The following is a 56777-nucleotide window of genomic DNA, read 5'->3' as shown; positions in this document are numbered from 1 at the left end:
GTTCCTCGCGTGGTGCTGGCGGGGCTACGAGGTCTTCCGCCGGCACTACCGGTACGCCGACTGGACCCCCCAAGACGACATGATCGACCGCTTTCGGACCCACTACTGGGGCCTTTTCGGCTTCGTCGTCGTCTTCGCGTTCGTCGTGTTCGCGGTGTTCGCGCCGCCGCTCGGCCCGACCACCCTCGAACACAACATCATCGACCCGTACTCGAACGAGATCACGCACTGGAGCGACGCCGGCGGCGAGGCGACGATCACCCACGGCGAGGCGAACCTCGCCGCGTCCTCGACCGGAACCTCCGACAGGAACGTGGGCGTCATGCAGTACGACGAGTACGACCGGTTCCACCCGTTCGGGACGCTGGACTCCGGGAAAGACCTCTTCACCTTCATGGCCGCCGGTGCCCGCGTGTCGCTCTTTATCGGCGTGCTCTCGATCGGGATGAGCGGCCTCGTCGCCACGGCGCTCGCGCTCGTCACGGCGTACTACAAGGGGGTCGCGGACCTCCTCACCGTGATCGTCAGCGACTCGATCCAGTCGCTCCCGCGCTTTCTCCTCATCCTCCTCCTGTCCGTGGTCTTCTCCGGAACGTGGATCGCGGGCGTCTACAGCGGCGGGTTGCTGCTCGCGCTCATCTTCGGGGCGACCACGTGGCCGTTCCTCTGGCGCGCGGTTCGCGGCCCCGCGCTCCAGGTGTCCGAACAGGAGTGGATCGACGCGGCGCGCAGCTTCGGCCAGCGGCCGCGGATCACGATGCAGAAACACATGGCCCCGTACATCGTCGGCTACCTGCTCGTGTACGCGTCGCTCACCCTCGGCGGCATCATCATCGCGACGGCCGCGCTGTCGTTCCTCGGCGTCGGCGTGACCGAACCGACGCCGGAGTGGGGCCGCGCGGTCAACCTCGGACGGTCGTACATCTCGACCGTCTCGTGGCACATCTCGACCATCCCCGGCGTCATGGTCGTCGTCGTCGTGACGGGGTTCAACGCGCTCGGCGACGGCATCCGCGACGCCATCGATCCCCAGAGCATGGGCGGGGGCGACGCCGCCGACGAGGCGGCCGTGGCTTCGGGAGGTGGCGGGTGATGACCGTCGACGACTCCGCCGACGAGGCGGCGGTCGGCGAGTCCGAACCGCTCCTCGAGGTGGACGGCGTTCGGACGGCCTTCTTCACCGACAAGGAGGTCATCCGCGCCGTCGACGGCGTCAGCTTCGACATCCGTCGCGGCGAGACGGTCGGCGTCGTCGGCGAGTCCGGGTCCGGAAAGAGCGTCACCGCCCGGACCATCATGGGTCTCGTCGATTCGCCGGGGCGCGTCCTCCGAGGGAGCGTGCGGTTCCGGGACCTCGACGCGGTGCGGCGTTTCGCCTCCGCGTTCGGCAAACGGACGGCGGACGTGAGCGATCTCGATCCGAGCGAGCGCGCGGGCGCGATCGGCGAGGACGACTTCGTCGTGATCGAAGCGCGACGGGGCGGCGAGATCGAGGAGGGGTACGTCGACGTCGTCCGCGCCCCCGAGAAGGCGCTCCGGAAGCTCCGCGGCGGCGACGTCGCCATGGTGTTTCAGGACCCCCTCACGAGCCTCAACCCCGTCTACACCGTGGGCAACCAGATCAAGGAGGCGCTCTCCCTTCACCGGGGGCTGTCGGGACGGGCGGCGACCCGCGAGGCGATCGATCTCCTCGAAGCCGTCGGGATCCCCGACGCCGGACGGCGGGTGCGCGAGTACCCCCACGAGTTCTCCGGCGGCATGCGACAGCGAGCGGTCATCGCGATGGCGCTGGCCTGCGATCCCGAGGTGCTCATCTGCGACGAGCCGACGACGGCGCTCGACGTGACCATCCAGGCGCAGATCCTCGAACTGCTCGCCGAGTTGCAGCGCGAGCGCGACCTGGCGATCATGTTCATCACCCACGACATGGGCGTCATCGCGGAGGTCGCGGATCGGGTGAACGTGATGTACGCGGGCGAGATCGTCGAAAGCGCCCCCGTCGTCGAACTCTTCGAGAACCCGAAGCACCCGTACACGGAGGGGCTGCTTCGGTCGATCCCCGGAGTGCAGGGACGCGGCGACCGCCTGCGGACCATCGAGGGGGAGGTGCCGACGCCCGACGGGGAACCGACGTACTGCCGCTTCGCCCCCCGGTGCCCGAAGGCGTTCGACGAGTGCGAGCGCGTCCATCCGGTCTCGGTCGACGTGGCGGCCGACGCCGAGAACCACCGGGCGGCCTGCCTGCTCTATCCCGAGGACGAAAACAGGAGTGCGGCCGTGGCGCGCCACGAGTCGCGGAACGGCGAGCGGGGTGATTCGGCGTGAGCGAGCAGACGCCGGTGCGGGACGAACCGACCGCTCGACGGGGCGAGACGCTCGTCGAAGTCCGGAACCTGAAGAAGTACTACGACGACGGCGGCCTATTCGGCGGCGACCCGGTGAAGGCGGTCGACGGCGTCAGCTTCGAGATACGTCGGGGCGAGACGGTCGGGCTCGTCGGCGAGTCGGGCTGCGGGAAGACGACGCTCGGTCGGACGCTGGTGCAACTCGAAAAAGCGACCGCGGGCGAGGTGCTGTTCGACGGCCGCGACGCCACGACGCTCTCCGGCGACGAGCTGAAATCCTGGCGTCGGAACACGCAGATGGTGTTTCAGGACCCGCAGTCGAGCCTCAACGACCGGCTGACGGTCGGCCAGATAATCCGCGAACCGCTCGACGTCCACGAGTGGAAGACGCCGCCGGAGCGCCGCGAACGCGTCCGCGACCTGCTGGAGACGGTCGGCCTGCGCCCGGAGCACTACTACCGCTACCCGCACCAGTTCTCCGGGGGGCAGCGCCAGCGGGTCGGCATCGCCCGCGCGCTCGCGCTCGAGCCCGACTTCATCGTCCTCGACGAGCCCGTCTCCGCGCTCGACGTGAGCGTGCAAGCGAAGATACTGAACCTCCTCGACGATCTGCAGGCGGAGTTCGGGCTGACGTACCTCTTCATCGCGCACGACCTCTCCGTCGTCCGCCACATCTGCGACCGCGTCGCCGTGATGTACCTCGGCAACGTCATGGAACTGGGGCCGACGGAGGAGCTGTTCGACGATCCGTCGAATCCGTACACGCACGCGTTGCTGTCGGCGATTCCGGAGCCGGACCCGACGAGCGACCGCGAGCGGATCACGCTCCGCGGCACCCCGCCGAGTCCGCGCGATCCGCCGTCGGGCTGTCCGTTCAGCACGCGCTGTCCCGCGAAGATCCGCCCCGAGAAGTACCGCGATCTGGACGCCGACCTCTGGGAACGGATCGAGGTGTTCCGCGAGGTGCTCAGGGAGCGTTCGCGCGCCGAGCGGTCGCTCACCGACAGGGCGCGGGAGCTGCTCGGAAGGGATGTCCGATACACCGACATCGACGAGGTCAGAGTGGAGCTGTTCGACGACGTCGACATCCCCCCGGGGATTCGGGCGCACGTCGACGAGGCCGCGATGTACGTGCGGGAAAACCGCGAAGAAGAGGCCCGACGGTACCTCTCCGAGGAGTTCGGGAGCGTCTGCGACGCCGATCGTCCGGAGCAGCACCCGGTCGGCGACGCGGGGCGGACGAGCCTCTGCCACCGGCACGCGGACGAGCACGACGAGCCGGCGACCGTCTTCCGACGTCGGCTGACCCGTCCCGAATGAACGCGAGCCGGGCCGGCCGCCGGATCGCTGACGCGCTTTCGTACGTCGCCGTCCTGACCGGCCTGCTCTTCGCCGCGGCGACCGCGGCGAGCTTCGCGCTCGGGGCGGGGTTCGTCGGCGCGAAGCACCTGTTGTTCTACGCCGGCTTCGCGCTGTTCGGGTACTCGACGCTGCGGCTGCGCCCGAAGCCGAGCTGGAAGCGGGAGCGGGACGGGGCGGAGTCGTCGCCGCGCGAGGAGACGCGCTTTCAGCGACTCGCGCGGGTGCCGCTCCCGGAGAGCTGGGTACTCCCGCCGGAGGAGCGGGTTCCGCCGCCGGCGAAGCTCTTCGTCGGGAGTCTGGCGGTGCTCGCGACCTCGGCGGCCATGGAGTTCGTCTTCGGCGTCGGGGTGCCGCCGTAGCGACGTCGAGGACGGCGTCGACCCCGCCTCGCCACCGCGGCGCTTCCCGGCGCTCCGGTAGGCTTTACCGCCGCGAGGGAGCAATCGAGGGTATGCCAGAGATCGGGGACGATCGGACGGCCGACGCCGAGCGCATCGGCGCGAACGCCGACGTGGAAAAGAGCGCCTGGGAGGCGACGCTGTCGGACATGAAAGCGATTGCTGCGGACCTCGAAGCCGAGGGGTGGACGACCCTCGCCGTCGCGGCGGGCGACACCGCGCCCGAGAACCCGGATTCGGGGGCGAGCGACCGGTTCGGTCTCTCGCACGTGATCCCCGGGAACGACGCCGAGGAGTTCGTCCGCCTGTTCGAGGCCGGCGGCTTCCCGCGGTACGAAGTCCACCGCGCAGAGGCCTCCTCTCGCGTCTTTCTCGTCACGACGCTCCTCGACCCGGATCGGAAGGTGGCGATCCTCGTCGCCGGAACGTTCGAGCGCCGTCACGCGACGGGATGCATCCGGGCGGCGAAAGAGGCGGGCAAGATGTACACCCACGTGCAGAAACTCGACGGGACGCACCTCGGGTCGTTCGAACACGACGACTACGAGAAGTTCTTCCCGGAGGCGGATCGGATCGAAGGCTGAATCGGCGGATAGAACGGCGGATCGGTGGGGTCGACGAAAAAGAGCGAGCCGGGTTCGGACGCGCTCAGCCCTCTCGCATCTCCTCGCGGACGGGGAACGCGATCTCGACGGTCGCCTTGTACTCCGTGATCCGCCCGTCTTCGACGTCGGCGGTCCAGTCTTCGATCTCGATGCCGCTTATGTCGTCTATCGTCTCGCTGGCTTTGCCGACGGCCTCTTCGGCCGCGTCTTCCCACGATTCCGAGGACGTACCGAGCACCTTGACGATTTTTACAGCGGTCATGCGGGAGCGAGTGCGACGCCCACGCGGAAATACGTGTGTTATGGCATGACATAAATTCGGTCGCGGCTGAACGTCGAAGCGGGCGAAGAGCGCGTCGCACGCTGGTGGTTCGCAGAGTACAAGAGGCGGCAGCATGTAAGCAGGGCATATGAACGTAGCCGACGTGATGACGCCCCGCTCGGAGGTCGTGACGGTCGCGCTTCCGGGGACGCGGGACGACGTCCTCGAATATCTCCAGGAGCGCGGCTTTTCCTCCGTCCCGGTCGTAAAAGAGACGGACGAGGGTGAGGAGTACCGCGGTCTCATCTCCCGCGACGACCTCATCGAGAGCCCCGACGAGGATCAACTCGCGCTCTTGATGCGTGAGGTACCGACGACGACGGCGGACGCGGACCTCGACGAGGTCGCCCGGCGCATGGTCGAAGAGAGCGCGCGACGCGTGCCGGTCGTGAGCGACGACGGGTCGGTGACGACGCTCGAAGGGATCGTCACCGTGACCGACGTCGTTCGGGCGATCGCCCGCGGCGAGACCGACGGCGACACGGAGATCGACCTGATCGCCACCCGCGACGTGAACGCGACCTACGTCGGCGCGCCGCTGACCGTCGCCGAGCGCGAGATCTACTTCGCGAACGTCCCCTACGCCGTCGTCCTCGACGACGAGGGGGGGATGGCGGGCATCCTCACCGAGGTCGACATCATCGAGGTCGCCCGCGTCGTCGAGGGCGAGGACGAGACCGGCGACAGCATCGCCAACCAGGACGACGAGTGGATGTGGGAGGGGATCAAGGCCGTCGGAAACCGCTACCTCCCGACGCGAAACGTCGAGATTCCCGCGGAGCCGGTCGAGCGGTTCATGACCGAGGACGTCGTCACCGTCTCGCGAAAGCGCACGGCGCAAAAGGCCGCACAGCTCATGATATCCGAGGACATAGAGCAGATCCCTCTCGTGAACGGCGGCGACCTCGTCGGCATCGTCCGCGACGTCGATCTGCTGGAGGCACTTTGAAGATGGCGAACGATGAGCCGGTGAACACCGGCGAAGTGAATGACGAGCAGGTGACTCCCGAAGCCATCTCCGAACTCGCGAAGCGTCGCGGCTTCTTCTTCGGCTCCTCGGAGGCGTACGGCGGGGTGGCCGGCTTTTACACCATGGGCCCGCAGGGCGCGGCGCTGAAGGGGAACGTCGAGTCGGCGTGGCGCGATCGGTTCGCCGTCAAGGAGGGCAACCAGGAGATCGAAGCGCCGACGATCATGCCCGAGCCGGTGTTCGAGGCCTCGGGGCACCTCGACGGGTTCGACGACATGCTCGTCGAGTGCGGCGAGTGCGGTGAGAGCCACCGCGCCGATCACCTGATCGAGGACGAAACCGGCATCGAAGAGGCCGAGACCCTCCCGATCCCCGAGGTCGAGGCGCTCATCGAGGAGCACGACCTTCGCTGTCCGAACTGCGGCGCGTCGCTCGCCGGCCGGCCCGTCGAGGACTTCAACCTCATGTTCGAGACCTCGATCGGGCCCGGCTCCGGCCAGACGGGTTATCTCCGGCCGGAGACGGCGCAGGGCATCTTCGTCGAGTTCGGCCGGCTGAAGGAGTACGCCCGGAACCAGCTGCCGTTCGGCGTCGCGCAGATCGGCCGCGCGTACCGGAACGAGATCAGCCCCCGCCGCGGGCTGATCCGAACCCGCGAGTTCACGCAGGCCGAACTGGAGCAGTTCGTCGACCCCGAGCGCGACGAGCCGTCGCTCGACGACGTTCGGGACGTCGAGGTTCGGCTGTACCCCGCGACGGAGCAGGAGAAAGAGGGCGGCGACTACCTGGAGACGACGATCGGCGAGGCGGTCGAAACCGGCGTCGTCGCCAACGAGTGGATCGCCTACTACCTCGGGATCGCGAAGCGGTGGTTCGAGCGCGTCGGCGTCGACGCGGACCGATTCAGGTACCGCCAGCACCTCCCCGGCGAGCGCGCCCACTACGCGAGCGACTGCTGGGACGCGGAGGCCGAGTTGGGGAGCGTCTCGGCGTCGGGCGATGCGGCCGATCGACTGGCGACGGACCCGTCCGCCGGCGACTGGGTCGAGATCGCCGGCTTCTCGTACCGCACCGACTACGACCTCTCGAAGCACGGCGAGCACGCCGACGAGTCGTTCACCGTCTTCGAGCAGTACGACGAGCCGAAGACGGTCGAGCGCGCCGTGGTCGACCCGGACATGAGCGCGCTCGGGCCCGAGTTCGGGGCGGAGGCGACCGACGTCGCCGACGCCCTGCGCGATCTGGCCGCGCTCGATCCCGACGCCTTCGGCGGCGACGAGGTGGTCGTCGAGATCGACGGCGAGGAGTACGCGGTCCCGACCGACGTGGCGAACTTCCGGGTCGAAGAACAGACGGAGTCGGGCGAACACGTCACGCCGCACGTGATCGAGCCCTCGTTCGGCGTCGATCGAACCGTCTACACGGTCATCGCGCACGCGTACGCGAGGGACGAAGTCGACGGCGAAACGCGGACCTACCTCCGGTTCGTGCCGGAGATCGCGCCGACCTCGGTCGCGGTCTTCCCCCTCCTGAGCAACGACGAGTCGCTCACGGCGCTCGCGGGCGAGATCGCGGACGACCTCCGGGAGGCGGGGCTGTCGGTCGCGTACGACGACTCGGGCAACATCGGCCGCCGCTACCGGCGGCAGGACGAGATCGGGACGCCGTTCTGCGTCACGGTCGACCCCGAGGGCGTCGAGGGGACCGGCCCGGAGACGGCGACCGTCCGCGAGCGCGACTCGACCGCCCAGATCCGGGTTCCGGTCGACGAGTTAGCCGACGAACTCGCCGCGGTGCGGCGCGGGCGGAAGACGTTCGACGACCTCCGCGCGGCCTACGGGGCGGTCGAGACGGCGGACGCGTAAACGTGAGCGAACTCGGACGGCGGCTCGTCCACGTCAGCGGCACCGGCATCCCGGCGCTGTACCTCCTCGGACTCGTGACGTGGGCGCAGCTCGGGTACCTGCTCGTCGGCCTGTCGGTCGCCGCCGCCGTCCTCGAAGTGTTGCGGCTGTACGGGGGATTGGACTGGTGGATCTACGACGAACTGACTCGCGAGTACGAACGGGACAACCCCGCGGGGTACGCGCTGTACATGTTCAGCATGACCGCCGTCGCGCTCGCGTTCGAGTGGTACGTCGCGGTTCCGGGGATGTTGATGCTCTCCGTCGGCGACCCGATAAGCGGCGTGCTGGGGTCGAACAGCGCCGGACAGGCGAAGAAGGCGGGCGTGCTCGTCGCGATGTTCGGCGTCTGCTTCGCGCTCGCGTGGCCGTTCGTGACGAACGCCGACGCGGGAACGACGTTTCCCGTCGCGGTGGCCGCCTCGGCCGTCGGCGCGGCTGGCGCGACCTTCGCCGACGGCGTGAAACCGGTGATCGCGGGGTACGTCGTCGACGACAACCTCTCGATCCCGATCGTCGCGTGCGTCGGTATCTTCGTCGTGTTGCGGCTCGCGGGCGGGTGACAGCGTCGGGCCACCCTTATTAGCCGCCTCCGAGTAGAGAAACCGTGACAGTTTACGAGAGCGACTTGCCGGGCGTGGGCAAGAAGTTCGAGGTGGACCTGAACGACGGGTCCCGCCTCGTCATCGTCATCCACAACACGGGCAAGCGGGAGCTGTTCCGCCGCCCCGGCCCCGACGCCGACTCGGAGAAGCTGTTCGAGCTGTCGGACAAGCTCGCCCGGCAGGTCGGCACCATCATGGAGGGCGCGTACTTCCAGCCGATCCGGACGGGGACGATAGAGACCGTCCTCGACGAGAACTCGCTCATCGAGTGGGTGAAGCTCACGGAGGACTCGCCGCTTTCGGGGCGGACGCTCGCCGACGCGCACGTCCGCCAGCGGACCGGGGCGTCCGTCATCGCCATCAGGCGCGGCGACGAGACCATCACCAACCCCGGCGGCGAGACGAAGCTCCGCCCGGAGGACACGCTCATCGTCCTCGGAACCCGCGAGGAGTGTCAGGACTTCGCGGCGCTCGTCGGCGACTCCGGATAGATGGCGGAGGTATCGCTGCTGCAGTTCGGCGGCGCGTTAGCGGCCATTGCCGCCGCCGGCGCGCTGGCGTCGCGAGTCGGCTTGTCGGTCATTCCGCTGTACGTCCTCGTCGGCGCGGCCGTCGGTCCGTCGGTGCTGGGCGAGACCGGCCTGCCCCACGTCACGGTCGCCGCGAGCGACTACGTCACGCTGCTGGCGGAGATCGGCATCGTCCTCCTGTTGTTCTTTCTCGGGCTGGAGTTCAGCATCGAACGGTTGCTCGAGAACAGACGGAAGCTCACGGCCGTCGGACTCCTGGACGTCGCGGTGAACTTCCCGGTTGGCGTCGCCATCGGCCTCGTCCTCGGCTGGTCGCTCCTCGAAGCGCTGCTGCTCGGCGGGATCGTCTACATCTCCTCCAGCGCGGTGATCACGAAGTCGCTCATCGACCTCGGCTGGATCGCCGACGCGGAGAGCGAGCCCATCCTCGGAACGCTCGTCTTCGAGGACCTCTTCATCGCAGTGTACCTCGCCGTGGTCTCGTCGCTCGTGCGCGGCGGGGGGAGCCTCGCCGAGACGGGACGGGACGTCGCCGTCGCCGTCGGCTTCCTCCTCGCGCTGGTCGTCGCGGCGCACTACGGGTCGGCGTGGCTCGAACGCGCCCTCGACGTCGGGTCGAACGAGCTGTTCGTCCTCCGGGCGCTCGGGATCACGGTGCCGGTCGCCGGCGCGGCGCTTTCGCTCGGGGTGAGCGAGGCGGTCGCCGCCTTCTTCGTCGGGATGGGCTTTTCGAGCACCGTCCACGTCGAACGGATCGAACGCCTGCTTTCGCCGGTTCGGGACGTGTTCGCCGCGATCTTCTTCTTCTGGATCGGGCTGAACACCGACCCGGAACTCGTCGCCGCGACAGCGGGCCTCCTGGCCGTCGCGGTCGTGCTGACGACGCCGACGAAGCTCGTTTCGGGCTTTTTCGGCGGGCGGATGTACGGCCTCGACGACCGGCGGGCGGTCCGCGTCGGGGCGAGCATGGTCACCCGCGGGGAGTTCTCGCTCATCATCGCGACCACGGCGGCGGCGGGGGCGGGGCCGGTGATGACGGGGACGATCCCGGCGTTCGCCGTCGGCTACGTGCTCGTGATGAGCATCCTCGGAACCGTGTTGATGCAGTACTCGGGGGCGCTGGAGGGGCTCGTCCTGCGGGAGCCATCGGAAACGACCGGGTAGCCCGGGCGATCCGGGGCGGTCGGGCGAGGCGAACGCTCCCTCGCGAACGGGCCGTCCCCGACAGGTAAACGTTGCCTCGCCGAAAGCGTTTAATAGCCCGTACACGCAAGGAATTCGCAATGGTATCGGCTCGCGACGCGGCGCACGCGCTCGACGCCCAGTCGAGCGTCCGCGCTCTCCTTCTTCCCCCGCGAGCCCGACGACCGCGACGACCGGGCCGTTAGGCCCACTCACACTCTCACCCCCGATCCCGTAGCATTCGACTACAAGCTCAGAAGCTCTTTCTCCGCCTATAGGCATCCCTGCGTCTTTATTTCACTAAATAGAAACGTAGAACTTAAGTCCGAGAACTCCGGAGGGGAAGGTACATGACACGCGTGGCACTCGCGTTCAGCGGCGGACTCGACACGACAGTATGCGTGCCGCTTCTCGAAGAGGAGTACGGGTACGACGAAGTAATCGGCGTCACGGTGGACGTCGGCCAGCCCGCGGCGGAGTTCGCGGAGGCCGAAGAGACCGCCGAGGCGCTGGACCTCGAACACCACGTCGTGGACGCGCGAGACGAGTTCGCCCACCAGTGCCTCCTGTCCGTGCGCGCGAACGCGACCTACCAGGGCTACCCGCTCGGGACGGCCCTCGCGCGCCCGGTCATCGCCGAAGCCATCCTGGACGTCGCAAAGGAACGCGACTGCGACGCGGTCGCCCACGGCTGCACCGGCAAGGGAAACGATCAGCTCCGCTTCGAGGCGGTCTGGCGCGCCTCCGACCTGGAGGTCGTCGCCCCGGTGCGCGAACTCGGCCTCACCCGCGAGTGGGAGATGGAGTACGCCGCGGAGCGCGACCTCCCCGTCGAGGGCGGCAACGAGGGCGTCTGGTCCATCGACACCAACCTCTGGAGCCGCTCGATCGAGGGCGGCAAGCTGGAGGACCCCGGCCACGTCCCCTCGGAGGAGATCTACGAGTGGACGAGCGCGCCCTCGGGTGAGACCGAGCTGGTGGAGATCGAGTTCGACGAGGGCTACCCCGTCGCCGTCGGCGCCGTCGGAGAGACCTCGACGAACACCCAGCCGTCGGCTGGGGACGGTGAGGCGATGGAGCCGGTCGAGCTGATCGAGCACCTGAACGAGCTCGCCGGGTCGTACGGCGTCGGTCGCACCGACATGATGGAGGACCGCATGCTCGGGCTGAAGGTGCGCGAGAACTACGAGCACCCGGCGGCGACGACCCTCCTCGCCGCGCACGAGGCGCTGGAGCAGCTCGTCCTGACGAAGGAGGAACGCGACTTCAAGCGGCTCGTGGACGACGAGTGGGCGCAGAAGGGTTACGAGGGCCTCGTCGACGCGCCGCTCGTGGCGGCGCTGGAGGGCTTCATCGACGAGACGCAGACGAAGGTCACCGGCACGGTGACGGTGAAGTTCGAGGGCGGACAGGCCCGCCCGGTCGCCCGCGAGAGCGACTACGCGGTGTACTCCGAGTCGGCGGCGTCGTTCAACACGGAAACCGTCGACGGCATCACGCAGGGCGACGCGACCGGCGTCGCGAAGTACCACGGCTTCCAGTCGCGCCTCGCCAACTCGGTGGCGGAGAAGGCCGAGAAGCCCGAACTCGCCGCCGACGGCGGAACGGGTGGATCGGCCGACGCGAACGAGGAGTGATCAGATGACGAGCGAGGAGCCCGGCGATTCGAGCGTCGTCCGCCGCGATCGGTTCAGCGGCGGCCCCGCCCGCGGGTTCCTCTCCAGCCTCGCTGCGGACGAGCGCATCTTCGAGGCGGATCTGGCGGTCGACCGCGCGCACGTCGTGATGCTCGCGGAGCGGGGGATCGTCGACGGCGAGACGGCCGGCGCGATCCTCGCGGCGCTCGACGACGTGGAGGCTGCCGGTCACGGGGCGCTCCCCGACGGGGAGGACGTGCACGAGGCCGTCGAGTCGGCGGTCATCGCGCGCGTCGGGCCCGACGGCGGGAGGATGCACACCGCCCGCTCGCGCAACGACGAGGTGGCCGCCTGCATCCGCTACCGCCTCCGCGAGGACGCGCTCTCGGTCGTCGAGGCGACGCTCGCGCTGCGCGAGGCGCTCGCGGAGACGGCCGCGGCGCACGTCGAGACGACCATGCCCGGCTACACGCACCTCCAGCCGGCCCAGCCGACCACCGTCGCGCACCACCTCCTCTCCTACGAGGCGGCGGTCGCGCGCGACACGGCCCGCCTCCTCGACGCGTACGGGCGGATCAACCGGTCGCCGCTCGGCGCGGCGGCCTTCGCGGGCACGCCGTTCGACGTCGACCGCGAGCGCACCGCCGAACTCCTCGGGTTCGAGGGCGTGCTCGGCAACTCGATGGACGCCTCCTCGGCGCGGGACTTCCTCGCCGAGACGCTCTCGGCGCTCGCGACCCACGCCGTGACGCTGTCGGGGCTGGCGGAGGACCTCGTCGTCTTCTCGAACCGGGGGTACGTCGACCTCTCGGACGACTACTCGTCGACCTCGTCGATCATGCCCCAGAAGAAGAATCCCGACACGCTGGAGCTCGTCCGCGCCTGCGCGGGCGACGCCGTCGGCGACCTCGCGGCCCTCCTCACGACGCTGAAGGGCCTCCCCCGCGCGTACAACCGCGATCTGCAGCGCGCACACCGGCACGCCTTCGACGCCGCGGACGTCGTCGGGGAGGCGACGGCCGTCGCCGCGGGCGCGGTGCGCACCGCGACGTGGAACGAGGGGGCGCTCGCCGCGGCGGCGGGCGAGGGCTTCTCGACCGCGACCGGCGTGGCGGACCTGCTCGCGATGGCGGGGGTGCCGTTCCGGACGGCTCACGAGATCGTCGCCGCGGCGGCCCCCGACGTGGAGGACGGCGACGATCCGGCGACCGTTGCCGCAAAACTTGACGCGGCCGCAGAAGGCGTCCTGGGCGAGAACCTCCGGACGCACGTGAACCGCGACGATCTGGAGGCCGCGCTGGACCCCGCCCGGAGCGCTGAGAGCCGCGACTCCGCCGGCGGACCGGCCTCGCCCGCCGTCGCCGCTCAACTGGACGCGGCGGCGGACCGCATCGACGCCGACGCCGAGGCGCTGACCGCCGGGCGCGACGCGCTCGCGGCGGCGGCCGACCGCCTCGAAACGGAGGTCGATCGCCGTGTCTGAGCGCACCGCGGCGTCCGCCCGCGTCGCCGCGTTCGAGCGAGCGCGCGCGGCGTGGACCCGCCACCCCCCGGCGGTCGCGCCGCGAGGATCGCCGCGGCGGCCGCCGCGACGACCGCCGTCCCCCCTCGGGGACGACTAACTACACACCAGATGACAGACAGCCGATCTCGAAACGGATCGAAACCGCCCGCCTCGGACGCGTAGACGGGGGTCCGAGTAATTTTTCTTTTCTGACATTTTCGACGCCTTTATATGGGTGAGCGGGGTACGAACGGGTACAGCATGACCGAAGCAGACTGTCCCGAGTGCGGGGCCGACGTGTCCCTGTACGACGACCTCGAAACCGGAGAGATCATCGACTGCGGAACCTGCGGCGCGGAACTGGAAGTCATCGACGTCAACCCGCCGGTCCTCGAGCGAGCCCCGGAGCTCGAAGAGGACTGGGGGGAGTAAATTGCACGTCGGAATCCTCTACTCCCGGATCCGCAGGGACGAGAAGCTGCTCCTGTCGGAGCTGCGCGACCGCGGCCACGACGTGACGAAGATCGACGTGCGCAAACAGCGGTTCGGGCTCGACGGGACGACCGCGCCCGTGGAGGGCGTGGACCTCGTCGTCGACCGCTGTCTGGCGACGAGCCGGAGCCTCTACGCGACGCGATTCCTCGAATCGTACGGCGTTTCGGTGATCAACTCCTCGGAGACGGCCGAGGTCTGCGCCGACAAGGCGAAAAACAGCCTGGCGCTCGCCGAGGCCGGCGTGCCCACGCCGCGGACCGAGGTGGGGTTCACGAAAGAGGCGGCGCTGGAGGCCATCGAGTCGTTCGGCTACCCCTGCGTGCTCAAGCCCGTCGTCGGCTCGTGGGGGCGGCTGATGGCGAAGATCGACGGCCGGAACGCGGCGGAGGCGATCCTCGAACACAAGGCCACCCTCGGCCACTACGAGCACAAGGTGTTCTACGTGCAGGAGTTCGTCGAGAAGCCCGGCCGCGACGTCCGCGTGGTCGCTGCCGACGGCGAACCCGTCGCCGCCATGACCCGCAGCTCCGACCACTGGCTGACGAACGCGGCGAAGGGAGGCGAGACGGACGCGTTCGAACTCGACGACGAGGCGCGCGACCTCGTCGAACGGGCGAGCGACGCGGTCGGCGGGGGACTCCTCGGCGTCGACCTCATGGAGACCGGCGAGAGCTACACCGTCCACGAGGTGAACCACACCGTGGAGTTCAAGGCGCTGTCGGAGGCGTCGGACGTGGACGTGCCGGCCGCGGTCGTCGACTGGCTCGAAGCGAAGGCCGCGAGCGCGGGCGACGAGGTGGCGGAGGTGGCGCAGTGACGCTCTCGGCGGCCGTCGTCGGCGGCAGCGGCTTCACGGGCGGGGAACTGCTCCGCCTCCTCGCCGGCCACCCCGACTTCGAGGTGGCGCAGGCGACGAGCCGCGAGTACGACCGCAAGACGGTCGGCTCCGTCCACCCCAACCTCCGCGGCCTTGATCTCCGCTTTTCCTCGCCGGAGGACCTCGACTCGGTCGACGTGCTGTTCGCCGCGACGCCCCACGGCGTCTCGATGCGGCACGTGGACGCGTTCTTCGACGCCGCGGACACGGTCGTCGACCTCTCGGCGGACTTCCGGCTCTCGACCGAGGAACAGTACGACGAGTGGTACGACGGGCACGCGTGCCCCGAGTACCTCGAAAAGGCCGAGTACGCGCTGCCCGAACTCAACCGCGAGAACCTCCCGGGCGCGGAGTTGATCGCGGCCGGCGGCTGCAACGCGACCGCGACGATCCTCGGGCTGAGGCCGCTTTTCGACGCGGAGATCCTCGACGGCGACGAGCGAGTCGTCGTCGACGTGAAGGTCGGCTCCTCGGAGGGTGGCGCAAGCGCCGGCAAGGCCTCGTCGCACGCCGAGCGTTCGGGCATCGTCCGCCCCTACGCCCCGACGAGCCACCGCCACGAAGCGGAGATCGAGGAGTACCTCGGCCTCTCCGTCTCCTTCACCGTACACGCGGTGGACATGATCCGCGGGGCGTCGGCGACCTGCCACGTCTTCCCGGACGGCCCCGTCACGAAGGGCGACCTCTGGGGAGCCTACCGCGGGAGCTACGAGGCGGAGCCGTTCGTGCGGATCGTCTCGGGCGGGGGCGGCGTCTACCGGTACCCCGAACCGAAGGTCGTCGCCGGCACGAACTACGCCGAGGTCGGCTTCGAGGTCGACCCGCCGAACCGGCGGCTGGTCGTCTTCTCGGCCATCGACAACATGATGAAGGGCTCGGCCGGGCAGGCCGTCCACGCGGCCAACGTCGCGCTCGGCCTCGAAGAGACCGCCGGCCTGGAGTTCGGCGGACTGCACCCCGTGGGGGCACCCTGACTATGACGAAACGCGACGCCTACACCCACGAGGAACTGCTCGCGGCGCACGAAGAACTGCTCGACGGCGATTCGAAAAGACGGTTGCGGACCGACGGCGGGACGGCCGAGGAGCCCCCGGTCGTCGTCAAGATCGGCGGCGCGCGGGCGGTCGACCCGGCCGGCGCGGTCGGCGACGTCGCACACCTCGTCGCCAACGGCCGGAAGGTCGTCGTCGTCCACGGCGGCTCGACCGCGGTGGACGAGACGCTCGAAGAGCTCGGCGAGGAGCCGACCTACGTCGAGACGCCCGCCGGAATCACGGGACGGTTCACCGACGAGCGCGCGATGGAGGTGTTCTCGATGGTGATGCCCGGGAGGCTCAACACCGACCTGACGGCCACCCTCCGCGGGGCGGGCGTCGACGCGGTCGGCCTGTCGGGCGTCGACGGCGGCCTCCTCACCGGCCCCCGGAAGTCGGCGGTCCGCGTGGTCGAGGACGGCAAGAAGAAGATAAAGCGCGGCGACCACTCCGGGAAGATCACCGACGTCAACGTCGACCTGCTGGAGACGCTGCTCGACGGGGGGTACACGCCCGTCGTGACGGTGCCGATGCTGGCCGACGACGGGGTTCCCGTCAACGCCGACGCGGACCGGGCCGCCGCGGCCGTCGCGGGCGCGCTCGGCGCGACGCTCGTCGTGCTGACGGACGTGGCGGGCGTCTACGCCGACCCCGAGGACCCGGAGACGCTCGTCGAGTCCGTTTCGACGCCCGACGAACTGGACGCGCTGAAGGGGGCCGCGGAGGGCTTCATGACGAAGAAGGTCATGGCGGCGACCGAGGCGCTCTCCGGCGGCGCGCCCGAGGTGATCGTCGCGGACGCGAACGTGCGCGACCCGATCGTCGCGGCGCTCAACGGCGGCGGAACGCGCGTGAGCCGGAGCGCCCTCGCCGACGAAACGGAGGCGGCGCGATGAGCGGCTTCGTCTTCTCCGAGAAGCCCATCGCGATCGAGTCGGGCGAAGGGCCGCACCTGTACGCCGACGACGGGACCGAGTACCTCGACCTCGGCGCGAGCTACGCCGTCGCGCCCGTCGGCCACTGCCACCCCAGAGTGGTCGAAGCCGTACAAGAGCAGGCCGAGGATCTCATGTACGTGCAGGCGTCGTACCCCGTCACGGCCCGGACGGAGCTGTACGAAAAACTCGCGGCGCTCGCGCCCGGCGGGATCGACAACGTCTGGCTCTGCAACTCCGGGACCGAGGCCAACGAGGCGGCGATGAAGTTCGCCCGGAGCGCGACCGGGAACTCGAAGATAATCGCGACGAAGCGCGGGTTCCACGGCCGGACGCTGGGCGCGCTGGCGATGACGTGGAAGAAGAAGTACAAAGCGCCGTTCGAACCGCTCGCGGGCGACGTCGAGTTCGTGAGCTACGGCGACGAGGAGGAACTCGCCGAGGCGATCGACGACGAGACCGCCGCGGTGTTCCTCGAACCCGTCCAGGGCGAGGGGGGCGTTCACCCGGCCTCGGCCGAGTACCTGCGGGCCGCCCGCGACCTGACGGCGGAGGCGGGCGCGGCGCTCGTCTTCGACGAGATCCAGACCGGCCTCGGCCGGACCGGGGCGCTGTGGGCGTGCGAGGCGGCGGGCGTCACGCCCGACGTCCTCACGACGGCGAAGGGGATCGCGAGCGGTCTCCCGCTCGGCGCGACGCTCTGCGCCGACTGGATCGCCGAGAAGCCGGGCGACCACGGCTCGACGTTCAGCGGCGGCCCGGTCGTCTGCGCGGCGGCGAACGCCACGCTCGACGCGGTCGTGGAGGAGGACCTGCCGACCCGCGCCGGCGACCTCGGCTCGTACCTGACGGAGCGCGTCGAGGAGGCGACCGAAACGCACGACCTGCCCGTCCGCGACGTGCGCGGGCGGGGGCTCATGATCGGGATCGAGGTGAGGCGCGGCGCGAACCGCGTGCTGCGCGACCTCGCGCTGGATCGGCAGGTGCTCGCCCTGCCCGCGGGCCGGTCGGTCGTCCGCCTGCTGCCCCCGCTCGTCATCGAAGAGGAACACGCGGACAGCGCCGTCGACGCGCTGACGGAGGTGCTCGGATGAGCGCGACGGACGGCGAAAGCGCGGCCGCGAGCGCCGACCGGGACGCCGCCGCGCGGGACCTGCTCGTCGACCTCGTCTCCATCCCCTCGCCGTCGGGCGAGGAGGAGGCGGCGGCGGAGCGGCTCGCCGCGTTCTTCGAGGCGCACGGCCGCGAGGCGTGGATTGACGAGGTCGGCAACGTCCGCGCGCCGGCCGACGACGCCGTCCTCTTGACCTCCCACGTCGACACCGTCCCCGGGGACATCCCCGTCGAGGTGAAGGAGGGCGACGACGGCCCCGAGCTGTGGGGTCGGGGGAGCGTCGACGCGACCGGGCCGCTGGCGGCGATGGCCGCGGCGGCGGTCGAGACGGGCGTGAGCTTCGTCGGCGTCGTCGGCGAGGAGGTGAATTCGCGCGGCGCTCGCCACCTCGTCGAGGACCGCGAGGACGCGCCGGACGCCGTCGTCAACGGCGAACCGAGCGGCTGGGACGGCATCACGCTCGGGTACCGCGGCCTGCTCGCCGGGACGTACGTCGCCACGAGCGAGTCGGGCCACACCTCCCGCCCGGAGAACAACGCCATCCAGGACGCGATGGACTGGTGGAACCGCGTCGAGGCGGCGTTCGAGGAGGACGAGTGGACGCCCGTCTTCGAGCGGGTGACGTGCAAGCCGGTCGACGTGCGCGGTGGGACGACCGAGGACGGCCTCTCGGTGGAGGCGACGATGGACGTGCAGCTCCGCGTACCCCCGAAGTACGCGGTCGAGGAGGTGCGCGAGATCGCCGACGGCGAGCTGAACGGCGGCACCGTCCACTGGTACGACGACGTGCCGCCCGTCATGCAGAGCCCCCGAACCGAGGTCGCCCGCGCGTTCCGCGTGGCGATCCGGAACGCCGGTGGGGATCCCCGGCTCCTCCGGAAGACCGGAACGAGCGACATGAACATCTTCGCCGGCGAGTGGGACTGCCCGATGGCGACCTACGGACCCGGCGACTCCGACCTCGATCACGCGCCCGACGAGCACCTGTCGCTCGCCGAGTTCGACCGCTCGGTCGCCGTGTTGATCGACGTCTGCGAGCGCCTCGCGGAGGACGGATGACGATCGAGACGACGCACCTGACCGACGTGGACGACCTCTCGGCCGACGATCTCGCGGCCGTGCTCGACCGCGCGGCGGCGCTGAAATCCGGCGCGGACGACGCGCGGTTCCCGCGGGCGACGCTCGGGATGCTGTTCGAGAAGCCGAGCACCCGGACGCGCATCTCCTTCGAGACGGGGATGACGCAGCTCGGCGGCCACGCAATCTTCCTCGGGCCGGACGACATCCAGCTCGGTCACGGCGAGCCGCTGCGGGACACCTCGCGCGTGCTCTCGCGGTACGTCGACGCCGTCATGGCGCGCCTGTTCGACCACGCCGACCTGCTCGAACTGGTCGAGCACGCAGACGTGCCGATCGTGAACGGCCTGACCGACGACGCCCACCCCTGTCAGACGCTCGCGGACCTGCTGACGATCAGGGAGGCGTTCGGGGGATTCGACGCGCGCGCGGCGTGGGTCGGCGACGGCAACAACGTCGGCCAGTCGTTCGCGCTCGGGTGCGCCCTCGCCGGGATCGACCTGACGGTCTCGACGCCGCCCGCGTACGCGATGGCCGACGACGTGCTGGACCGCGCGGCCGAACTCGGTAGCGCGCCGACGGTCGTCGACGACCCGAAGGAGGCGGTCGCGGACGCCGACGTGGTCTACACGGACGTGTGGATCAGCATGGGACAGGAGGACCAGCGCGCGCAGAAGCTCGCCGCCTTCGACGGGTACCAGGTGAACGACGACCTCCTCCGCGGGACGGACGCGAAGGTGATGCACTGTCTGCCCGCCCACCGCGGCGAGGAGATCACGGACGCCGTGCTCGAAAGCGATCGCGCGCTCGTCTGGGACCAGGCGGAGAACCGGTTGCACGCGCAGAAGGGGTTGCTGGCGGAACTCCTCGAGTGATCGATCCGCGAGCGAGGTCGGCGGCCGAGCGAGCGGCCTTTTTGGTCCAGCTTTTTCGAGGAGCGGCGCGCTCGCGCCCGACGATGAAAAGGTGGGTGAAACGGTCGTTTGTGTCAACGTATCACTTTTTCTCCCGCGGGTGGGAGAGGTTCGTATGAACCTGAACCGACGCGATCTCCTCGCGTGCGGCACCGCCCTCGCCGCGTCGACGCTCGCCGGATGCACCGGGCCGGGGAGTTCCGAACTCGGAAGTTCCGGCTTCGGAAACGGCGAGGCGGCCGTCGGCAGGATGCCCTCTGCGACCGTCGAGATGGACGCCGTCACGGACGCGGAGATCGCGACGCGCGTGATCCCGGACCCGAGCCTCGAATGGCCGAAAGAGGAGCAGGAGCTGATCGCCGAGGCGGTCGCGGGCGAATCGCCGCGAGCCGAGGGGACCGAGCCGCCGCTGCCCGAGTACGGGGCGTTCGTCCACGAGGGGGCGGTCTACGAACTCTCGCACGCGGTGGTCGATTCGGAACCGGCGACCACGTTCTTCATCACGCTGGATCCGGCGGACGGCGAGGTCGACGACGACGAGGCGATCGCGTACGCCGACCTCCCGGCGGTCGACAGGGAGACGTTCGAGGAGCGGGGCTGGGACGACATCGAGTTCCTCGGTTTCGGCACGTCGCTTCTGTACCTCGACGACGAGGTCGGGGAGTCCGCGCTGGTTCCGGAGCCGGAGTACTCGGTGATCGTCTGGGACGAGGAGACGCGCGGACGCTTCGCCGTCGACGGATCGCACGACGCGCCGCTGGAGACCTACGAGTACGACGCGGCGCGGATCTCCGAGTCGACGGAGTCGTTCGGCGCGGACGTCCGGGAACGGTGCGAGTTCGCGCTGGAGGGGCTGTCGTCCGACGAGGAGGAAGTCGTCTCGCGGGCGATCGACGGGAAGGAGGGGTACGTCGTCCCGCACGACGAGTCGGTGCCCGAGGCGGTCGAAGAACTCGCAGAGCGGTTCCACGAGGGGGAGGACGTCCACTCGGCGGTTGACGAGTTGACGGGCGAGGGGAGCGACGAGAACGGAAAGAGCGAGGAGGGTGGAAAGAGCGAAGAGGACGGAGAGAGCGAAGAGAAGCGATCCGTCAGCGGGGAGTACCTCGTCCGCTACAAGGAACGGACGTACTGGACGGGCCTCTACGTGGCCGAGGGGTGAGAGTCGCGCGGAAAATCGCGGGGTGCGAGGCCGATCGGTCGCCTTACGCCGCCGGAGACGCCGTCTCCTTGGGCGACAGCCAGCGGCTGAACGCCGGGTACGTCGCGCCCAGGACGAGGCCGTAGGCGACGTGGAACACGAGCCCCATGAGGTCGACGTTCGGCAGCGGCGGCACGGCCGGGAAGTCGACCGCGGCGAGCCAGATCGGCATGACGACCGCCGCGAGGGCGATCCAGAGGACGGCGCCGTAGACGGCTCCGAGGCCGGTGCTCTTCATCGTCGTGTCGCTGTACTTCGGGAGCGCCCGGGCGATCGCCGCGAAGACGACGCCGAGGATCGCGCTGTTGGCCATGTGGATCGTCCAGCCGGCGAGGCCGCCCGAGAGCCCGTACAGCGCCGGGATCGCGTCGGTGAGAAGCGGAGGCGCGAAGATCGCGAACAGCGCGCCCATCACGAGTCCGCCGGCGAGGCCGGCGACGACGCCGCCCTGCCAGGAGGTCGGCGTCGCGGTTTCGGGAACGGTCGTAGTCGGTGTAGCGGATGCCATGCTGAGAAGACGCCGTTCCGGGCCAAAACCTCGCGTCGCGAGGGCGCGAGCGGCGCACACCGGAAAAACCGTGATAGACGTGAGCGCGTGTCATATCGGGATCGGTGAGGTGATATAGTAGCGTCTGCAACCGTATGCACATCCGACCGCATGACGGCATGGGGTCGAGTGTGTAATGACCTGCAGACGCTACTATAGTTCGGTTCGGATCGTCGCCCACGTCTGGCCGACGCCGGGGATCGACCGAGACCGGCGGAGTCGAACGCCGTCGACGGAACCTACATCCGGCCGACGAGAGTCGGGTAGGTCGCCCCGAGAATCGCGCCGTAGACGACGTGGCCGACGAGGCTCATCGGGTCGAGGTTGGGGATCGGCGGCGCCATCGGAAAGCCGACCGCGGCGAGCCAGATCGGCATGACGAACCCGGCGAGGACGACCCAGAGGACGACGCCGTAGACGGCGCCGAGACCGGCGCTTTCGAGCGGCGTCTCGGCGTACCGCGGCAGCGCGCCGGCGAGCGCGGCGAAGACGACGCCGAGGATCGCGCTATTGGCCATGTGGATCGTCCAGCCGGCGATGCCGCCCGAGAGACCGTACAGCGCCGGGATCGCGGCCTCTATGACCGGCGTCATCAGCAGCGAGAGCATCGCGCCCATCACGAGTCCGCCGGCGAGGCCGGCGACGACGCCGGCCTTCCAGTTTCCGTGCTCGGTTCGTTCCACCGTCGCGGTCGGAGTTGCGGTTTCGGAAGCCATCGGAATGGAATTTCGGACGTTCGACCAAGGTCCTGTCCCGGCGAGGCGCGTGCCGCGCAGAAGGGGGGAAGGTTGATGTATGCGAACCCGTGCCATCCGACCGGCTCCGTCCCCCGAGCGTTTTAATCCGATGACGAACAAGGGGACCTCAGTGGCCGAAACGAACGGACATCTGCGGTTCTTCCCGTACGAGGAGCCGTATCCGAACCAGCGGGAGGCGATGGATCGGGTCGCCAACGCGCTGGCCCGCGGACAGGACGTGCTCATGGAGGGCGCGCCGGGGACGGGAAAGACCCTCTCGGCGCTCGTCCCGGCGCTGGAGCACGCCCGCGAACACGACAAGACGGTCGTCATCACGACGAACGTCCACCAGCAGATGCGCCAGTTCGTCGAGGACGCTCGAGCGATCACCCGCAAGGAGCCGATCCGGGCGGTCGTGTTCCGGGGCAAGGCGTCGATGTGCCACATCGACGTGGGGTACCAGGAGTGCCAGAGCCTCCGAGACGCGACGAGGGCGGTCGTGGAGAAGGAGGCGGACAAGCGGCAGCTGGAGGAACGCCAGCGCGCCCTCCTCGGGGAGAGTCGGGACGGTGATTCGGGGGCGGCCGAGGCTCGAAGCGCCGTCATGGACGAACTCGGGTCGGTCGAAGAGGAGTTGGAGACGCTGCGCGAGGGCAACGTCTGCGAGCACTACTACGAGAATCTCGTCAGCGACACCGACGACTTCTTCGCGTGGCTGTTCGAGGACGTGCGAACGCCGGACGACGTGTACGAGTACGCCGACGAGCGGGGGCTGTGCGGCTACGAGCTGCTGAAGGAGGGGATGGAGGGCGTCGACCTCGTCGTCTGCAACTACCACCACCTGCTCGACCCGACGATCCGCGAGCAGTTCTTCCGGTGGCTCGACCGCGACCCCGAGGACGTGATCACCGTCTTCGACGAGGCGCACAACGTCGAGTCGGCGGCGCGCGATCACGCCACCCGAACCCTCACCGAGAACACCCTCGAAAGCGCGCTGAACGAACTCGACGGCGCGGACGACTCGCGGGCGGAGCCTGCCGAGAACGTCGTCGGCGCGTTCCACCGGGCGCTGCGCGAGACGTACGAGGACGCCCTCGAGTTCGGGGAGCGAGAGCAGGTGGGGGAAAACTGGCACGACCTCGCCGTCGCGAACGAGGACCGGCGGGACGATCTGACGCTCGTCTTCCTGGAGGAGTACGAGGGGCGGGGGATCGAGACCGAACTGGAGCTGGCCCTCCAGTTGGGGCAGGCGCTCGACGACGAGTACGAGCGGGCGTACAGGGACGGCGAGGCGACGACGCACGCGGAGTGTCAGACCCTGCAGGCGGCGGCGTTCATCGGCGCGTGGATGGACGACGGCGCGTCGCTCGGCCAGCACCCGATGGTGTCGGTTCGGCGGGACTCGGGTACCGACGAGATCTACGGACGCGCCGAGTTGTACACCTGCATCCCCCAAGAGGTGACGCGCGAGCTGTTCGAGGAGGTGTCGGCCAGCGTGCTGATGAGCGCGACGTTGCGGCCGTTCGACGTGACGGAGGACGTACTCGGGATACAGAACCCGGCGACGCTCGCGTACGGGCTGGCCTATCCGGAGGAGAACCGGCGGACGTACGCGGTCGGGACGCCGCCGCTTTTCGCCAGCGAGCGCAACGACGCGGAGACGCAGGCGACCGTCGCGGGCGTGCTGGAGGACGCGATCCGCTTTACGCCGGGCAACGCGCTGCTCTTTTTCCCCTCGTACGCCGAGGCCGAGCGCTACTACGAGCGACTGGGGGGCGGCGCGGGCGGCCGAATCGGGTCGGACGGTGCCGTGAAACCGAGCGATGGCGGATCGGCCGACGGATTTCGCGGATCGGACGCCGACGGGGCCCCCCCGGATGGAACGCTCGCGGCGACCGCCCGGGGAACGAAGCTGCTGCTCGACGAACCCGGCACGCGGGCCGAGGACCTCCGCGGACGGTTCGTCGCCTCCGAAGACGCGGCGCTCTTTACGTCGCTGTGGGGGACGCTCGCGGAGGGCGTGAGCTTCGACGGCGACGACGCGCGGACGGTGGTCGTCGTCGGGGTCCCCTACCCGCACCTGTCGGACAGGATGGAGGCGGTGCAGGGCGCGTACGATCGGGCGTACTCGGATCGGACGCGCGACGCCGGGTGGACGTACGCGGTGGAGATTCCGACGATCCGCAAGACGCGGCAGGCGCTCGGACGGGTGATCCGCTCGCCGGACGACTTCGGCGTTCGGGTGCTCGTCGACAAGCGGTACACCGAGGCGGACATGGGGAAGTACGGCGTTCGCGATTCGTTCCCGGTCGAGGAACGCGAGGAGCTCATCGACGTCGGACCGGAGAAGCTGAAGTTCGCGATGTTGAACTTCTACGCCGACCACGACGCCTACGACGGCGCGCCGCCGCAGCCGTAGCGCGGTGCGGGTGGAGACCGCGAGCAGAACGTGAACGCTTCGGCGACGAAGAGGGTCCAGCGCATCCGACGCGAACGAATCCTTATGCGACGACCGTCCCTAGGGACGGAGGATGAGCACGCAACCGCCGGGTCCGAGGGGACTCCCGGTCATCGGGAACACGCGGCAGTACGCGCGTGATCCGTTTTCGTTCATCACCGCGTGCGCCGAGGCGTACGGCGACGTCGCTCGGTTCCAACTCGGTCCGATGGAGACGTACATGCTCGCGGATCCCGACGATATCGAGCGGGTGCTGGTGACGGAAGAGGAGAGGTTCAGAAAGCCGCGGTTCCAGGACGAGGCGCTGGCCGAACTGCTCGGAAACGGCCTCCTGCTGAGCGAGGGCGACGAGTGGCGCAGACAGCGCGACCTCGCCCAGCCGGCCTTCCACATGCAACGACTCGCGGGTCTCGCGGGGACGATGACCGACTACACCGAGGCGATGGCGGGGGGGTGGGCGGACGGCGACGCCGTCGACGTGGGAATCGAGATGGCGCGGCTGACGGTGAAGATCATCGTCGACGCGATGCTCGGGACGGAGCTCACGGACGAGCGCGTCCGTCTCGTCCAGGAAAACCTCGAACCGCTCGGGGCGCGCTTCGAGCCGGATCCGATTCGGTTCCTGGTTCCCGAGTGGGCCCCGACCCGGGAGAACCGAGACTACAGAACGGCGATCGAGACGCTGGAGGGCGTCATCGACGAGATCGTCGAGGAGCGACGCGGGACGGAGACGGAGGAGGGGCGGACGGAGACGGGGAAGACGGATCTCCTGTCGCTCCTGCTTCGGGCGCAGGCGCGCGGCGAGCAGACGGACGAGCAGATCCGCGACGAGGTGATGACGATGCTCCTCGCGGGCCACGACACGACCGCGCTGACGCTCACCTACGCGTGGTACCTGCTCTCACAACACCCCGAAACGGAGGCGCGGGTTCACCGAGAGCTGAACGAGGTGCTCGGCGGCGACGCGCCGACGATGGCCGATCTCCGACGCCTGCGGTACACCGAGCGCGTGCTGCTGGAGACGATGCGGCTGTACCCGCCGGTGTACGTCATGTTCCGCCAGCCGAAGGTCGACGTGAAGCTCGGCGGGTACCGCGTCCCGGCGGGGGCCGCCGTGATGCTTCCGCAGTGGGCCGTCCACCGCTCGCCGCGGTACTACGACGATCCCGAGGCCTTCGATCCCGACCGCTGGACGCCGGAGCGCCGATCCGCCCGACCGCGGTTTTCGTACTTCCCGTTCGGCGGCGGCTCGCGCCACTGTATCGGAAAGCAGTTCTCGATGATGGAGGCGAAGCTGATCCTCGGCACCGTCGCCCAGCGGTTCGAACTCGATTACGCGGGCGAGCCGCCGATCGAGCTCCGCGGATCGCTGACGATGCACCCACGCGAGCCGGTGACGATGACGCTCCGGGCGCGCAGAGCCGATTGACGTGAGAGCGGCAACGAAGAATCGCTCACCGCGGGAGTCGGATCGATTCCGCGACTTCGCGGTACTCGGCGCTCCAGAGGTCGAGCCGCGAGACGGTCCACGAGATCGGCTCGATCGTCGTCGCCGACAGGTCCGCCGCCGTCTCGACCGAGCCGCCGCGCGCGAGCGTGACGTGCGGGACGTACGCGGATCCCTCGATCCCCGCTATGGCGTCGAACGATTCGGTCAGCCGGTCGTGGAGGGCGCGGAGGCCGGGACTCTCGACGGCGAGGTAGACGACCGGACCCCGCCCGCGGGTCGGCGTCTCGAAGTAGTCGACGCCGACGACTCGAGCCTCGAACGGGTCGGTCCCGCGGAGGAGATCTCGCAACCGCTCCCGGAGACGGTGCGGCGGGCCCTCCCCCAACCGCTTCGCGACGAGCGTGTGACGCTCGCGGATCCGATCGAAGGCGGTCAAGCGAGGGTGGAGGTCGGCCGTCAGCCGCTCGACCGCGCCGGGGACGGGGACGTTCAGGCTGTACACACCGGGCAACGGCGGGCAGCGGGTATCAGAATGTCGATCGGGAGACCGAGCGTCGCCCGCAGTCTCGCGGATTGCGAGTCGAACCAACGCCTATCGCGGCAGCCGATCGTCGCACGACCGTGAGACGATGAGCGAACGGACCTCGAACGCCGAGCTCGCCTGGGAAGCGCACGCCAGCCTCGAAGAGATCGACGACGCGGCGCTGTCGAACGACGTCGCAGGCTTCCTCGACGACTGTCTCGATTTGGTCGGAGACCTCGCGGTCGAACTGGAAGCCGAGGAGAAGTAGGAACGACGCTGGGCAGTACTCGATCCCTTCGATCCGGAGAAAAAGGTATTTCGGAGGACCCCGACTCGAAGACATGGCAAACATCTTTCGAGAACTCGGCCGCCTCAGCGCGGGAGGCGTTCCGAAGGGCCCCCTCCGAAAGGCGTTCGTCGGCGCGATCGTCCTGCTCGCTCTCCTCGTGACACCGAAAGATCCGGTCGCGCTCGGTGGCGGCGCGGCGCTCCTTCTCGCGGGCGCGACCGTCTACAGCGCCGTCGAGATCGTCAACGCGTACGAAAAGCGGGCGTTGACCGTCTTCGGCGAGTACCGCGAGCTGCTCGAACCCGGCATCAACGTCGTCCCGCCGTTCGTCAGCCGCACGTACGCATTCGACCTTCGGACGCAGACGCTCGACGTACCCCGTCAGGAGGCGATCACCGAGGATAACTCGCCCGTCGCCGCCGACGCCGTCGTCTACATCCGCGTCGTGGACGCGAAGCGCGCGTTCCTCGAAGTCGACGACTACGAGATCGCGGTGTCGAACCTCGCGCAGACGACGCTACGCGCCGTCCTCGGCGACATGGAGCTCGACGACACGCTGAGCCGCCGCGACGAGATCAACGCGCGCATCCGCCGCGAACTCGACGAACCCACCGACGCGTGGGGCATCCGCGTCGAAAGCGTCGAAGTGCGCGAAGTGAGGCCCAGCCCGGAGGTCGAAAACGCGATGGAGCAACAGACGAGCGCGGAACGCCGGCGTCGGGCGATGATCCTCGAAGCGCAGGGCGAACGCCGCAGCGCCGTCGAGAAGGCCGAAGGGGAAAAGCAGTCGAACGTCATCCGCGCGCAGGGCGAAAAGCAGAGCCAGATCCTCGAAGCGCAGGGCGACGCCATCTCGACGGTCCTGCGGGCGAAGTCCGCCGAGTCGATGGGCGAGCGCGCGATCATCGAAAAGGGCATGGAGACGCTCCAGCACATCGGCGAGGGCGAATCCACCACGTTCGTGCTGCCGCAGGAACTCACCTCGCTCGTCGGCCGCTACGGCAAACAGCTCTCCGGCAGCGACGTCCAGGAGGCAGAAGGGCTCGAAAGCCAGACGTTCGACGCCGAGACGCGCGAGATGCTCGGCCTCGACGCCATCGAGGAGATCGCGAACGCGACGGCGACGGAGGCAGAAGGGATCGCGAGCGGGACGTCGGCGAACCGCGACGGGCCGGACGTCGAACGACAGCGCGAGGGGACGGACGCAGAGTGGCGGCACGGGAGCGACGGATACCGAGCGTGAAACCGCGCTGTCGCTACCGCAAGTGAGCTGAAATTTCGCAACCACTACTTCCGTCGGGGTGGTACTGAGTGGCATGGACATTCGACCGGCGCGGAGTGACGACGTCGACGCGATCCAGCGCGTCGCAAAGCGGGCGTGGGACGCGACGTACGACGAGATTCTGGGGGCGGAGACCATAGACGAGACGCTCGCCGAGTGGTACTCGGAGACGACGCTGCGAGGGGCGATGGACACGCCGGGCACCGCCTTCCTCGTCGCGGACGAGGGGGGCGAGGTGACCGGGTTCTGCCACGGCGTCGTCGAGCAAGAGCGGGGCGACATCCTCCGGATGTACGTCGATCCGGACCGCTGGGGCGAGGGGATCGGCACGGCGCTCCACGAACGCGTGCGGAACGACCTGCTCGATTTCAACATGAAAGAGCTCCAGGCGATCGTGCTCGCCGACAACGACATCGGAAACGAGTTCTACCGGAAACTCGGGTTCGAGAAGGTCGGGGAGGGCGAGGTGACGATGGGCGACGAGACCTATACCGAGAACGTCTACACGAAGCGGCTCGCGGAATCAGAGGAGCGGTAGCGGGGGACGGACGTGAATGGAAGCGGCGAATCAAGCGCGTCGAAGATGGCCCGGTCCGCTCTGAGGGGCTCAGTCACCGCCGCCGTCCGGTGCTCTCGCGCGTCCCGAGCAGCGGCGAGTCCGCGTCCTCCTCGGGCACGTGGAGGTGCTCGTTCCGCTTTTCGATTCTGGTCACGATCGCGTTCAGCGACGGCAACACCTCCCGATCGGATTCGGAGAGCGCGTCGTTTACGATCTCCATGGACGCGACGAGGGCTTTCTCGGCCGCCTCGTCGGTTATCGCGTACCCGAGCGGTCGACCCGCCGTGTAGTCGTTTTCGAGCCGATGAACGAGTTGAATTTTCCACCGCGGTTCGCTGACCCCCGTCAACGACGGAGAGCGGACCTTTTCGGCGAGGAGCGTTATCCGATCGCTCTCGTGCCGAGCCGCGACTTCGTCCCCTCGAAGCGGGGTCTGCGTCCAGCCGACGGGGAGGGCGTCCGTTTCCATCGAGTGACTGTACGTGGCGGTCTGATTCTATTTCTCGCCTGTTTTTACAAGGGGTTTATTAGAGAACAGGTCCGATGGCGGTCAGAACTCCTCGGGTTCGGGCGCGATGCCCTCGTCGCGGTCGGTCCCGCCGAGGTCGAACTCCCGACGGAGGTCGCGGATGCGGTCGCGGATGTCCGCCGCGAGTTCGAACTCCAGGTTGTTCGCGGCCTCTTGCATCCGCTCTTCGAGCAGTTCGACCTGCCGGGCGGCTTCCTCGTCGGTCTCAGGCGTCTCGCGCACCGACCCGGCGGTGTCGGTCTTGCTGCCGGGGAGGTTCGTCTCGCCGACCGCCTTCTGGATCGTCTGCGGTTCGTACCCGTGTTGCTCGTTGAACTCCCGCTGAATCCGGCGGCGGCGCTGGGTTTCGTCGATGGCCGACGCCATCGAGTCGGTCGTGTCGTCGGCGTAGAGCACCACCTCGCCCTCGACGTTCCGCGCGGCGCGGCCCATCGTCTGGATGAGGGTGGTTTCCGAGCGGAGAAAGCCCTCCTGATCGGCGTCGAGGATGCCGACCAGCGACACCTCGGGGATGTCCAGTCCCTCCCTGAGGAGGTTGATGCCGACGAGCACGTCGATCTCGCCCAGCCTGAGGTCGCGGATGAGTTCGTGACGTTCGAGCGTGTCCGTCTCGTCGTGCATGTACGCCACGTCGACGCCCGCCTCCTCCAAGTACTCGGTGAGGTCCTCCGCCATCCGCTTCGTGAGCGTCGTGACGAGGGTTCGCTCGTCGCGGTCGATCCGCTCGTCGATGCGGTCCATCAGGTCGTCGACCTGCCCGGTCGCGTCGGCGACCTCCACCTTCGGGTCCACGAGGTGCGTCGGGCGGACGATCTGTTCTGCGATTCGCTCGGAGCGCTCGCGCTCGTAGTCGCTCGGCGTCGCGCTCACGTAGAGCGTCTTTTCGGTCTTCTCCTCGAACTCCTCGAACGTCAGGGGACGGTTGTCGTACGCCGTCGGGAGGCGGAAGCCGTTGCCGACGAGCGAGTCCTTCCTCGATTTGTCGCCCGCGAACTGCCCCTTGATCTGCGGGATGGTCTGGTGGGACTCGTCGATGACGCAGAGGAAGTCGTCCGGGAAGTAATCGAGGAGCGTGTACGGCGGATCGCCGGGCTCGCGGTCGGAAAGGTGGACGGAGTAGTTTTCGATGCCCGAACAGTAGCCCGTCTCGCGCAGCATCTCCAGGTCGAACGTCGTCCGCTCTTCGATCCGCTGGGCGGCGACGAGGTCGCCCTGCCGCTGGAAGTAGCGGACGCGTTCTTCCATCAGTTCCTCGATCTCCGTCGCCGCCCGTTCGATGCGTCCCTCGGGGATCGAGTAGTGCTCCGCCGGGTGGATCAGGACGGCGGGCTCGGTCGACTTCGCCTCGCCTTCGAGGGTGTCGATCTTCTGCATTCGGTCGATCTCGTCGCCCCAGAACTCGACGCGGACGGCGTAGCGGCCGTACATCGGGAACACCTCGACGGTGTCGCCGCGGACGCGGAAGGTGCCCTGCGCGAAGTCCACGTCGTTGCGCTCGTAGTTGAGGTCGACCAGCCGGCGGAGCAGTTCGTCCCGGTCGATCTCCTGGCCGACTTCCAACTCCAGCGCCATCCCCTTGTAATCGCGCGGGTCGCCCAGCCCGTAGATTGCGGAGACGCTCGCGACGACGATCACGTCGTCGCGGGTGAGGAGCGACCGGGTGGCGGAGTGGCGCAGCCGGTCTATCTCCTCGTTTATCGACATGTCCTTGTCGATGTACGTGTCCGTCTGTTCGATGTACGCCTCGGGCTGGTAGTAGTCGTAGTAGGAGACGAAGTACTCGACGGCGTTGTCCGGAAAGAGGTTCCGGAACTCCTCGTACAACTGTGCGGCGAGCGTCTTGTTGTGGGCGATGACGAGGGTCGGTTTCTGGACCTCCTCGACCACCCACGAGACGGTGTTGGTCTTGCCGGAACCGGTCACGCCGAGCAGCGTCTGCTTCTCCATGCCCTCGCGGAACCCCTCGGCCAGCTGCGCGATGGCCTCGGGCTGGTCGCCCGCGGGGTCGAAGGGCGCGTCGACGCGGAACGGTCGTTCGGCGTCCGGGCGGTCCGGCGAGAGCGGACCCTCAGTCTCAGTCACGGTACGTCCGCTTGGGGGCGGACGTACTTGGGTCGCTCGCTCGCGGCGTCTCGCGTTCGGGGTGCTCGCTCGCGGGAACTCGCCTCCGGGTCGCCCGCCGACCGACAAACACTTTTCGCGGGGGCGAGCGTATCCACGCGTTGCCATGACGCGCGAGGAACTCCAAACGGCGAGCGAAGAACTCCGACAGGCGAGCGAGCGGGTCGACGGGGAGATGCGAGAGCGGCTGTACGACCAGTCGAACCAGTTGGCCGAACTCGCGACGGCGGAGCGCGGACCGGACCACGGTCGGCTCGACCGGCACATGAACGTCCTGCACGAACTCGCGGGCGAACTCGACGGGGAAGCGAAAGCGCACGTCGAATCCGCGCGCGAGCACGTGACTGAGTACCGGAAGACGGTCGAAGGAGTGTAGGAAACGGGCGTCCGGACCGCGCCGCGCACCCCTTCGTTTCCGGTGGAAATCGAGAGAAGGAGACACGGAGCTTCGGTTCTGGCGAGATCGGGGACGAACGGCGGATTCGGACAAGCGGTGGATTCGGACGAGCGGCGGGCGTCTAACAGACGTTCTTCGGCTTCACGCCCATCGACTCGAGCGTCTCGACGTAGTCGTCGTAGGCGGCCTGAACGACCGCGTTCGCGGCGCTCTCGGCGCGCTCCCAGTCCTCGTCGCGCTCGCAGATTTCGTCGAGGGCGCGGGCGGCCTCCCCGGTCTGATCGTCGAAGTCGCCGCGGATACCGCGGAACGTGTCCGCGGAGGAGGTCTTGGCGCTGCCGACGAAGAAGCCGACCATCTGCGCCGCGGTCTCCTTCGCGACCACGGATCGGGCGAGCAGGCCGGCCACGCGTTCGACCGCGTCGTCGAAGCCGGCGAGCGTCTCGTACATCGGACGATCGGTGTCCGGATCGCCTCCCTCAGACTCGATCTCGTCGCGGTGGCGTTCCTCGGTCTCGGCGACCGCGGCGAAGAGCGCCGCCGCCTCGTCGCGGGACTCGGTTTCGGCCCACTCCTCGAAGATGACGTACGCGCTCTCGGCCTCGTCGCGGGCCGCCGCGCGGACGCTCGGCGCGTCCATCTCGCCCCCGGTGAGCGCGTACAGCGACTTCGACGAGCCGAGTCTGGAGAGCGCGGTTTCGTTGTCCGCTCGAAGCGTCTCGACGAAGGTAGGTCCGTCCATGCGCCGGGCTACGACCGCGTCACGCTTGTAAGCATCGACAGGTCGCGGCGTTCCGTCGGCGGACGGAAGATCTCCGCGGCCGAACCCGACCGCGCCCGTCGGGGCAAGACATACACTCACTCGGATCAACGCCTTCGCGTGAACGTTTCGACAGCCCTCCGTTCGGGAGTCCGCCTGCCCGTCGACCGCGCGGGGAGCGTCCTCCCGTTTTACCTCCTCGCCACGGGCGCGCTCGTCGCCGCCCGCGTCCCGCTCCTCGTCGGCCTCGGAACCGTCGTCTTCCTGCTCGACGCGCAGGGACGGATCGGCGCCGTCGCTCGCGAATTCGACCGCCTCGACGCCTCGGAGGTCGATCCGGAGAACCCCGACACGATCCCGCCGGAACTCGTCGACGCGACGAGCGGGCTGCTCACGCCGACGGTGCTTTCGATCGTCGCCGTCTCGCTCGTCGCGTTCGTCGTGCTATCTCTCGTGGCCCGAGCGGTCGCGGCGGCCGCGACGCTAGGGTCCGTGTACGCGGCGCTGCTCGGCGACGACCCGCTCGCGGGCGGCGTCGGCGGGATCGCGCGGCACTGGCGCGCGTTCGTCGCGCTCGGGATCCTCCGAGCGGCGCTCTTCGCCGCCGCGGTCGCGCCGCTCGCGATCGGGATCGCGGTCGCGGCGACGCTCGGTCCGGTGGAAATCGCCGTCGCGCTGCTCTCCGGCCTCGTTTCGCTCCTCTTTCTCGTGGCCGTCTACCTCGCGCTGGCGTTCGCCGGGCAGGCCGTCGTGGTCGACGGCGCGGGAGCGCTCGGCGCGGTTCGACGGAGCGCGGGGGTCCCCCTTCGTCACCCGGTCGCGTTCCTCTTCTACGTCGTCGTGGCGAGCGCGGCGCTCGTCGCGACCGGGATTCTCGCCGCCGCGCTGAACCTGGCCGGCGCGCCGCAACTCCTCGGCGTCGTCTCGACGCTCGCCGTGCTCCCCGCGCTCGACGGGTTCAAGACCTCTCTGTACGCGGAGACGGCGCTGCCGCGGCGAGGGGGACCGCCCGTCAGCGCGCGGTTCGTCGCCGCGTTCCGTCGGGGAGCGCGGCGGCTGGGATCGTTCGTCCGATCGCACCCGGCCGCGAACCTCGCTGGCCTCGCCTCCCTCGGCCTCGGGATGGTCGGCGGGTGGCTCCTGACGTCGCCCTACGGGGTTCGGATCGCCCCGCCGGGGAACGTCGCGGACGTGTTCGGTGCGGTGCCGGTGGGGACGTTCGTCAACCTCGCGGCGAACAACTGGCTCGTCGGCGCGGGCGCGGCGTACGGCGGGCTCGCGCTCGGGGTGCCGACGGCGGCGAGCCTGCTCTTCAACGGGGTGCTCATCGGCGCGCTCGCCGGCGTGTTCGATCCGACCGCGTTCCTGGCGCTGGTCGCGCCGCACGGGGTCATAGAACTCCCCGCCATCGCCGTCGCCGGCGGGCTCGGGTTCCACCTCGGCAGGGTGGGCTGGGAGGCGCTCCGCGGCCGGCGGGACGCGGCGAACGTCGGCGAGGAGATCGGACGGGCGTTCGAGGCGCTCCTGGGACTCGCGCTCGTGCTCGTCGTCGCCGCCTTCGTCGAGGCGTTCCTGACGCCGCGGGTGGCGGCGCTCGTGCTCGGCGGATAGGCGTCGAAAAAACGGTCGGAACGGTTCGAGCGGTCTACTGCCCGTCGCCCTTCTCGATCGGCGCGCCGACGAGGTTGCCCCACTCGGTCCACGAGCCGTCGTAGTTGGTGACGTTGTCGTAGCCGAGCAGCTCGTGGAGCGCGAACCACGCGATCGAGGAGCGCTCGCCGATGCGGCAGTAGGCGATGACGTCCTGGTCGTCGTCGACGCCTTGCGACTCGTACAGTTCGCGGAGCTCGTCGACCGATTTGAACGTGCCGTCGTCGTTCACCGTGGCGGCCCACGAGATGTTGCGCGCGCCGGGAACGTGGCCGCCGCGCTGGGCGGTCTCCTGCAGTCCCGGCGGGGCGAGGATCTCGCCGCTGAACTCCTCGGGCGAGCGGACGTCGACGAGCGGCAGGCCCTTGTCGATCGCCTTCTCCACGTCGTCGCGGTACGCGCGGATCGACTCGTACGGGCCGCGGGCGGTGTACTCCTGCTCCGGGAAGTCCGGGGCCTCCTCGGTGAGCGGGTAGTCGTTGTCCAGCCAGTAGTCGCGGCCACCGTTCATCAGGCGGACGTCCTCGTGACCGTAGTACTTGAGCTGCCAGTAGGTGTAGGCCGCGAACCAGTTCGAGTTGTCGCCGTAGAGGACGATCGTCGAGTCCTCGCTGATCCCGTGGCCGCCGAGCAGGTCCTCCAGCTCGTCCTTCTCGAGGATGTCCCGCGTCGTCTGGTCCTGAAGCTGCGTCTCCCAGTTGAAGCCGATCGCGCCGGGGGCGTGGCCCTCGTCGTAGGCTTCGGTGTCGACGTCGACCTCGACCAGTCGATAGTCGGGATCGTCGCTCTGGAAGTCGTCGAGGCGCTCTTCGACCCAGTCCGCCGAAACGAGAACGTCCTTCGCGTAATCTGACATTGCGCGTGGCCCTACGCGTTCCCCCGGCATAATACCAATACACCCGGCATGTACGGCCATTCGTCTGACATTCCGGAGAATGTATCCGCATTATTTCTCATTGACACGACTGCGCGCAGACCGGGCACCGACGTCTCCGAGCGGAGACGGAATCGACGGGGAAAATGCGGAACGTTTTGCCAGTAAGCCGGACGGGGACGAAAGACCGGAAGCTAAATCGGTCGGCCGTCTACGGCGGGCATGGACGAGAACGCGATCGCGTCAGGCATGGACGAGAACGCGGTCGTGTCGGCGGCGTGGCTCGCCGACCGACTGGACGAAGTGCGCGTCGTCGACGTGCGCGACGAGTGGGAGTACGAAGGTATCGGACACGTTCCGGGGGCGGTAAACGTCCCCTTCGACGAGTTTCGGAGCGGCGATTCGGGCGACGAGGGGATGCTTCCGGGCGCGGGCGTGTGGGAGCGGCTCATGAGGGAGGCCGGGATCGCGGCCGACGACGCGATCGTCGCCTACGACGACACCCACGGCGTCTTCGCGGCGCGCTTTCTCGTGACGGCCGAGCTGTACGGCCACCGCGATCTGCACCTGCTCGACGGCGACTACAGCGCGTGGAGCCGCGAGCGCGAGACGACGACCGAACCGCCCGAGATCGAGCCGACGACCTACGAGGTGCGCGACCCCGAGCGGTCGCCGCTCGTCGGCTACGACGAGGTGCTGTCGGCGATCGACTCGGACGACGCGATCGTCGACACCCGCGAGCCGTGGGAGTACGAGGAGGCGCACGTTCCCGGCGCGGTGCAACTCGACTGGCGCGAACTCGTCGACGACGAGACGCGCGGGCTGAAACCGCGCGAGGAGCTGGCGGAGATCCTCGACGCGCACGGGATAACCCCGGATCGGCGGATCGTGCTGTACTGCAACACCGCCCGCCGGATCAGCCACACCTACGTCGTCCTCCGGCACCTCGGGTACGAGGACGTCGCGTTCTACGAGGGGAGCCTCACCGAGTGGGAGGCGCGCGGCGGGCCGACAGAAGCGGGCGCGGAGAACGCCCGAGACGGGGCCGACGCGACGGGCGGACCGTGACCGACGGCCGACACCACGCCCGTTAAGTAACACCGGGTGAGATCACCAGGTAATGAAGCGACGCGACTTTCTGGCCGCGGCCGGCGTCGGGAGCGCCGCCCTGCTCGCGGGCTGTACGGTCCAGCGCGACGACGCGGGGGGCGCGGGCGGCGACGGCGGGCGGGGAACGACGACCGGATCGAGCGACGGCGACGGGGACGAACTCGTCGTGGCCACGTACGGGGCCTTCGTCGACGCGCCGAGTTCGAGCCCCGGTCCGTGGCTCAAGCGTCGGTTCGAGTCGGAGTTCGACGCGACGCTCACGTGGGAGACGCCCGAGGACGGCGTCAATTACTACATCGAGCGCGCGTCGCGGGGCGTCGAGATCGACGCGGACGCGTACGTCGGCCTCGACACCGACATGCTCCTCCGCATCGACGAGAACCTCGACGACGACCTCTTCGCCCCCGTCGAGGACGGGACGCTCGACCGCAGAGGGGACGTGAAGGAGGGGCTGGAGTTCGATCCGCGCGGACGGGTCGTCCCCTACGACACGGGGTACATCAGCCTCGTGTACGACGAGACCGACGAAGTCGCGCCGGAGACGTTCGACGGCCTCCTGCGGCCGGAGTTCGAGGGCGACCTCCTCACGCAGAACCCGACCACCAGCAGCACCGGGAAGGCGTTCCTGCTGCACACGATCAAGGCGAAGGGCGGTGACGGCTACCTCGACTACTGGCGGGGGTTGAAGGAGAATGACGTGCGCGTGCTCGGGACGTGGGAGGACTCCTACGCCGCGTACTCGAACGACGAAGCGCCGATGGTCGTCTCCTACTCGACCGATCAGGTGTACGCGAACGAGGAGGGCGAAGACCTCGCCGAGCACCGAATTCGATTCCTGAGCGGACAGGGGTACGCGAACCCAGAGGGGATGGCGCGGTTCGCCGCGTCCGGCAACGTCGAACTCGCGAACCGCTTCATGGACTTCGTGCTCCGCCCCGACGTCCAGGCGGAGATCGCGGTCCGGAACGTCCAGTTCCCGGCGACCGACGCGGCCGAACTCCCCGAAGACTTCGAAAGGTACGCCAAGGAGCCCGACGAACCCGTCACGTTCACCTACGAGGAGCTACGGGGGAACGTCGACGGCTGGACCGAGGGGTGGGCGCGGGAGTTCGCGAGCAAGTGATTCGGGACGCGCTTCGCCGGTGGGTCGGAACGCGGACGAGCGCGCTCCGCCGATGGATCGACCCGCGGGCGATCGCGCTCCGCCGGTGGCTCGGAACGCGGGCGGCCGCGCTCGGCCGGCGGGTCGAACCGCGGGCGCTCTCGCTCGTCGCGGCGGCGACGGCCGCCGCGTTGCTCGGTTTCTTCTACTACCCCGTGGCGACCGTGTTCGTCGACGCCGTCGTCGTGAACGGCGAGCCGACGATCCGGCCGCTCGTCTCCGTGCTCACCTCGCGCTTTTACCTCGTCGACATCTTCTGGTTCACCGCGAAGCAGGCGCTCCTGTCGACGCTCGCGAGCGTCGCGCTCGGCCTCCCGGGCGCGTGGGTCCTCTCGCGCTTCGAGTTCCGCGGGCGGCGGACGCTTCGCTCCCTCACGATCCTGCCGTTCGTGCTGCCCGCGATCATGGTCGCCATCGGGTTCGTCGCCACCTTCGGGGAGGCCGGGACGCTCAACCGCGCGCTCGCTCTCGTCGGCCTCGGACCCGTCACCCTCCTGTACACGCTCGAAGCGATCGTGATCGCCCACGCGTTCTACAACGCGCCGCTCGTCGCGCGCGTCGCCACCGCGGCGTGGGAGAGCGTCGACGCCCGGGCGATCGAGACCGCCCGGAGCCTCGGGGCGGGCCCGCGACGGGCGTTTCTGGACGTGACGCTCCCGCAGCTCCTGCCGGCGGTGCTCGTCGGAGCGACGCTGACGTTCGTCTTCACCTTCCGGTCGTTCCCCATCGTCCTCGCGCTCGGCGGGTTCCAGCTCGCGACGGTCGAGGTGTTCATCTACGACAGGGTGCTGAACCTGGCGTATACGGAGGCGGCAGCCCTCGCAATCGTCGAGACCGTCGTCACCCTCGGATTGACGTACGCCTACCTCCGGTACGAGGCGCGTCAGCAGACGGCCGACCGGGGCGCGCGTCCGCAGGCGAGACGGCCGCTGTGGCCCGCGTCGTGGACGCCGTGGGGAGCGCTGACCCGGGTCGGAATCGGGGCGTACGCGCTCGTCGTCGGCGTCGTCTTCGTCGGGCCCGTCGCCAGCATGCTGTTCGCGAGCGTCGCCGGCCCCGACGGCGGTGTCACGCTCCGACACTACGCGTTCCTCGTGGAACGGCAGGCGACCGGCGCGAGCTATCAGGTGAAGCCCCTGCCGGCGATCCGGAACTCGCTCGTCTTCGGCGTCGGGACGCTGCTCCTCGCGCTCCCGATGGGCACGGTGCTGGCCGTGCTCTCGACGCGGCGGTTCCGCGGGCGGAAGGTCGTGGACGCGCTGGCGATGGCACCGCTCGCCGTGAGCGGCATCGTCGTCGGTCTCGGTCTGCTCCGGGGGCTCGTCTTCGGCGTCGACGTCGGCGAATATCGGATCCAGGCGACCGGGGCGCTCGCCATCGTCGCCGCCCACGCCGTCGCGGCGTACCCGTTCGTGACGCGCACCGTCGCGCCGCTCTTGGGCGGGCTGGACCCGCGGATGGTGGAGTCGGCGCGGAGCCTCGGAGCGACCCGGGCGCGGGCGCTTCTGGACGTCGAACTGCCGCTCGTGGCCGCGGGGGTCGTCGCGGGCGCGGCGTTCGCCTTCGCCATCAGCATCGGCGAGTTCGACTCGACGGTGCTATTGGCTTCGGGGTCCGGGAGCTACACGATGCCCGTCGCCGTCGAGCGGTACCTCGGCCGCCGCCTGGGTCCGGCGACCGCCATGGGCTGCGTGCTGCTGGTCGCGACGAGCCTGAGCTTCGTCGTGATCGACCGGTTCGGGGGGAGGTGGGGCGGCGCGTGACCGAGGTCCGACTCGACGGCGTCCGGAAGGAGTACGGCGAGACGGCGGCACTCTCGAGGGTCGACCTGCGGATACGCGACGGCGAGTTCTTCACGCTCGTCGGCCCGTCGGGGTGCGGGAAGACGACGACGCTGCGGCTGATCGCCGGCTTCGAGACGCCGACGGCGGGTCGCGTCCTGTTCGACGGCGCGGACGCGACGGGCGTCCCGCCCGAGTCGCGCGGCGTCGGCGTCGTCTTCCAGAACTACGCGCTCTTCCCGCACATGACCGTCGCGGAGAACGTCGGCTACGGCCTCCGCTTTTCGGATCCGCCGGACGGTTCGGATCGACGCGAACGGGTCGCGGGGTTGCTCTCGCTCGTGAACCTCGACGGACTGGGGGACAGACGACCGGAGGCGCTGTCGGGCGGGCAGCAACAGCGCGTCGCCCTCGCACGGGCGCTCGCGCCCGGCCCGCGGCTGCTCCTCCTCGACGAGCCGATGAGCGCGCTGGACGCCCGCCTCCGCGAGCGCCTTCGACTGCAAGTGAAGGAGATCCAGTCGGCGCTCGGCGTCACCACCGTCTACGTCACTCACGATCAGGAGGAGGCGCTGGCCGTGTCGGACCGCGTGGCTGTCATGAACGACGGCGGGATCGAACAGGTCGGCGCGCCGCGGGCGGTGTACCGCCGACCGGGGTCGCGGTTCGTCGCGGCGTTCGTCGGTCACAACAACGTTCTCGACGGAGAGATAGTCGCCGACCGAGACCGGTTCGACTCTGGAGACGAAATGGAGGGGTTCGACCTGGGCCGAGAAACGGGGGAACTCGACGCGGATCGAATGCGAGTCGCCGTCGGCGACGAGACGTTCGCGATCCCGTCGCCGGACGTGGCAGAACGAGGAGCGGCGTCCGGGACGCCGGAATCGCCGTCGGTCGGCGACCGGATCACATTCTGCGTGCGGCCGGAGCACCTCCGTCTCGGTGCGGGCGAGAACCGCCTCCGCGCGACCGTCGAGAGCGCGGAGTTTCTCGGCGACTCGACGCGCGTTCACCTCGACTGGAAGGGACGGCGGCTGACGCTCCGCGCCGACGACGCGGGGATGTATGTAGAAGAGGGCACGGGGATGCACGGGGAGAACGACGTGTCGACGGGTGAGGTCGAGGTCGGGTTCGACCCGGACGACGCGCACGTCGTCGAGGTGCGGTGAACCCATCGGCTCCGGACGCGTCCCGCGCGCCGCCACGAAACCTTTGTGGATCGAACCCGAACCGTCAGACGTTCCTCTTCGATTCGAGCGTCGCTTCGTCGGAAGCTGACGTTCTCTCGCCGGAATCGGACGTTCTCTCGCCGGTGGTCGACGGCTTCCCGCCCCTCTGTGGCGCTCTCGTCGGCCTTCGAGGTCGTCTTCGAACTTCCTTCGAACGCGGCGACGCGGTCGGCGCGCCCTCGCGCGCACGGTGATCAGACATGGACACGGACGACACCAAACCGAACGTCGACACGAACGACGCTAAACCGAACGTCGACACAAACGACGCCAAACCGGACACCGACACGGACGACGCACGATCGAACGCCGACGAGTCGACCCTGCCGGGAAAACCGACCTCGGTGTGGCTCGACACGACGCCGACGACGGACTTCGGCTCCCTCGACCGGGAGGTGAGCGTCGACGCCGCCGTCGTCGGCGGCGGGATCGTCGGACTCACGACCGCCGTCGAACTCGCCGAGGCCGGTCAGACGGTCGCCGTGATCGAACGCGATCGGCTGATCTCCGGCGTCACCGGCCGGACGACGGCGAAGGTCACCTCCCAGCACGGCCTCGTGTACGACTCGATCGCCTCGTCGTTCGGACGGGGGAAGGCTCGCCAGTACGCCGCGGCCAACCAGGCCGCCGTCGAACGCGTCGCGGACCGCGTCGAGGAGTGGGAGATCGACTGCGCGTTTCGGCGACTCCCCGCCTACGTCTACACCGAGTCCGACGACGAGGCCGAGACGTACCGCGAGGAGGCGCGGGTCGCGCGGGGCCTCGGACTTCCGGCCGAGTACGTCGAGGACTTGCCGCGGTTCGGGGCGGCGGCGGGGGTTCGATTCGACCGACAGGCGCAGTTTCACCCGCGCGAGTACCTGCTCGCGCTGGTCCAGCGGCTGGAAGAACACGGCGCGCACGTCTTCGAGGGGACGCGGGCGACGGACGTCGACGGCGGATCGCCCTGTCGCGTCGAGACGGACCGGACGGGGCTCGACGTCGTCGCAGACGCCGTCGTCGTCGCGACCCACTTTCCCATGCTCGACCGGGCCGGGTACTTCGCGCGGACGTACCCGAAGCGGTCGTACGTGCTCGCCGTGCGGGCGTCCGACCCGCCGACCGAAGGGATGTACTACAGGCCGGGGACGCCGTACTTTTCCGTCCGAACGCACGACACGGGCGACGAGGTTCTCACGCTCGTCGGCGGGCAGAACCACAAGACCGGGCAGGGAGGAAACACCGCCGAGCGGTACCGCCGGCTGGAGCGGATCGCCCGCGAGCGGTTCGACGTGCGATCCGTCGAGTACCGGTGGTCGACGCAGGACTACACCTCCGTCGACAAGGTGCCCTACGTCGGCGAGGTCGGCCCCCTCGCGGGGAACGTCTACGCCGCCACCGGCTTCGGCGGCTGGGGGATGTCCAACGGCACCGCGGCCGGGCTGATGCTCTCCGACGCGGTGCTCGGGGAGTCGAACCCGTGGGCGGACGTGTTCGATCCCGAACGGCTCTCGATCCGAGCGTCCGGGAAGAAACTCCTCTCCGAGAACGTCGACGCCGCCTCGCGGTTCGTCGAGGATTGGGCCACGAAGCCGCGGAAGCAGGACGTGCGCGAGCTTCGACGGGACGAAGCGACGGTGACGCGCTCCGGAACGGACGTGATCGGCGCGTACCGCGACGAGGAGGGCCGGACGGACGCGGTGTCGGTCGTCTGCCCGCACATGGGCTGTCTCCTGGAGTGGAACGACGCGGAGCGGACGTGGGACTGCCCGTGTCACGGCTCGCGGTTCGAGCGCGACGGGAGCGTGATAGACGGCCCGGCCGTCTCGGACCTGCCGACGCGGAACCTCGACGCCGACCACCGGTAGCCGATCGATACGATATCGGTCGCGACGATCGCTCAGGGAACGACGCCAACCGTCAGGAGCGTCCCCCACGTCCGGTAGCGATCGATCATGTCTTCGCGGGTCTCCCAGTCGTCCGTCGGGAACTCATCCGCCGGCGGGATGTCGATCTCCAGGTCCGGGATGGTGTCCTGCGCCGCGACGTGAAAGCCGGCCGCGCGGAACGCGTCGCGGTACCGCGCGCGGTCCCAGCGGGTCATCTCCACGTCGATGGACTCCTGCCAGCCGTGCGAGTGGACGTTCTCCTCGTAGTAGTTGACGGCGCAGAAGAAGGTGCCGCCGGGGCGGACGACGCGCGCGAGCTCTTCGAGGGTGCGCTCCGGGTCGGCGGCGTAGTAGAACGCCTCCATCGAGAAGGCGTGATCGACGCCGTCGTCGCGGAAGGGGAGTTCGTCGAAGTCGCCGACGACGAAGCCGACGTCGCCCGCGGTGTCGACGGGGTCCGCAACGTCCGCGGCGTCCGCGCCCCGACCGGCGTTCCGGTCGTCGACGGGATACTCGCGGGCGTCGAGTGTGTACTCGCGGGCGTTCCGGGCCATCTCGGGGGACCCGTCCAACCCGTACGCCCGGCCGGCACCCTTCGCGTCGCGGAGCGCCCGAGCCGCGTAGCCGCTTCCCGTCCCGAGGTCGAGGACGACGTCACCCTCCTCGACCGGCATCCGGGCGAGCGCGTGTTTCGCCGTGTGCCAGTGTCGCTCCTCCATCCCCCTGTCGCGGCCGTCGGCCGCCCAGGCGTCGAACTCCTCGCGAACGCTCATGTGCGCCCGTCACCGCGGACGGGCAAAACGAATTCGGAGTCGGTCGAGAGTCAATCGAACGAGAGGGGGCGGTGATCGGGCGATGGCGGATGAGCGGTGATCGGGCGATGGCGGATGAGCGACGATCGGGCGATGGTGGACGAGCGGTGATCGGGCAACTGAGCGCTTTTGCTCGTCGGCGTCGCCAAGGAGGGTATATGTCGACAGAGTATCGATCCGAAGGCGACGCCGACCGGCGCGCGGCGCACGGTATCGGTCGCGCGGAGGACGCCGTCGGTCGCACAGCGGGCGCGACGCGCCGTCGGATTCGGCCGGGGACGGCGCTGGCGGTCTCGTCCGTCCTCCTGTTTCTCGGGACGCTCGTCGTCGGTGCCGCGCTCGCCCCGCCGGTCGATACGGTCGGCGAGGGGGCGATCGGAACGAACGAGACCGTCGTGGGGGTGCAGGGCGACCCAAACGGCCGCGTCGAGGTGCTCAACGCGAACGGGACGACGACGTGGACGAGCGAGTCCGCGAAATCGTACCACGACGTGTCGGTGCTGCCCGACGGGACGATACTCGCGTCGTACGTGCAGGGCGGCAGAGACGCCTGCGGACCGTACGAATCGCCGTGTTCGCGGACGGGATTCAGGATTCTCGACCGAAACGCGAGCGACGAGGTCGTACACGAGTGGAGCTACCCGGTCAGAACCGGCCGCGACAGCGAGGTCCACGACGCCGAGCGCCTGCCGACCGGGGAGTTCGTCGTCGCCGACATGGAGTACGAGAGCGTGTTCACGGTCGACCCCGAGACGGGCGAGCGAACGTGGACGTGGAACGCGAGCGACCACTACGACGCGCCGGCGGACCCCACGACGGCGGACTGGCTCCACATCAACGACGTGGACCGCATCGGCGAGGATCGCTACCTCGTCTCCGTGCGGAACGCGAACCAGCTCCTCGTCGTCGAACGAGGTGAAGGCGAGAACGACGCGCGGGTCGTCGAGGTGATAAACGAGGACGACGCAGACGGGGACGACGACAACTGCGTCCGCCCCGGTCAGGTGGCCGACTACGACGACGACGGCGACGTCGCGTGCGGCGACCCGGAGGTGCTGAACCACCAGCACAACCCGCAGTGGCTCGGTCCGGGGAAGGTGCTCGTGGCCGACTCGGAGAACGACCGCGTGGTCGAACTCCACCGGATCGAGGGCGAGTGGCGCATCGTTTGGGAGGTTCGAGAGGCTGGCGGGATCGGGTTCGACTGGCCGCGCGACGCCGATCGCCTGCCGAACGGCAACACGCTCGTCACCGACACCCGGAACAACCGCGTCGTGGAGATCGACGAATCCGGGGCCGTCGTCTGGAGCGCGGGCGTTCCCGGGTTGCCCTACGAAGCCGACCGCGGTGGCGACGAGTACCCCGCAGGACCGCCGTACGACGGGGACGGCGACGGGGAGCGTCGATCGATCGGACGAACGTCGGTCGAACTGCCCGTGTTCGACTACGCGCTGTCCAGCCTGCGCCACGTCGCGCCCGTGCCGTACTGGGTCTCCCAGTGGCATCTGCTCGCGTTCGTGCTGGCGCTCGTCGGCGTGGCGAGCGGAGTCGGACTGAATCGGTACCAACGCCGACAAAAGCGGTGAAATGCGCGGGGTTTTACGGTTGCGTCTCCGTAGCGGGGTCGTATGGTGGGAAGACATCGCCGGTTCGCGCTCGCCGACACGGCCCAGCAGGTCGTCGGCGGCTTTCTGCTCGCCGGACCGTTCGTCGTGACGGAAGAGGTGTGGAACCTCGCGATCGGGATGTCCGCGCTTCAGACCTTGCTGACCGTCTGTATCGTCTTCGCCATCGGCTACGGCGCGCTGTACAAAGCCGACGCGCGCGACCCTGACCGCGAGGCCGACGTCGCGGGGATTCCGCTCCGATTCATCTCGCTCATCGTGGTCTCGTACCTCTCGGTGGTGATCCTCGCGCTCGCCTTCGACGCGCCGGACACGTTTCTGTCCGAGGAGACTGGCGGCGCGCTGGTTCCGACGGCGGTGATAACCCTCAAGGCCGTGACCGTCGGTGCCGTGTTCAGCGTGGTTGGCGCGGCGACGGCCGACAGCGTGTTCTGAGTCGGATCGATCGTCGTTCTTCGACCGTCGAAGCGCTCGCCATTCCCCGCTCCCTTCGAAGCGCTCGTCGCCCCCGCGCTCGCACCCGAATTTGTCGCCGATCCGCACCGCGAAAGCCCTCAGTCTTAAGTCGGTTCACTCGCTCTGTCACGTATGGATTACGCCCTCGCCATCGAGAACGCGCCGGACACCATCCCCGGTGGGACGTGCGTACTTCTCCTCCATCCGAGCATCGGCGAGACGGACAGGATCGACACCGACTTTTTCAAGACCGACACGGACGCATTCCTCGTCATCTCCACGCGAACGACCGCCCGCGAAGTGGAACAGAAACTCGAATACTACGAGGTCGACGAGTCCCGCGCCGTCATCCTCGACGCGCTCTCCGTCGAGCGCGGGTACTCCCGACGACGGTCGGATCACGTTCACTACGTCTCCTCGCCGAACGACCTCGACGGCATCGTCGAGCAGACGCGAAGTTTCCTCAAAAACCACCCCGGAAAGCGCCGAATCAGCGTCGATTCGCTGACCGAGATGGCCTACTACGCCGACGACGAGAGCGTGTACGAGGCGGCGAAGCGACTCTGCTCGCTGCTGAAAGAACACGACGCTGTCGGGCTGTTCCACCTCTCGAAGGAGGTTCACGACGAGGAGACGCAGGACCGCTTCCGTGCGCTCTTCGACGGCGTCGTCGACCTCCGCGAGGACGGGAGCGTGACGAGCGAGTTCTGATTCTGTGGTTCTCGTGCCACGTTGGGGGCTGTCGGTCCACTTTTCGCGTCGCGTTGGCGGCCGTCGATCCGCTTTCGTGTCGCGTTGGCGGCCGTCGATCCGCTTTTCGCGCTACGGTGGTGGCCGCCGTTCTGCGTTTCACGCCGCGCTAGCCGTCGTCCAGCTTCTCGAACGTTTTTTCGGCCCACCTGACCGCGTAGTCCGCGCCGTACTCCAGGTACGCCTCGGTGTCGAGCGCCGCGAAGGGGGCGGGAATGTCGAGCCCGTGTTTGATCGCGGCGCAGGCGAACTCCGCCGCGTCGGCGAAGTCAGTTCGGCCGGTCGCCACGGCGCTCGGGAGGTCCGCGAGGCGACCTTCGAGACGCGTTCCAGCGTCCGTCCACGCGCCGTACAGGCGGGGAAGGTCGCTCTCCCACGATCCGAACACCGGGCGGGTCTGCAGGCCGAGCCACGCCTCGTACAGCGCGACGGCGATCTGGTACACCGCGTTCGGGCCGAGCGGAACGGCGTCGTCGAGCGCGCGGTATCGCTCCCCGAAGAAGGGAAGGAAGTGTTCGGGAACGTCGAGACCGATCTGAACGAACGCTTCCGCGAGGAGGAAATCGAGGAAGTCGCCGGGCGTCCCGGCCGCTCGGGCCTTCACGAGCACCGCCGGCGGAACGGTCTGCCGGGTCCAGGCGACCGTGCCGTCACCGGGCATGCCGACCGTGAAATCGCCGCTCGCGTACCGTACCAGCGTTGGAGGGGCGTCGTCAGGCAGCCACTCCGTCGGATACGTCGCCGGCTCCAGCGCGTCGGCGAGCAACCCGAGATCCTCGGCGGCCGCGGACGGAATCGTCTCGAAGTCGGCGTCGACGTCGAGGACGAGACAGCCGGGCGCGTGTGTCGCGCGAACCGACGCGAGATCCGTCGGACGCTCCGGTGACGCCTCGCCGGAACGGTCGTCGGGAATCTCGCTGGAACGATCGTCTGGGAGCGCTCGTTCCGTGAACATCAGGCGAACGCGATGCTGAACAGGATCGCGACCGCCAGAACCGTCGAGACGCCGAGCGTTCCGAGTACGATTTTCGTCGCTTGACTCATGTTCACACGCTGTAGCCCCGAGCGCATAAAGGCTTCAATCCGCGTCGGCGGTCCGGCTTCGGCGCACTACGATCTTCGGATCTGGCGCCGGTGCGCTACGATCCATGAGTCCGGCACCAGTGCGCTACGATCTACGGGTCCGGCTCCTGCGCGCCGCGATCTACGCCTCGAACGAACTGAGCCGATCTCGGAATCGATGACCCCTTTATTTCGACTGGAACGACCCAGGTCCGGTTCGTTCGCCTACCCGGTACGCCGACGGTCCGGACGGCGAATCAGATCCATCGTTGAATTTCTCGTCGTTGAAGACCTCTATGGGCCAGCACGCCGAGTTTCGGCATCTATCTCGACGTCGTTTTGTCGGATGCTCGACGATCTACTCGATCGCGTCTACGATGATCGGTTCCAGTCGAAACGGAGGGGTCGAAGCGCCGGCGATGAAACCTCGGTTCACGGCGGTCGGCGTCGAGTTGAGAATCGACGTCGAGCTGGGGTTCGGCGTCGAGTTGAGGATCGAAGCCGAGCTGGGGAGCGACGTCAGTCTTCGTCGGGATCTCGCCACGCGTCCGGAACTTCGATGACGTATCGACCGTCCTCCTGCAGCGAAATGATGTACTCCTCGCGGTCGTACAGTTCCATGAGGTTTAGCTCGTACGTTCCCGGGCTCAGGATTTTGATGCTCTCGAACTGGTCGTTGAGCTCCTCGCGAAGTTGCGCGAGACCCGGCCGCTCGTCGCTCTTCGGCTCGATGACCTCACCGTCCGCATTCGGCGGGCGGTCCGACCGGTCCGCGGCTTCGACATCGGCGTTCGCCGACGCCGCGGAGAGCTCCTCCGGCGAAACGACGTCGCTCCGCGCGCTCGCCTGTGCGCGGTCTTCAGGACCCGATGGTCCGATTGTCTCCGCCTCCGATCCGGACACTCGGTCTTCGGCCTCCGAACTTCGTTCCTCGATTTTCGACGCTCGTCCGTCACCCTTCGACCCGCTCCCCCCGATACTCGATTCGCGGTGGTCGGATTCGGATTCGGATTGGGACTCGGACTCGGAACTGGACGCCGGCGACGACGGATTCGAGATCTCGGGGTCCCCGTCGGAGCTTCGGGACTCGGGGGGGGCCGTTTCGGATGCGGAATCGCGCGAAGAGGGTGGAGAGGAAGAAGAGGAGGGGGAGGAAGGTGAAGAGGAGGCAGAGGAAGGACTGGAAACGGCGTCCGAGGGTGTTGAAGACGTCGAAGGTGTCGAGGACGTCGAAGGTGTCGAGGACGTCGAAGGTGTCGAGGGTGCCGAAGGGGTCGCGTCGGCGTCGGTCTCTTCGTCCCTCGACGGACGAAACTGAAACTTGTTTCCGCCACACTGCGGGCAGCCGGACAGCATCTCTTTCGACCCGTCGGCGAACGTCTTCCCGCAGTTAGTACACTGGTGTGGCATGAGCGGGCGTCACTTCCGGGAGATGAGCGCGCTGATGAGGTTTTCGTCCTTGTGGAGCGTCTCGATCTGGTTGGCCGGTCCGATGACGGTCAGCTTCTTCGTCGACTCGCGGCCCATCAACCGTCCGAGGAAACTCTTGTCGCCGGTTTGCGACCGGGGGTACGTCTCGATCTCGATGCCGTTGAACTCGTCGGGGCTGATCTCGCTCATCGTCACCTCGATCAGCTTCGACTCTTCGTCCGGGGAGAGCCCCTCCTCTAAGATCACGATGTTTCCCTCGCGGACGGCGTCGAGGATGAGACGGATCTTCTCCATGCTCCGGAGGCTGTCCATCCGCGCGCCGCTTATCAGGTCGATCTGGACCCCGTCGTCCGCTCCGTCGGTTGGGGTTGCTTCAGGCACCGTGGATCACCCGAAGTACTCCGCGATCTTGTCGTACACTTCGTCCATGTTCTCGCCTTCGAGCGCCGAGAGGGGAACGGTCTCGTGCTGCGGGAAGGCGTTGGAGATGCGCTGGATGTTCGACTCCTCGAGGTCGATCTTGTTCGCGAAGATGAGCACCGGCAGATCCCGGCTCTCGATGATACCGATGAGCATCGTGTTCACCTGCGTGAAGGGGTCCGTCGTGCTGTCCAACACGTAGATGACGCCGTCGACGTCCTCGCGGAGCCAGTGCATGGCCTCGGCGACGCCCTCGGTCGCCTCGCGCGAACGACGGACGGCGTCGTCTTTCTCCATGTCGTGGTCGAGAAATTCCTTGTAGTCGACCTTGGTCGTGACGCCGGGCGTGTCGACGATGTCGATGGTCACCGTCTGTCCGTTGCGCTCGATGGAGACGTTCTCCTTTCTACGCGCGCGTCGCGTTTCGTGCGGGACGTGACTTTCCGGCCCGATGGCGTCGCCGGTCCAGTCGCGGGCGATGCGGTTCGCGAGGGTCGTCTTTCCGGCGTTCGGCGGCCCGTAGATTCCGATTCGCTTGGGTTCACTGGCCGAAAACAGCCGTTCCGTGACCCGCGTAATGCTATCTTTGATGTTTGTTAGCAGTCCCATCCATAGCCTCCTGCACCTCCCGAACGGCGTTCGCGGAGGGGCGTATGCGGGTATAGCGTCCCCCCGCTCACTTAAGCACTACGTCAGACGATTGTCAGATTTAATACAAGATTACGGCTTTCTCCGACGTGGTACGCGGCCATTACTCCATCCACTCGGCTTCGTTCGGGAGAACCTGCCCCGGGGTCGAGTGACTCAAAATCGTCCACGGCCATCCCGCCGATCGGCCGAGAGCGGTTCGAGCGGTTCGGCATCACGAGAGCTTCGCTCTCTCGAACGACCGAGGCTTCCGCGTGGACTCCCGTTCCGTACTTCAGCAGAAACAGAGAGTACGTGCTCCCGCTCACGTTCAGCGTCCCACGATTCGAGGGACGCCCACGGGCACGCCTCCCTCGCTCGCATTTTGCCGACGACGTACCGCCCGAGACAGCTCGGAAAAAGTGAGGAGTACGAGAACGATCACGGGGGCGCGATCCAGAGCAACTGTTGTCGGGGTTCAGATCGACAAAACCCCGCCGTTTCGTGTGGAGCACGAGAAATCCGCTCCGGCGTGACGTTCGATGAGGACGTCACTGAGGAGGTTCGATGAGGACGTCACCGAGAGGATATTTATCGCCTTCGCTACGTCGGTGTAGTCGCGGTAACGCCGTCAGACGTCGAGCCCCCCACCCCTTCGTTTCCGGTGGAGACGCCGGGAGGTGGAGAGGGGGAGTGTCGCCGGTGCGAAATCATCTGCCAAAACTAGACAACAACTATACATATACACCTCTTCATTCAACGCTCTTTACTCAGTACGGGTATGATTATATCCGATGTGGTATAAGCTTTTCCCTACCCCGAGCATCCGACGTCTCACCCCCACCGTCTTTTTCGCCGTTCCACTCGAAACGAAGGGGTGGGGGGGTCCCGACGAACAGGGAACGATGCGAACGCGACGGTCGGTGAGCGTTCGAGTGGAAACGAAGGGGAGAACGACGCCGATCGGCGAAGATCGATTGGACAAAGCGGATGGACCGAACGTTCGACCCGAAACGATCCCGTTTCCGGTTCAGTCCCCGCACGGAGCTTCGTGATTCGTTCCGATCCGCGTCCAGTCGTTCATCGAACTGAAGCGCAGTATCCTGGATCTCTCTCCGAGAGCGAGCCGAATCCGAACAGAACGAACCGAATTCGGAAACGCCCACGGCGGCGGGAAATACTTCGAATGGATAATCTTTTTGTACCTCGTCTTCTATTGTTTCGTCTGCATCATCTGGACCCCCTGCGCGTGCCGACTGCGTACAGACGACCTTTAGATGGTCGAATACGTCGGATATCGGCATCGTGCGGTGTGGTTTCCACATGAAATAGTGGGGTTGACGAATGACCGAGGATGACACAGAACCAGACGGTGATCAGCGGTCCGCCGATGGGCCGGAATCCGCCGACCGGACGAACGACACTCCGCGCGCGAGCGCGAGCCGAGGCGTCGATCACGAGCGCTCGCAGAACCAGCGCTCGGACGGACGGGATAGCGATAACCCATCGACAACTACGTCCTCGGCGGACGACAGTTCGTCGAGGGAGACCCCGTCAGAGAGGATTCCGCCAGAGAAGACTCCGTCGGAGGTGAATTCGTCGGGCGAGGGATCGGAAGGTGACGAATCAACGGACGGCCGCTCATCGGACGGTCACTCGTCGGATGGTCACCCGATAACCGGTGACTTGACCGCCAGCGATGCGACAGGCGACGAGGAAGCGACTAGCGGGTCGACGGACGAAACGCAGACCACTTCGATCCCGCTCCGCGCCGCAGACGGCGAAAACGACACTGACAGCGGCAACGACGCTGACAACGACAACGGTACTGATAGCGGCAACGGTACTGACAGCAGAAACGTCGCCGATCACGGAAACGTCGCCGATCACGGAAACGTCGCCGATCACGAAAACGACGCCGATCGCGGAGATGGCGACGCATCCGACCGCGACGACCGCGACGACCGCGACGACCGCGGGGTCGGCCTCGACGAGGTCGTCCTCGATGATTCCGTCATCGACGACGCTGTTATTGACGACGCCGGAGGGAACAACCGGGGGCTGTTCGACGACCTGCTCTCCGGCGAGCCCATCTTCGAGAACAAAGAGGTGCTGCGTCCGTCTTACACGCCGCACGAACTCCCCCACCGAACCGAGCAGATAAACCAGATGGCGACGATTCTCGTCTCGGCGCTCCGGGGAGAGACGCCGTCGAACATCCTGATCTACGGGAAGACGGGCACCGGAAAGACCGCGAGCGCAAAGTTCGTGAGCCAAGAACTCGAATCGACGTCCCAGAAGTACGACGTTCCCTGTGAGGTCGAGTACATCAACTGCGAGGTGACGGACACGCAGTACCGCGTGCTCGCGCAGCTCGCGAACAAGTTCATCGAGAAGAACCGGGACGGAATCGACGCCCGACTCGCCGACCTGCGAGATCTCCGGGACGCAGCGACCGATGACCCTTCCCGCCTCGATGCGACCGAGTTCGACACCGTCGCCGAAGTCGACGCTCGGACCGACGCGCTCGAACGGGACAGAGAGGGGATGGAGACCGTCCCGATGACCGGCTGGCCGACCGACCGCGTCTACTCGACCTTCTTCGACGCCGTCGACTACAACGAGCGGGTCGTCGTCATCATGCTCGACGAGATCGACAAACTCGTCGAGAAGTCGGGCGACGACACGCTGTACAACCTCTCGCGGATGAACTCCGAACTCGACAACTCCCGCATCTCCATCATGGGAATCTCGAACGACCTGAAGTTCACCGACTTCCTCGATCCGCGGGTCAAATCGTCGCTCGGCGAAGAGGAGATCGTCTTCCCCCCCTACGACGCGAATCAACTTCGAGACATCCTCCAGCACCGCGCCGACATCTCGTTCAAGGCCGACGCGCTCACGGAGGACGTGATCCCCCTCTGCGCCGCCTTCGCCGCCCAGGAACACGGCGACGCCCGACGCGCGCTCGACCTCCTCCGCACCGCCGGCGAACTCGCGGAACGAAGCCAGGCCGACACGGTCGAGGAGACGCACGTCAGGCAGGCGCAGGACAAGATCGAACTCGACCGCGTGGTCGAGGTGGTCCGAACGCTGCCGACCCAGTCGAAGATCGTCCTCTTTTCCATCATCCTCCTCGAAAAGAACGGCGTCCGGAACATCAACACCGGCGAGGTGTTCAACATCTACAAGCGCCTCTGCCAGGAGATCGACGCCGACGTGCTCACCCAGCGGCGCGTGACCGACCTCATCAGCGAACTCGACATGCTCGGCATCGTCAACGCCGTCGTCGTCAGCAAGGGTCGGTACGGCCGGACGAAGGAGATCAGCCTCTCGGTTCCGATCGACGAGACCGAAGCCGTCCTCCTGTCGGATTCGCGGCTCGGCGACATCGAGAACGCCCAGCCGTTCGTTCAAGCCCGCTTCGATAACTGATCGGCTTCGATCCTCGATAACTAATCGGCTTCCGTCGTCGTTCGGAACCCCCTATCCGCGCGCTACCCCTCTGTTTCCACTCGAAAACACCGACACGCCCGAATTCCGGGATTACGAAGCGGTTGATGGCCATTCTCCACTCGAAATGAAGGGGTCAGTAACTCAGACGGACGCGGCTGACCGTCCGTCCGGTCTGACGTGGACCGACTCGACTCGCGATGTGTTCGTCGGTTCTGACGCAGCCGCAGTCCCGTTCTCAAATTCGATCACCAACGGCACGTCTCCCGCGTCGATCGCTCCCGGCGACGACGAGAACGCCGCGCCGGAGAAGCCCAGCCGCACCCAGCCGAGGTACGGGATTCGGACGCGAGCGACGCCGGTGATCCACTCCGGCTTCACCGGCTCGCTGATGTCGTTGGCCTGATCGTACTGCGGGTTCGCGTCACCCTTCGTGATGAATCCGGAGTTCGGGGCGGGACAGTTGCGAAGCTCGGCGCAGCTGTCGGCGTTCACGTACTCCTTGTCGGCCCGAGGGTACCAGTTCTCGCCCTCGTCCACCCAGAACCGGGCCCGGTGGATGATCGGCGGACCGGGTTTGTCGGGGTTGTCGTAGATGACGACGGATCCGTAGTCGCCGAGAGATCGGTAGCCGACCTCCTCCCCCTGTTCGTACGTCACGACGCCGGTTCCGGCGTGCGCCGCGTCGGGCGCGAACCTGGTGGGTTCGGTGATGAATATCAGGTCGCCCCTGAACATGTGCGGTTCCATGCTGCCGCTTTCGACGGCGACCATCGGCGGCCACACCCCGCTCACCGCGAACAGGAGAAACCCGATCAACGCCACGGTGGCGACGCTCGTCAGCACCTCGCGGGCGAACATCCACGGTCCGCTCTGGGCTGTCCGAAAGCGTGTGATAATTCCGTCGTCGGAGTCGGCCGCGCGCGAACCGGTCTTCGAAGCGTCCTTCGAAGAGTCGTCGGAGGGCGGACGGCGCTCGCCGGGGCTCATCGGAAACCCGTTCGGCTCCTCCGGGTTTGAACTTTCTGGGTTCCGGCACGCTTTTCTTTCCGGCCGCCCCTCTCGTCGGTGTGCCCCTCGAGACGCCGTCTCGCATCGTTCAGGAGCTTGTTCGCCGCGGGTACAACGCGGAGCGGGAGGCGGTCACGCTTCTCGCCGGTGCCGCGAACCCCTCGCTCGCGCTCGAACGAGCCGTCGAACGCGCTCCCGACGACGCGCTGCGTCTCACCACCGAACACGTCCGCGCCGCCCTCGACGACGGCGCGCTCGCGACTGACGCGGACCCCCCCGTTTCCACTGGAACCCCCCCGGTGCAGTCATCCGAATCCGAGGATTCGTCTCCAGTCGAAACGAAGGGGTCGAACGAGCCGTCGCCGATGGCGAACGCGCCGTCCGCGACAGGTGCGCCAGCGACGACGGACACATCGACGACGACGGACACGCCAGCAACGACGGACGCATCAACGACGACGGACACGCCAGCGACGACGGACGCATCAACGACAAGGGACACGCAGACCGCGACGGACGCGTCGCCCGCGGCGGCGACACGGCGTTCTCGCGACCCGGGCCGGCGCTCCGTCGAGATCGACGGCGACGTCACCGGACGAAGCACCGGGACGGGCGAGTACGGCCAGTTCGTGACGACGTTTCGCGATCGCTACGAACGGCTCTCGAAGTTGCTCCGCGGGCGGGTGAACCACAGACCGGCCGAGGCGATCGCGAAGATGTCGGGCGGGAGCGACGCCGAGATGATCGGGCTCGTGAACGACGTTCGCTCGACGGCGAGCGGCCACTGGCTCGTCGAACTGGAGGACACGACCGGCACGTTCCCCTGTCTCGTCATGAAGAACAAAGGAATCGCCGATCTCGTCGACGAGCTCCTGATGGACGAGTGCGTCGCGGTGCAGGGGACGCTCTCGGACGACGCCGGCATCCTGTTCGTCGACTCGCTGCACTTTCCGGACGTCCCCCGGACGTACCGTCCCTCGACGGCCGACCGGCACGTGCAGGCGGCGCTCGTCTCGGACGTCCACGTCGGCAGTCAGGAGTTCATGCTCGACGCGTGGCAGCGGTTTACGAGCTGGCTCCACACCGAGGAGGCCGAGGCGGTCGAGTACCTGCTGCTGGCCGGCGACATGGTCGAGGGCGTCGGCATCTACCCGAATCAGGACGAGGAGTTGTCGATCGTCGACATCTACGACCAGTACGAGGCGTTCTCGGAGCACCTGAAGGAGGTGCCGGGCGACGTGGAGATCGTCATGATCCCCGGAAACCACGACGCGGTTCGGCTGGCGGAGCCCCAGCCCGGCTTCGACGAGGAGCTCCGGGGGATCATGTCCGCCCACGACGCGCGCGTCACGGGCAATCCGTCCACCGTCACGGTCGAAGGCGTCTCGGTGCTCATGTACCACGGCGTCTCGCTCGACGAGGTGATCGCCGAACTCCCGTCGGAGAAGGCGAGCTACGACGAGCCGCACAGGGCGATGTACCAGCTCCTGAAGAAACGGCACGTCGCGCCGCAGTACGGCGGCCACATGCGGCTCGCCCCCGAGGAGAAGGACTACCTCGTCATCGAGGACGTCCCGGACGTGTTCCACACCGGCCACGTCCACAAACTCGGCTGGGGGAAGTACCACAACGTCCTCGCGGTGAACTCCGGCTGCTGGCAGGCGCAGACGGCCTTCCAAAAGAGCGTGAACATCGACCCCGACTCGGGGTACGCGCCGATTTTGGACCTGGACACGCTCGACATGACGGTCCGGAAGTTCTCCTGACGACCGGTTCGACGCGGACGAGACGACGAAGTCCCGCCGCGCGCGGTACCGGGGTGTCTACGGCGAAAACCGGTAGCGGACGGTCGGCTCCCCGCCGAACGTCGGGCCGTCCGCCGCTTTCCCGAATCCGACGGCCTCGACCGCCGCGCGCATCTCGTCTTCCGCCGCGGGGACGACCACCTCGACGGCCATCCCCTCCTTTCGCGCGAAGCGGATCGGCTCCCCGAGGAGCAGTTCGCACGCGTCCTCGGTGCCGCCGAACCCAGTGACGTCGACGACGTCCTCGCGGGCGTCGAAGCTCACGAATCCGAGGACCTCGGCGTCGATCGCGTCGGCGTCGAGGTTCGGCCCGTCACCCGACTGCCGTCGCTCGGCGACGCGCACCGTCCGATCGTGAATGAGGTCGCACATTACGTCCGGCGGCGCGTCCGCGATGGCCGCGAGCGCTCCTGCGTCCTCCTCGACCGCGTCGCGGACCTCCATGCTCGGACTATCGCGTTCCTGCGTAAAAAACCTCGGCGGACGTTCGGGGCGACCTCATCGATGCCTCTCGACCGCCTCACCGGGCTCTCACAGCCACTCAACGTCCGGATCGACCGCACCTTCCGGCGTCTCGCCGCCGAGAGCCCGACGAACGTCGGTCGCGATCGACTCGTTCAGCCGATCGCGCGCCTCCTCCGAGTACCACCCCGCGTGGGGGGTCACGATCACGTCCTCGCGACCGAGGAGCGGGGAGTCGTCCGGGGGTTCGGCGTCGAGCACGTCGAGCGCGGCCGTCCTGACGATCCCGTCGTCGAGCGCGGCTGCGAGCGCCGCTTCGTCGACCACGCCGCCGCGGCCGGTGTTGACGAGGATCGTCCCCTCGGTCATCGCGTCGAACGCCTCCCGATCGAACATGTCGCGCGTCCCGTCGGTCAACGGCGCGTGCACCGAGACGCAGTCGGCGCGTTCGAGCAGTTCCTCGAATCCGACCTTCTCGGCTCCGTGATCGGCGATCTCAGCCGCGTCGACGTACGGATCGTGCGCG

Annotated in this window: 55 protein-coding genes (2 of these 55 running past the window's edge); 38 read left to right on the top strand and 17 right to left on the bottom strand. The window is 68.1% G+C overall.

Going from position 1 to position 56777, the window contains the following annotated elements:
• The 5 genes from C3L37_RS08405 to C3L37_RS08385 form a co-directional block, all read left to right on the top strand.
• A protein-coding gene (locus C3L37_RS08405; protein ID WP_129114166.1) for an ABC transporter permease crosses the window boundary here: on the top strand, positions 1–1093 show its 3' portion. 638 nt of this gene lie to the left of the window's left edge; 1093 of the gene's 1731 nt are visible here — the last part of the coding sequence; its start codon lies off the left edge, out of view; it ends in the stop codon at positions 1091–1093.
• Entirely contained in the window at positions 1093–2325 is a 1233-nt protein-coding gene (locus tag C3L37_RS08400) for an ABC transporter ATP-binding protein (RefSeq protein WP_129114165.1), read from the top strand. Before C3L37_RS08405 ends, C3L37_RS08400 begins: the two co-directional genes overlap by 1 nt.
• Entirely contained in the window at positions 2322–3665 is a 1344-nt protein-coding gene (locus C3L37_RS08395; protein WP_129114164.1) for an ABC transporter ATP-binding protein, read from the top strand. Before C3L37_RS08400 ends, C3L37_RS08395 begins: the two co-directional genes overlap by 4 nt.
• Positions 3662–4066: a DUF7555 family protein gene (locus C3L37_RS08390; RefSeq protein WP_129114163.1), complete on the top strand. Its 405-nt coding sequence runs from the start codon at positions 3662–3664 to the stop codon at positions 4064–4066. The genes C3L37_RS08395 and C3L37_RS08390 overlap by 4 nt, the downstream gene beginning before the upstream one ends.
• Before the next feature lie 92 nt (positions 4067–4158).
• Complete coding sequence (locus C3L37_RS08385; RefSeq protein WP_129114162.1) at positions 4159–4689, top strand: DUF7529 family protein; 531 nt, start codon at positions 4159–4161, stop codon at positions 4687–4689.
• 64 nt (positions 4690–4753) lie between these two features.
• On the opposite strand, the gene C3L37_RS08380 is transcribed toward C3L37_RS08385, so the two are convergent.
• Entirely contained in the window at positions 4754–4972 is a 219-nt protein-coding gene (locus C3L37_RS08380) for a dodecin family protein (protein ID WP_129114161.1), read from the bottom strand.
• A gap of 148 nt (positions 4973–5120) precedes the next feature.
• Here C3L37_RS08380 and C3L37_RS08375 point away from each other — a divergent pair, with 148 nt between their 5' ends.
• The 16 genes from C3L37_RS08375 to C3L37_RS08305 all read left to right on the top strand — a co-directional run bounded on the left by C3L37_RS08375 (position 5121) and on the right by C3L37_RS08305 (position 20972).
• Entirely contained in the window at positions 5121–5981 is an 861-nt protein-coding gene (locus C3L37_RS08375; RefSeq protein WP_129114160.1) for a CBS domain-containing protein, read from the top strand.
• Positions 5982–5983: 2 nt separating this feature from the next.
• The gene (glyS, locus tag C3L37_RS08370; RefSeq protein WP_129114159.1) at positions 5984–7867 is read left to right on the top strand and encodes a glycine--tRNA ligase; all 1884 of its coding nucleotides are present in this window, start codon (positions 5984–5986) and stop codon (positions 7865–7867) included.
• 2 nt (positions 7868–7869) lie between these two features.
• A complete protein-coding gene (locus C3L37_RS08365) occupies positions 7870–8469 on the top strand; it encodes a dolichol kinase (RefSeq protein ID WP_129114158.1) in 600 nt (199 codons plus the stop codon).
• Positions 8470–8513: 44 nt separating this feature from the next.
• Entirely contained in the window at positions 8514–9002 is a 489-nt protein-coding gene (locus C3L37_RS08360) for a cation:proton antiporter regulatory subunit (protein ID WP_129114157.1), read from the top strand.
• A complete protein-coding gene (locus tag C3L37_RS08355) occupies positions 9003–10205 on the top strand; it encodes a cation:proton antiporter (RefSeq protein WP_129114156.1) in 1203 nt (400 codons plus the stop codon).
• A 368-nt stretch (positions 10206–10573) separates the two neighbouring features.
• Positions 10574–11860, top strand: a complete 1287-nt coding sequence (locus tag C3L37_RS08350; protein ID WP_129114155.1) for an argininosuccinate synthase — start codon at positions 10574–10576, stop codon at positions 11858–11860.
• 4 nt (positions 11861–11864) lie between these two features.
• Complete coding sequence (argH, locus tag C3L37_RS08345) at positions 11865–13343, top strand: argininosuccinate lyase (RefSeq protein ID WP_129114154.1); 1479 nt, start codon at positions 11865–11867, stop codon at positions 13341–13343.
• On the top strand, positions 13336–13482 hold the full coding sequence (locus C3L37_RS24290) for a hypothetical protein (RefSeq protein ID WP_164974721.1): 147 nt from the start codon (positions 13336–13338) through the stop codon (positions 13480–13482). The genes argH and C3L37_RS24290 overlap by 8 nt, the downstream gene beginning before the upstream one ends.
• A gap of 143 nt (positions 13483–13625) precedes the next feature.
• Positions 13626–13796, top strand: a complete 171-nt coding sequence (gene lysW, locus C3L37_RS08340) for a lysine biosynthesis protein LysW (RefSeq protein ID WP_129114153.1) — start codon at positions 13626–13628, stop codon at positions 13794–13796.
• 1 nt (position 13797) lies between these two features.
• A complete protein-coding gene (gene lysX, locus C3L37_RS08335; RefSeq protein WP_129114152.1) occupies positions 13798–14676 on the top strand; it encodes a lysine biosynthesis protein LysX in 879 nt (292 codons plus the stop codon).
• Positions 14673–15710: an N-acetyl-gamma-glutamyl-phosphate reductase gene (argC, locus tag C3L37_RS08330; RefSeq protein WP_129114151.1), complete on the top strand. Its 1038-nt coding sequence runs from the start codon at positions 14673–14675 to the stop codon at positions 15708–15710. Before lysX ends, argC begins: the two co-directional genes overlap by 4 nt.
• Before the next feature lie 2 nt (positions 15711–15712).
• Positions 15713–16666: an acetylglutamate/acetylaminoadipate kinase gene (locus tag C3L37_RS08325; RefSeq protein ID WP_129114150.1), complete on the top strand. Its 954-nt coding sequence runs from the start codon at positions 15713–15715 to the stop codon at positions 16664–16666.
• Positions 16663–17799, top strand: a complete 1137-nt coding sequence (locus tag C3L37_RS08320; RefSeq protein ID WP_129114149.1) for an aspartate aminotransferase family protein — start codon at positions 16663–16665, stop codon at positions 17797–17799. Before C3L37_RS08325 ends, C3L37_RS08320 begins: the two co-directional genes overlap by 4 nt.
• On the top strand, positions 17796–18878 hold the full coding sequence (locus C3L37_RS08315; RefSeq protein ID WP_129114148.1) for a [LysW]-lysine hydrolase: 1083 nt from the start codon (positions 17796–17798) through the stop codon (positions 18876–18878). The genes C3L37_RS08320 and C3L37_RS08315 overlap by 4 nt, the downstream gene beginning before the upstream one ends.
• Positions 18875–19771, top strand: coding sequence for an ornithine carbamoyltransferase (gene argF / locus C3L37_RS08310; RefSeq protein ID WP_129114147.1), 897 nt, complete (start codon positions 18875–18877; stop codon positions 19769–19771). Before C3L37_RS08315 ends, argF begins: the two co-directional genes overlap by 4 nt.
• A 154-nt stretch (positions 19772–19925) precedes the next feature.
• The gene (locus tag C3L37_RS08305) at positions 19926–20972 is read left to right on the top strand and encodes a hypothetical protein (protein WP_129114146.1); all 1047 of its coding nucleotides are present in this window, start codon (positions 19926–19928) and stop codon (positions 20970–20972) included.
• Positions 20973–21015: 43 nt separating this feature from the next.
• Here C3L37_RS08305 and C3L37_RS08300 read toward each other — a convergent pair whose 3' ends face one another.
• Positions 21016–21519 carry a histidine kinase gene (locus C3L37_RS08300; RefSeq protein WP_129114145.1) on the bottom strand — a complete coding sequence of 168 codons (504 nt, stop codon included), beginning with the start codon at positions 21517–21519 and terminating at the stop codon, positions 21016–21018.
• A gap of 278 nt (positions 21520–21797) precedes the next feature.
• Positions 21798–22274 (bottom strand): histidine kinase, encoded by a 477-nt coding sequence (locus tag C3L37_RS08295; RefSeq protein ID WP_129114144.1) that lies wholly within the window; start codon positions 22272–22274, stop codon positions 21798–21800.
• Between the two features lie 151 nt (positions 22275–22425).
• Between C3L37_RS08295 and C3L37_RS08290 the strand changes: the two genes are divergently transcribed.
• Positions 22426–24714, top strand: coding sequence for an ATP-dependent DNA helicase (locus C3L37_RS08290; RefSeq protein ID WP_228546180.1), 2289 nt, complete (start codon positions 22426–22428; stop codon positions 24712–24714).
• 112 nt (positions 24715–24826) lie between these two features.
• Positions 24827–26182 (top strand): cytochrome P450, encoded by a 1356-nt coding sequence (locus tag C3L37_RS08285; protein WP_129114142.1) that lies wholly within the window; start codon positions 24827–24829, stop codon positions 26180–26182.
• 25 nt (positions 26183–26207) lie between these two features.
• On the opposite strand, the gene C3L37_RS08280 is transcribed toward C3L37_RS08285, so the two are convergent.
• Complete coding sequence (locus C3L37_RS08280; protein ID WP_129114141.1) at positions 26208–26705, bottom strand: 2'-5' RNA ligase family protein; 498 nt, start codon at positions 26703–26705, stop codon at positions 26208–26210.
• 127 nt (positions 26706–26832) lie between these two features.
• Between C3L37_RS08280 and C3L37_RS24285 the strand changes: the two genes are divergently transcribed.
• The 3 genes from C3L37_RS24285 (at position 26833) to C3L37_RS08270 (ending at position 28835) form a co-directional block, all read left to right on the top strand.
• Positions 26833–26994, top strand: coding sequence for a hypothetical protein (locus C3L37_RS24285; protein WP_164974720.1), 162 nt, complete (start codon positions 26833–26835; stop codon positions 26992–26994).
• Between the two features lie 73 nt (positions 26995–27067).
• Positions 27068–28258: an SPFH domain-containing protein gene (locus C3L37_RS08275; protein WP_129114140.1), complete on the top strand. Its 1191-nt coding sequence runs from the start codon at positions 27068–27070 to the stop codon at positions 28256–28258.
• A gap of 73 nt (positions 28259–28331) precedes the next feature.
• Positions 28332–28835 carry a GNAT family N-acetyltransferase gene (locus C3L37_RS08270; protein ID WP_129114139.1) on the top strand — a complete coding sequence of 168 codons (504 nt, stop codon included), beginning with the start codon at positions 28332–28334 and terminating at the stop codon, positions 28833–28835.
• 73 nt (positions 28836–28908) lie between these two features.
• Here the strand turns inward: C3L37_RS08270 and C3L37_RS08265 are convergent, their stop codons facing one another.
• Together C3L37_RS08265 and uvrB are read right to left on the bottom strand one after the other, a co-directional pair.
• A complete protein-coding gene (locus C3L37_RS08265; protein WP_129114138.1) occupies positions 28909–29325 on the bottom strand; it encodes a hypothetical protein in 417 nt (138 codons plus the stop codon).
• Between the two features lie 81 nt (positions 29326–29406).
• Positions 29407–31467 (bottom strand): excinuclease ABC subunit UvrB, encoded by a 2061-nt coding sequence (uvrB, locus tag C3L37_RS08260; RefSeq protein ID WP_129114137.1) that lies wholly within the window; start codon positions 31465–31467, stop codon positions 29407–29409.
• Between the two features lie 145 nt (positions 31468–31612).
• Here uvrB and C3L37_RS08255 point away from each other — a divergent pair, with 145 nt between their 5' ends.
• A complete protein-coding gene (locus C3L37_RS08255) occupies positions 31613–31882 on the top strand; it encodes a DUF7553 family protein (RefSeq protein ID WP_129114136.1) in 270 nt (89 codons plus the stop codon).
• 142 nt (positions 31883–32024) lie between these two features.
• On the opposite strand, the gene C3L37_RS08250 is transcribed toward C3L37_RS08255, so the two are convergent.
• A complete protein-coding gene (locus tag C3L37_RS08250) occupies positions 32025–32645 on the bottom strand; it encodes a transcription antitermination protein (RefSeq protein WP_129114135.1) in 621 nt (206 codons plus the stop codon).
• Between the two features lie 138 nt (positions 32646–32783).
• Between C3L37_RS08250 and C3L37_RS08245 the strand changes: the two genes are divergently transcribed.
• Positions 32784–34274 carry a stage II sporulation protein M gene (locus C3L37_RS08245; protein WP_129114134.1) on the top strand — a complete coding sequence of 497 codons (1491 nt, stop codon included), beginning with the start codon at positions 32784–32786 and terminating at the stop codon, positions 34272–34274.
• Between the two features lie 34 nt (positions 34275–34308).
• Here the strand turns inward: C3L37_RS08245 and C3L37_RS08240 are convergent, their stop codons facing one another.
• Positions 34309–35169: a sulfurtransferase gene (locus C3L37_RS08240; RefSeq protein ID WP_129114133.1), complete on the bottom strand. Its 861-nt coding sequence runs from the start codon at positions 35167–35169 to the stop codon at positions 34309–34311.
• A 267-nt stretch (positions 35170–35436) separates the two neighbouring features.
• Here C3L37_RS08240 and C3L37_RS08235 point away from each other — a divergent pair, with 267 nt between their 5' ends.
• The 5 genes from C3L37_RS08235 (at position 35437) to C3L37_RS08215 (ending at position 42316) form a co-directional block, all read left to right on the top strand.
• Positions 35437–36255 carry a sulfurtransferase gene (locus tag C3L37_RS08235; protein ID WP_129114631.1) on the top strand — a complete coding sequence of 273 codons (819 nt, stop codon included), beginning with the start codon at positions 35437–35439 and terminating at the stop codon, positions 36253–36255.
• Positions 36256–36307: 52 nt separating this feature from the next.
• Positions 36308–37420, top strand: coding sequence for a thiamine ABC transporter substrate-binding protein (locus tag C3L37_RS08230; RefSeq protein ID WP_129114132.1), 1113 nt, complete (start codon positions 36308–36310; stop codon positions 37418–37420).
• Positions 37421–37491: 71 nt separating this feature from the next.
• Complete coding sequence (locus C3L37_RS08225) at positions 37492–39222, top strand: ABC transporter permease (protein ID WP_129114630.1); 1731 nt, start codon at positions 37492–37494, stop codon at positions 39220–39222.
• A complete protein-coding gene (locus tag C3L37_RS08220) occupies positions 39219–40409 on the top strand; it encodes an ABC transporter ATP-binding protein (RefSeq protein WP_228546179.1) in 1191 nt (396 codons plus the stop codon). Before C3L37_RS08225 ends, C3L37_RS08220 begins: the two co-directional genes overlap by 4 nt.
• 260 nt (positions 40410–40669) lie before the next feature.
• A complete protein-coding gene (locus tag C3L37_RS08215; RefSeq protein ID WP_129114130.1) occupies positions 40670–42316 on the top strand; it encodes an FAD-dependent oxidoreductase in 1647 nt (548 codons plus the stop codon).
• A gap of 32 nt (positions 42317–42348) precedes the next feature.
• Here the strand turns inward: C3L37_RS08215 and C3L37_RS08210 are convergent, their stop codons facing one another.
• On the bottom strand, positions 42349–43110 hold the full coding sequence (locus tag C3L37_RS08210) for a class I SAM-dependent methyltransferase (protein WP_129114129.1): 762 nt from the start codon (positions 43108–43110) through the stop codon (positions 42349–42351).
• 197 nt (positions 43111–43307) lie between these two features.
• On the opposite strand from C3L37_RS08210, the gene C3L37_RS08205 reads away from it, so the two are divergent.
• The 3 genes from C3L37_RS08205 (at position 43308) to C3L37_RS08195 (ending at position 45941) form a co-directional block, all read left to right on the top strand.
• The gene (locus C3L37_RS08205) at positions 43308–44735 is read left to right on the top strand and encodes an arylsulfotransferase family protein (RefSeq protein WP_228546178.1); all 1428 of its coding nucleotides are present in this window, start codon (positions 43308–43310) and stop codon (positions 44733–44735) included.
• 42 nt (positions 44736–44777) lie between these two features.
• Positions 44778–45209, top strand: a complete 432-nt coding sequence (locus tag C3L37_RS08200; RefSeq protein WP_129114128.1) for a DUF2391 family protein — start codon at positions 44778–44780, stop codon at positions 45207–45209.
• Positions 45210–45362: 153 nt separating this feature from the next.
• Positions 45363–45941, top strand: a complete 579-nt coding sequence (locus C3L37_RS08195) for a DUF7090 family protein (protein WP_129114127.1) — start codon at positions 45363–45365, stop codon at positions 45939–45941.
• A gap of 148 nt (positions 45942–46089) precedes the next feature.
• On the opposite strand, the gene C3L37_RS08190 is transcribed toward C3L37_RS08195, so the two are convergent.
• The 5 genes from C3L37_RS08190 to C3L37_RS08175 form a co-directional block, all read right to left on the bottom strand.
• Complete coding sequence (locus C3L37_RS08190) at positions 46090–46935, bottom strand: DUF7089 family protein (protein ID WP_228546177.1); 846 nt, start codon at positions 46933–46935, stop codon at positions 46090–46092.
• Positions 46935–47024 carry a hypothetical protein gene (locus C3L37_RS25975; protein WP_449267281.1) on the bottom strand — a complete coding sequence of 30 codons (90 nt, stop codon included), beginning with the start codon at positions 47022–47024 and terminating at the stop codon, positions 46935–46937. Before C3L37_RS25975 ends, C3L37_RS08190 begins: the two co-directional genes overlap by 1 nt.
• Before the next feature lie 537 nt (positions 47025–47561).
• Positions 47562–48398 carry an OapC/ArvC family zinc-ribbon domain-containing protein gene (locus C3L37_RS08185; protein WP_323740462.1) on the bottom strand — a complete coding sequence of 279 codons (837 nt, stop codon included), beginning with the start codon at positions 48396–48398 and terminating at the stop codon, positions 47562–47564.
• A 63-nt stretch (positions 48399–48461) separates the two neighbouring features.
• Positions 48462–48854, bottom strand: a complete 393-nt coding sequence (locus C3L37_RS08180) for a DUF2073 domain-containing protein (protein WP_228546176.1) — start codon at positions 48852–48854, stop codon at positions 48462–48464.
• 6 nt (positions 48855–48860) lie between these two features.
• Complete coding sequence (locus tag C3L37_RS08175; protein WP_129114125.1) at positions 48861–49502, bottom strand: Era-like GTP-binding protein; 642 nt, start codon at positions 49500–49502, stop codon at positions 48861–48863.
• A gap of 1704 nt (positions 49503–51206) precedes the next feature.
• On the opposite strand from C3L37_RS08175, the gene C3L37_RS08170 reads away from it, so the two are divergent.
• On the top strand, positions 51207–52955 hold the full coding sequence (locus tag C3L37_RS08170) for an AAA family ATPase (protein ID WP_449267280.1): 1749 nt from the start codon (positions 51207–51209) through the stop codon (positions 52953–52955).
• Between the two features lie 162 nt (positions 52956–53117).
• On the opposite strand, the gene C3L37_RS08165 is transcribed toward C3L37_RS08170, so the two are convergent.
• Positions 53118–53963, bottom strand: a complete 846-nt coding sequence (locus C3L37_RS08165) for a S26 family signal peptidase (RefSeq protein WP_228546175.1) — start codon at positions 53961–53963, stop codon at positions 53118–53120.
• Positions 53964–54043: 80 nt separating this feature from the next.
• Between C3L37_RS08165 and C3L37_RS08160 the strand changes: the two genes are divergently transcribed.
• Positions 54044–55750, top strand: coding sequence for a DNA-directed DNA polymerase II small subunit (locus tag C3L37_RS08160; RefSeq protein ID WP_129114124.1), 1707 nt, complete (start codon positions 54044–54046; stop codon positions 55748–55750).
• Positions 55751–55807: 57 nt separating this feature from the next.
• Here the strand turns inward: C3L37_RS08160 and C3L37_RS08155 are convergent, their stop codons facing one another.
• Both C3L37_RS08155 and C3L37_RS08150 read right to left on the bottom strand, forming a co-directional pair.
• Positions 55808–56233, bottom strand: coding sequence for a hypothetical protein (locus C3L37_RS08155; RefSeq protein WP_129114123.1), 426 nt, complete (start codon positions 56231–56233; stop codon positions 55808–55810).
• Positions 56234–56320: 87 nt separating this feature from the next.
• Positions 56321–56777 carry the 3' end of a C-terminal binding protein gene (locus tag C3L37_RS08150; protein ID WP_129114625.1) on the bottom strand. It continues 482 nt past the right edge of the window, so only the last 457 of its 939 coding nucleotides appear in the window; the start codon falls outside the window, past its right edge — the gene reads right to left on this strand; it ends in the stop codon at positions 56321–56323.

The sequence above is a fragment of the Halegenticoccus tardaugens genome (assembly GCF_004116405.1).
GTDB classification, from domain to species: domain Archaea; phylum Halobacteriota; class Halobacteria; order Halobacteriales; family Haloferacaceae; genus Halegenticoccus; species Halegenticoccus tardaugens.
The sequence above is the reverse complement of the archived record's forward strand: the minus strand, read 5'-3'. Positions and strand labels throughout refer to the sequence as shown.

What these genes read in the sequence shown, in the direction of transcription:
- argF (WP_129114147.1), top strand. Translation starts at nt 18,875, where the DNA reads ATGACGATCGAGACGACGCACCTGACCGACGTGGACGACCTCTCGGCC.
- C3L37_RS08175 (WP_129114125.1), bottom strand. Translation starts at nt 49,502, where the DNA reads ATGGGACTGCTAACAAACATCAAAGATAGCATTACGCGGGTCACGGAA.
- C3L37_RS08185 (WP_323740462.1), bottom strand. Translation starts at nt 48,398, where the DNA reads ATGCTGTCCGGCTGCCCGCAGTGTGGCGGAAACAAGTTTCAGTTTCGT.
- C3L37_RS08325 (WP_129114150.1), top strand. Translation starts at nt 15,713, where the DNA reads ATGACGAAACGCGACGCCTACACCCACGAGGAACTGCTCGCGGCGCAC.
- C3L37_RS24285 (WP_164974720.1), top strand. Translation starts at nt 26,833, where the DNA reads ATGAGCGAACGGACCTCGAACGCCGAGCTCGCCTGGGAAGCGCACGCC.
- C3L37_RS08235 (WP_129114631.1), top strand. Translation starts at nt 35,437, where the DNA reads ATGGACGAGAACGCGGTCGTGTCGGCGGCGTGGCTCGCCGACCGACTG.
- C3L37_RS08205 (WP_228546178.1), top strand. Translation starts at nt 43,308, where the DNA reads ATGTCGACAGAGTATCGATCCGAAGGCGACGCCGACCGGCGCGCGGCG.
- C3L37_RS08355 (WP_129114156.1), top strand. Translation starts at nt 9,003, where the DNA reads ATGGCGGAGGTATCGCTGCTGCAGTTCGGCGGCGCGTTAGCGGCCATT.
- C3L37_RS08390 (WP_129114163.1), top strand. Translation starts at nt 3,662, where the DNA reads ATGAACGCGAGCCGGGCCGGCCGCCGGATCGCTGACGCGCTTTCGTAC.
- C3L37_RS08320 (WP_129114149.1), top strand. Translation starts at nt 16,663, where the DNA reads ATGAGCGGCTTCGTCTTCTCCGAGAAGCCCATCGCGATCGAGTCGGGC.
- C3L37_RS08215 (WP_129114130.1), top strand. Translation starts at nt 40,670, where the DNA reads ATGGACACGGACGACACCAAACCGAACGTCGACACGAACGACGCTAAA.
- C3L37_RS08240 (WP_129114133.1), bottom strand. Translation starts at nt 35,169, where the DNA reads ATGTCAGATTACGCGAAGGACGTTCTCGTTTCGGCGGACTGGGTCGAA.
- C3L37_RS08305 (WP_129114146.1), top strand. Translation starts at nt 19,926, where the DNA reads ATGAACCTGAACCGACGCGATCTCCTCGCGTGCGGCACCGCCCTCGCC.
- C3L37_RS08255 (WP_129114136.1), top strand. Translation starts at nt 31,613, where the DNA reads ATGACGCGCGAGGAACTCCAAACGGCGAGCGAAGAACTCCGACAGGCG.
- lysW (WP_129114153.1), top strand. Translation starts at nt 13,626, where the DNA reads ATGACCGAAGCAGACTGTCCCGAGTGCGGGGCCGACGTGTCCCTGTAC.
- C3L37_RS08265 (WP_129114138.1), bottom strand. Translation starts at nt 29,325, where the DNA reads ATGGAAACGGACGCCCTCCCCGTCGGCTGGACGCAGACCCCGCTTCGA.
- C3L37_RS08380 (WP_129114161.1), bottom strand. Translation starts at nt 4,972, where the DNA reads ATGACCGCTGTAAAAATCGTCAAGGTGCTCGGTACGTCCTCGGAATCG.
- C3L37_RS08230 (WP_129114132.1), top strand. Translation starts at nt 36,308, where the DNA reads ATGAAGCGACGCGACTTTCTGGCCGCGGCCGGCGTCGGGAGCGCCGCC.
- C3L37_RS08155 (WP_129114123.1), bottom strand. Translation starts at nt 56,233, where the DNA reads ATGGAGGTCCGCGACGCGGTCGAGGAGGACGCAGGAGCGCTCGCGGCC.
- C3L37_RS08375 (WP_129114160.1), top strand. Translation starts at nt 5,121, where the DNA reads ATGAACGTAGCCGACGTGATGACGCCCCGCTCGGAGGTCGTGACGGTC.
- C3L37_RS08385 (WP_129114162.1), top strand. Translation starts at nt 4,159, where the DNA reads ATGCCAGAGATCGGGGACGATCGGACGGCCGACGCCGAGCGCATCGGC.
- C3L37_RS08300 (WP_129114145.1), bottom strand. Translation starts at nt 21,519, where the DNA reads ATGGCATCCGCTACACCGACTACGACCGTTCCCGAAACCGCGACGCCG.
- C3L37_RS08200 (WP_129114128.1), top strand. Translation starts at nt 44,778, where the DNA reads ATGGTGGGAAGACATCGCCGGTTCGCGCTCGCCGACACGGCCCAGCAG.
- C3L37_RS25975 (WP_449267281.1), bottom strand. Translation starts at nt 47,024, where the DNA reads ATGAGTCAAGCGACGAAAATCGTACTCGGAACGCTCGGCGTCTCGACG.
- glyS (WP_129114159.1), top strand. Translation starts at nt 5,984, where the DNA reads ATGGCGAACGATGAGCCGGTGAACACCGGCGAAGTGAATGACGAGCAG.
- C3L37_RS08210 (WP_129114129.1), bottom strand. Translation starts at nt 43,110, where the DNA reads ATGAGCGTTCGCGAGGAGTTCGACGCCTGGGCGGCCGACGGCCGCGAC.
- C3L37_RS08275 (WP_129114140.1), top strand. Translation starts at nt 27,068, where the DNA reads ATGGCAAACATCTTTCGAGAACTCGGCCGCCTCAGCGCGGGAGGCGTT.
- C3L37_RS08350 (WP_129114155.1), top strand. Translation starts at nt 10,574, where the DNA reads ATGACACGCGTGGCACTCGCGTTCAGCGGCGGACTCGACACGACAGTA.
- argH (WP_129114154.1), top strand. Translation starts at nt 11,865, where the DNA reads ATGACGAGCGAGGAGCCCGGCGATTCGAGCGTCGTCCGCCGCGATCGG.
- C3L37_RS08315 (WP_129114148.1), top strand. Translation starts at nt 17,796, where the DNA reads ATGAGCGCGACGGACGGCGAAAGCGCGGCCGCGAGCGCCGACCGGGAC.
- C3L37_RS08270 (WP_129114139.1), top strand. Translation starts at nt 28,332, where the DNA reads ATGGACATTCGACCGGCGCGGAGTGACGACGTCGACGCGATCCAGCGC.
- C3L37_RS08295 (WP_129114144.1), bottom strand. Translation starts at nt 22,274, where the DNA reads ATGGCTTCCGAAACCGCAACTCCGACCGCGACGGTGGAACGAACCGAG.
- C3L37_RS08250 (WP_129114135.1), bottom strand. Translation starts at nt 32,645, where the DNA reads ATGGACGGACCTACCTTCGTCGAGACGCTTCGAGCGGACAACGAAACC.
- C3L37_RS08195 (WP_129114127.1), top strand. Translation starts at nt 45,363, where the DNA reads ATGGATTACGCCCTCGCCATCGAGAACGCGCCGGACACCATCCCCGGT.
- C3L37_RS08165 (WP_228546175.1), bottom strand. Translation starts at nt 53,963, where the DNA reads ATGAGCCCCGGCGAGCGCCGTCCGCCCTCCGACGACTCTTCGAAGGAC.
- C3L37_RS08190 (WP_228546177.1), bottom strand. Translation starts at nt 46,935, where the DNA reads ATGTTCACGGAACGAGCGCTCCCAGACGATCGTTCCAGCGAGATTCCC.
- C3L37_RS08400 (WP_129114165.1), top strand. Translation starts at nt 1,093, where the DNA reads ATGACCGTCGACGACTCCGCCGACGAGGCGGCGGTCGGCGAGTCCGAA.
- C3L37_RS08285 (WP_129114142.1), top strand. Translation starts at nt 24,827, where the DNA reads ATGAGCACGCAACCGCCGGGTCCGAGGGGACTCCCGGTCATCGGGAAC.